At 70.8% G+C, this 47,121-nt stretch carries 46 protein-coding genes; 32 read left to right on the top strand and 14 right to left on the bottom strand.

Annotated features, from left to right (window positions below; all coding sequences use genetic code 11):
- The 3 genes from GVN67_RS08280 to holA form a co-directional block, all read left to right on the top strand.
- Nucleotides 1-523, top strand: a 523-nt coding sequence (locus GVN67_RS08280; RefSeq protein WP_159994696.1) for a class I tRNA ligase family protein, incomplete at its 5' end; no start/stop codon positions are given.
- On the top strand, nt 489-1,076 hold the full coding sequence (gene lptE, locus GVN67_RS08285; protein WP_159994698.1) for an LPS assembly lipoprotein LptE: 588 nt from the start codon (nt 489-491) through the stop codon (nt 1,074-1,076). The genes GVN67_RS08280 and lptE, both read left to right, overlap by 35 nt.
- 16 nt (nt 1,077-1,092) lie before the next feature.
- Nucleotides 1,093-2,130 carry a DNA polymerase III subunit delta gene (holA, locus tag GVN67_RS08290; protein WP_159994700.1) on the top strand — a complete coding sequence of 346 codons (1,038 nt, stop codon included), beginning with the start codon at nt 1,093-1,095 and terminating at the stop codon, nt 2,128-2,130.
- Nucleotides 2,131-2,271: 141 nt separating this feature from the next.
- Here the strand turns inward: holA and GVN67_RS08295 are convergent, their stop codons facing one another.
- The 5 genes from GVN67_RS08295 to mnmE are packed head-to-tail and all read right to left on the bottom strand — an operon-like array spanning nt 2,272 to nt 7,766.
- On the bottom strand, nt 2,272-3,135 hold the full coding sequence (locus GVN67_RS08295; RefSeq protein ID WP_159994702.1) for a ParB/RepB/Spo0J family partition protein: 864 nt from the start codon (nt 3,133-3,135) through the stop codon (nt 2,272-2,274).
- Nucleotides 3,132-3,947 (bottom strand): ParA family protein, encoded by an 816-nt coding sequence (locus GVN67_RS08300; RefSeq protein WP_159994704.1) that lies wholly within the window; start codon nt 3,945-3,947, stop codon nt 3,132-3,134. Before GVN67_RS08300 ends, GVN67_RS08295 begins: the two co-directional genes overlap by 4 nt.
- The gene (rsmG, locus tag GVN67_RS08305; RefSeq protein ID WP_159994706.1) at nt 3,934-4,554 is read right to left on the bottom strand and encodes a 16S rRNA (guanine(527)-N(7))-methyltransferase RsmG; all 621 of its coding nucleotides are present in this window, start codon (nt 4,552-4,554) and stop codon (nt 3,934-3,936) included. The genes GVN67_RS08300 and rsmG overlap by 14 nt, the downstream gene beginning before the upstream one ends.
- On the bottom strand, nt 4,551-6,419 hold the full coding sequence (mnmG, locus tag GVN67_RS08310) for a tRNA uridine-5-carboxymethylaminomethyl(34) synthesis enzyme MnmG (protein ID WP_159994708.1): 1,869 nt from the start codon (nt 6,417-6,419) through the stop codon (nt 4,551-4,553). Before mnmG ends, rsmG begins: the two co-directional genes overlap by 4 nt.
- Before the next feature lie 36 nt (nt 6,420-6,455).
- Nucleotides 6,456-7,766, bottom strand: coding sequence for a tRNA uridine-5-carboxymethylaminomethyl(34) synthesis GTPase MnmE (gene mnmE / locus GVN67_RS08315; protein ID WP_159994710.1), 1,311 nt, complete (start codon nt 7,764-7,766; stop codon nt 6,456-6,458).
- Nucleotides 7,767-7,931: 165 nt separating this feature from the next.
- Here mnmE and GVN67_RS08320 point away from each other — a divergent pair, with 165 nt between their 5' ends.
- Nucleotides 7,932-8,414 carry a methylated-DNA--[protein]-cysteine S-methyltransferase gene (locus GVN67_RS08320; RefSeq protein WP_159994712.1) on the top strand — a complete coding sequence of 161 codons (483 nt, stop codon included), beginning with the start codon at nt 7,932-7,934 and terminating at the stop codon, nt 8,412-8,414.
- On the top strand, nt 8,411-9,388 hold the full coding sequence (locus GVN67_RS08325) for a quinone oxidoreductase (RefSeq protein WP_159994714.1): 978 nt from the start codon (nt 8,411-8,413) through the stop codon (nt 9,386-9,388). Before GVN67_RS08320 ends, GVN67_RS08325 begins: the two co-directional genes overlap by 4 nt.
- Before the next feature lie 97 nt (nt 9,389-9,485).
- Here GVN67_RS08325 and GVN67_RS08330 read toward each other — a convergent pair whose 3' ends face one another.
- The 4 genes from GVN67_RS08330 to GVN67_RS08345 all read right to left on the bottom strand — a co-directional run bounded on the left by GVN67_RS08330 (nt 9,486) and on the right by GVN67_RS08345 (nt 13,640).
- Complete coding sequence (locus GVN67_RS08330) at nt 9,486-10,244, bottom strand: N-acetyltransferase (protein WP_235035170.1); 759 nt, start codon at nt 10,242-10,244, stop codon at nt 9,486-9,488.
- Between the two features lie 712 nt (nt 10,245-10,956).
- Nucleotides 10,957-12,231 carry a transcription termination factor Rho gene (gene rho, locus GVN67_RS08335; RefSeq protein ID WP_159994718.1) on the bottom strand — a complete coding sequence of 425 codons (1,275 nt, stop codon included), beginning with the start codon at nt 12,229-12,231 and terminating at the stop codon, nt 10,957-10,959.
- A 306-nt stretch (nt 12,232-12,537) separates the two neighbouring features.
- Nucleotides 12,538-12,984, bottom strand: a complete 447-nt coding sequence (gene hemJ / locus GVN67_RS08340) for a protoporphyrinogen oxidase HemJ (protein ID WP_159994720.1) — start codon at nt 12,982-12,984, stop codon at nt 12,538-12,540.
- Nucleotides 12,984-13,640, bottom strand: coding sequence for an HAD family phosphatase (locus GVN67_RS08345; protein WP_159994722.1), 657 nt, complete (start codon nt 13,638-13,640; stop codon nt 12,984-12,986). The genes hemJ and GVN67_RS08345 overlap by 1 nt, the downstream gene beginning before the upstream one ends.
- Nucleotides 13,641-13,847: 207 nt before the next feature.
- Here GVN67_RS08345 and GVN67_RS08350 point away from each other — a divergent pair, with 207 nt between their 5' ends.
- The 17 genes from GVN67_RS08350 to rpsO all read left to right on the top strand — a co-directional run bounded on the left by GVN67_RS08350 (nt 13,848) and on the right by rpsO (nt 31,168).
- Nucleotides 13,848-14,405 (top strand): nucleotide exchange factor GrpE, encoded by a 558-nt coding sequence (locus GVN67_RS08350; protein ID WP_235035172.1) that lies wholly within the window; start codon nt 13,848-13,850, stop codon nt 14,403-14,405.
- A gap of 7 nt (nt 14,406-14,412) precedes the next feature.
- On the top strand, nt 14,413-14,985 hold the full coding sequence (locus tag GVN67_RS08355) for a GNAT family N-acetyltransferase (RefSeq protein WP_159994726.1): 573 nt from the start codon (nt 14,413-14,415) through the stop codon (nt 14,983-14,985).
- A 133-nt stretch (nt 14,986-15,118) separates the two neighbouring features.
- On the top strand, nt 15,119-17,044 hold the full coding sequence (gene dnaK, locus GVN67_RS08360; protein WP_159994728.1) for a molecular chaperone DnaK: 1,926 nt from the start codon (nt 15,119-15,121) through the stop codon (nt 17,042-17,044).
- Nucleotides 17,045-17,133: 89 nt separating this feature from the next.
- Nucleotides 17,134-18,288, top strand: a complete 1,155-nt coding sequence (gene dnaJ / locus GVN67_RS08365) for a molecular chaperone DnaJ (RefSeq protein ID WP_159994730.1) — start codon at nt 17,134-17,136, stop codon at nt 18,286-18,288.
- A 60-nt stretch (nt 18,289-18,348) separates the two neighbouring features.
- Nucleotides 18,349-18,687 (top strand): hypothetical protein, encoded by a 339-nt coding sequence (locus tag GVN67_RS08370; protein WP_159994732.1) that lies wholly within the window; start codon nt 18,349-18,351, stop codon nt 18,685-18,687.
- 7 nt (nt 18,688-18,694) lie between these two features.
- Nucleotides 18,695-19,435: a 4-hydroxy-tetrahydrodipicolinate reductase gene (gene dapB, locus GVN67_RS08375; RefSeq protein WP_159994734.1), complete on the top strand. Its 741-nt coding sequence runs from the start codon at nt 18,695-18,697 to the stop codon at nt 19,433-19,435.
- Between the two features lie 274 nt (nt 19,436-19,709).
- Nucleotides 19,710-20,897, top strand: coding sequence for a methionine adenosyltransferase (metK, locus tag GVN67_RS08380; protein WP_159994735.1), 1,188 nt, complete (start codon nt 19,710-19,712; stop codon nt 20,895-20,897).
- A gap of 116 nt (nt 20,898-21,013) precedes the next feature.
- A complete protein-coding gene (locus GVN67_RS08385) occupies nt 21,014-21,706 on the top strand; it encodes a tRNA (guanosine(46)-N(7))-methyltransferase TrmB (RefSeq protein WP_235035177.1) in 693 nt (230 codons plus the stop codon).
- Between the two features lie 362 nt (nt 21,707-22,068).
- The gene (locus GVN67_RS08390) at nt 22,069-22,566 is read left to right on the top strand and encodes a hypothetical protein (protein WP_159994739.1); all 498 of its coding nucleotides are present in this window, start codon (nt 22,069-22,071) and stop codon (nt 22,564-22,566) included.
- 131 nt (nt 22,567-22,697) lie between these two features.
- Nucleotides 22,698-23,285 carry a ribosome maturation factor RimP gene (gene rimP, locus GVN67_RS08395; protein ID WP_159994741.1) on the top strand — a complete coding sequence of 196 codons (588 nt, stop codon included), beginning with the start codon at nt 22,698-22,700 and terminating at the stop codon, nt 23,283-23,285.
- A gap of 5 nt (nt 23,286-23,290) precedes the next feature.
- Nucleotides 23,291-25,015 (top strand): transcription termination factor NusA, encoded by a 1,725-nt coding sequence (gene nusA / locus GVN67_RS08400; protein ID WP_159994743.1) that lies wholly within the window; start codon nt 23,291-23,293, stop codon nt 25,013-25,015.
- A gap of 191 nt (nt 25,016-25,206) precedes the next feature.
- Nucleotides 25,207-25,956, top strand: a complete 750-nt coding sequence (locus GVN67_RS08405) for an RNA-binding protein (protein ID WP_235035179.1) — start codon at nt 25,207-25,209, stop codon at nt 25,954-25,956.
- Nucleotides 25,957-26,016: 60 nt separating this feature from the next.
- The gene (infB, locus tag GVN67_RS08410; protein ID WP_159994745.1) at nt 26,017-28,836 is read left to right on the top strand and encodes a translation initiation factor IF-2; all 2,820 of its coding nucleotides are present in this window, start codon (nt 26,017-26,019) and stop codon (nt 28,834-28,836) included.
- A 98-nt stretch (nt 28,837-28,934) separates the two neighbouring features.
- On the top strand, nt 28,935-29,393 hold the full coding sequence (gene rbfA, locus GVN67_RS08415; RefSeq protein WP_159994747.1) for a 30S ribosome-binding factor RbfA: 459 nt from the start codon (nt 28,935-28,937) through the stop codon (nt 29,391-29,393).
- Nucleotides 29,394-29,464: 71 nt separating this feature from the next.
- Nucleotides 29,465-29,818: an acyl-CoA thioesterase gene (locus GVN67_RS08420; protein WP_159994781.1), complete on the top strand. Its 354-nt coding sequence runs from the start codon at nt 29,465-29,467 to the stop codon at nt 29,816-29,818.
- 77 nt (nt 29,819-29,895) lie between these two features.
- Nucleotides 29,896-30,885 carry a tRNA pseudouridine(55) synthase TruB gene (truB, locus tag GVN67_RS08425; protein ID WP_159994749.1) on the top strand — a complete coding sequence of 330 codons (990 nt, stop codon included), beginning with the start codon at nt 29,896-29,898 and terminating at the stop codon, nt 30,883-30,885.
- Nucleotides 30,886-30,898: 13 nt separating this feature from the next.
- The gene (gene rpsO, locus GVN67_RS08430; protein WP_159994751.1) at nt 30,899-31,168 is read left to right on the top strand and encodes a 30S ribosomal protein S15; all 270 of its coding nucleotides are present in this window, start codon (nt 30,899-30,901) and stop codon (nt 31,166-31,168) included.
- A 74-nt stretch (nt 31,169-31,242) separates the two neighbouring features.
- On the opposite strand, the gene GVN67_RS08435 is transcribed toward rpsO, so the two are convergent.
- On the bottom strand, nt 31,243-32,175 hold the full coding sequence (locus GVN67_RS08435; RefSeq protein ID WP_159994753.1) for an ornithine cyclodeaminase family protein: 933 nt from the start codon (nt 32,173-32,175) through the stop codon (nt 31,243-31,245).
- 345 nt (nt 32,176-32,520) lie between these two features.
- Here GVN67_RS08435 and GVN67_RS08440 point away from each other — a divergent pair, with 345 nt between their 5' ends.
- From GVN67_RS08440 to GVN67_RS08470, 7 genes are all read left to right on the top strand, one after another.
- Nucleotides 32,521-33,558: an amino acid ABC transporter substrate-binding protein gene (locus tag GVN67_RS08440; RefSeq protein WP_200845172.1), complete on the top strand. Its 1,038-nt coding sequence runs from the start codon at nt 32,521-32,523 to the stop codon at nt 33,556-33,558.
- 155 nt (nt 33,559-33,713) lie between these two features.
- Entirely contained in the window at nt 33,714-34,916 is a 1,203-nt protein-coding gene (locus GVN67_RS08445; protein WP_159994757.1) for an amino acid ABC transporter permease, read from the top strand.
- Nucleotides 34,917-34,919: 3 nt separating this feature from the next.
- The gene (locus GVN67_RS08450; protein ID WP_159994759.1) at nt 34,920-36,074 is read left to right on the top strand and encodes an amino acid ABC transporter permease; all 1,155 of its coding nucleotides are present in this window, start codon (nt 34,920-34,922) and stop codon (nt 36,072-36,074) included.
- A gap of 76 nt (nt 36,075-36,150) precedes the next feature.
- A complete protein-coding gene (locus GVN67_RS08455) occupies nt 36,151-36,933 on the top strand; it encodes an amino acid ABC transporter ATP-binding protein (RefSeq protein ID WP_159994783.1) in 783 nt (260 codons plus the stop codon).
- A 171-nt stretch (nt 36,934-37,104) separates the two neighbouring features.
- Nucleotides 37,105-38,991 carry a potassium transporter Kup gene (locus GVN67_RS08460; RefSeq protein ID WP_159994761.1) on the top strand — a complete coding sequence of 629 codons (1,887 nt, stop codon included), beginning with the start codon at nt 37,105-37,107 and terminating at the stop codon, nt 38,989-38,991.
- A gap of 2 nt (nt 38,992-38,993) precedes the next feature.
- On the top strand, nt 38,994-39,629 hold the full coding sequence (locus GVN67_RS08465; RefSeq protein ID WP_235035181.1) for an acetyltransferase: 636 nt from the start codon (nt 38,994-38,996) through the stop codon (nt 39,627-39,629).
- Nucleotides 39,630-39,670: 41 nt separating this feature from the next.
- The gene (locus tag GVN67_RS08470) at nt 39,671-40,243 is read left to right on the top strand and encodes a YceI family protein (RefSeq protein ID WP_159994763.1); all 573 of its coding nucleotides are present in this window, start codon (nt 39,671-39,673) and stop codon (nt 40,241-40,243) included.
- 6 nt (nt 40,244-40,249) lie between these two features.
- Here the strand turns inward: GVN67_RS08470 and GVN67_RS08475 are convergent, their stop codons facing one another.
- Genes GVN67_RS08475 through GVN67_RS08485 form a run of 3 tightly spaced genes read right to left on the bottom strand, consistent with a single transcriptional unit; the run spans nt 40,250 to nt 42,376 of the window.
- The gene (locus GVN67_RS08475; protein ID WP_159994765.1) at nt 40,250-40,921 is read right to left on the bottom strand and encodes an amino acid ABC transporter permease; all 672 of its coding nucleotides are present in this window, start codon (nt 40,919-40,921) and stop codon (nt 40,250-40,252) included.
- Nucleotides 40,922-40,926: 5 nt separating this feature from the next.
- Entirely contained in the window at nt 40,927-41,607 is a 681-nt protein-coding gene (locus GVN67_RS08480) for an amino acid ABC transporter permease (protein WP_159994767.1), read from the bottom strand.
- Between the two features lie 10 nt (nt 41,608-41,617).
- Nucleotides 41,618-42,376 carry an amino acid ABC transporter ATP-binding protein gene (locus tag GVN67_RS08485; RefSeq protein WP_159994769.1) on the bottom strand — a complete coding sequence of 253 codons (759 nt, stop codon included), beginning with the start codon at nt 42,374-42,376 and terminating at the stop codon, nt 41,618-41,620.
- A gap of 343 nt (nt 42,377-42,719) precedes the next feature.
- Between GVN67_RS08485 and GVN67_RS08490 the strand changes: the two genes are divergently transcribed.
- Both GVN67_RS08490 and GVN67_RS08495 read left to right on the top strand, forming a co-directional pair.
- A complete protein-coding gene (locus GVN67_RS08490; protein ID WP_159994771.1) occupies nt 42,720-42,986 on the top strand; it encodes a hypothetical protein in 267 nt (88 codons plus the stop codon).
- Nucleotides 42,987-43,144: 158 nt separating this feature from the next.
- Nucleotides 43,145-44,278 carry a Fic family protein gene (locus GVN67_RS08495; RefSeq protein WP_159994773.1) on the top strand — a complete coding sequence of 378 codons (1,134 nt, stop codon included), beginning with the start codon at nt 43,145-43,147 and terminating at the stop codon, nt 44,276-44,278.
- A gap of 20 nt (nt 44,279-44,298) precedes the next feature.
- Here GVN67_RS08495 and GVN67_RS08500 read toward each other — a convergent pair whose 3' ends face one another.
- Nucleotides 44,299-45,888, bottom strand: a complete 1,590-nt coding sequence (locus tag GVN67_RS08500; RefSeq protein ID WP_159994775.1) for a bifunctional UDP-sugar hydrolase/5'-nucleotidase — start codon at nt 45,886-45,888, stop codon at nt 44,299-44,301.
- Between the two features lie 225 nt (nt 45,889-46,113).
- On the opposite strand from GVN67_RS08500, the gene GVN67_RS08505 reads away from it, so the two are divergent.
- Nucleotides 46,114-47,028, top strand: a complete 915-nt coding sequence (locus GVN67_RS08505) for a sulfite exporter TauE/SafE family protein (protein ID WP_159994777.1) — start codon at nt 46,114-46,116, stop codon at nt 47,026-47,028.
- Nucleotides 47,029-47,121: the final 93 nt, after the last annotated feature.

The raw sequence follows: 47,121 nt of genomic DNA on the forward strand, positions 1-47,121 counted from the left end.
GGTCGCGGGCGGCGCCCCCGGCACCCTGCCGGCCGAGGGCGCCGCCCGCGACCTGCGCCGCGCCACCCACCGCACCATCGCCGCGGTGACCGAGGCGCTGGACACCTTCTCCTTCAACGTCGCCGTCGCCCGCATCCACGAATTCGCCAATGCCATCGAGGCGGCCGGCGCCGAGGATGGCGCCGCCCGGCGCGAGGCGCTGGAGGCGGTGGCCCGGCTGGTCAGCCCGATGATGCCGCATCTGGCCGAGGAGCTGTGGTCGCTGCTGCGCCCCGGTGCCGGGCTGGTGGCCGACCTGCCCTGGCTCGACTCGGATGCCGAGCAGGCGAAGGCCGACAGCATCACCCTCGCCGTCCAGGTGCTGGGCAAGCTGCGCAGCACCATCTCGGTGCCGGTCGGCGCCGACGAGGCGACCATCTTCGCCGCCGCCGAGGCGGAGGAAAACGTCCAGCGCGCCATCGCCGGGCGCCCCATCAGGAAGCGCATCCATGTCCCGGGCCGGATCGTCAACTTCGTCGTCTGACCGCCGGCCGGCGGGCGCCTCGCGCCGCGCCCTGCTGGTCCTCGCCGCCGGCAGCCTGCCGCTGGCCGCCTGCGGCTTCCGCCCGCTCTATGGCTCGGGCGGCGGTGCCGCCGGCGGCCTGGCGGGCAGCAGCGAGCGCGTGCGGGGCATCCTGGCCTCGACCCAGGTCGGGCTGATCCCGGAGCGCACCGGCCAGCTGATGCGCCGGTCGCTGACCGAGAAGCTGGGCGCCGCCGGCGCCTCCTCGCCGGTCAACGAGCTGCGCGTCAGCCTGCAGCTCTCGGCCGAGCCGGAAGGCTTCCGCCGCGACGGCACCGCGTCGCGCGTGCGCTACAACGCGACCGCGAGCTGGCAGCTGATCACCCTGACGCCGCCGCCGGCCACCCTGGCCCAGGGCGTCGAGCGGACCTTCGATTCCTACAACGTGCCCGACAACCAGTTCTTCGCCGCCGACTTCTCCCGCGACGCGACCATGGTGCGGCTGATCGACCAGCTGGCCGACGACATCGTGCTGCGGCTGTCGGTGCGGCTGGGCGAGGCCAATACCGGCTGAGGCCGGGCTTCCCCCCATGGCCAAGCTCGATCCCCGTCGCCTGCCGGCCTTCCTGGCCGATCCTGGCCGCGCCCGCGCCGTGCTGCTGCATGGCGAGGATGCCGGGCTGGTGCGCGAGCGCGCCGATGCCCTGGTGGCCGCGGTGATCGGCGGCAACGACCCCTTCCGCCTGGCCGAGCTGCCGCGCGACGCCGCCAGCAAGCCCGGCGCCCTGGCCGGCGAGATGGCCGCGCTGTCGATGACCGGCGGCCGCCGCCTGGTGCGCGTGCGCGACGCCAGCGATGCCCTGGCCCCCGCGGTGAAGGAGGCGCTGGCCGGCCCCGGCGAGGCGCTGCTGGTGCTGGAAGCCGGCGAGCTGCCCTCCAAGGCCAAGCTGCGCGCCCTGCTGGAGCCCCACCCCGAGGCCCAGGTCATCCCCTGCTACCGCGAGCGCGGGGCGGAGCTGGCCGGCACCATCGCCCGCATGCTGCAGGAGCAGGGTGTCGCCATCGATCCTGCGGCGCTGGCCTGGCTGGCGTCGCGCATGGGAGAGGACCGCCAGATGCTACGCCGCGAGGTGGAGAAGCTTTCTCTCTACGCCGGCCAGGGCGGCCGCCTGACCGAGGAGGACGTCCTCGCCTGCGCCGGCGACGGCGCCAGCCTGGACCTGGACGAGGCCCTGGTCGCCGCCACGGCCGGCGACATCCCGCTGGCCGACCGCGCCCTGGAGGCGGCCTTCACCGAAGGCGCCAGCCCGATCGCCGTGCTACGCGCCGCGCTGCGCCACATCCAGCGGCTGCACCTGGCGTCCCTGTCGGTGGCGGGGGGCGCCTCGCCTTCCGGCGCCATGGAAGGCCTGCGGCCGCCGGTCTTCTTCCGCATGAAGGGCGGCTTCGAGGCGGCGCTGCGGATCTGGCCGCCTCATCTGCTGGAAGCGGCCGGCAGCGCCCTGCTGGAGGCCGAGAAGCGGGGCAAGTCCGGATCGGCAGCCCGACCCATCCCGGACCGCGTGGTGGCCCAGACGGCCATCCTGACGCTCGCACGGCAGGCAGTGTCTCTGAAGCGCAGGGGTTGAGCATCAGGGGCTCCGCCCCTGAAACCCCGCCGGGGGGATAGTATCCCCCCGGACCCCGCCATCTGTCGGCACCTGAGGCCATAGGCGGGACGCCCATGAATGTGGGGGTCCGGGGGCATTCAATGCCCCCGGAATCTTCTCTTACTCTGGCTTCAGCAGCCTGATCAGCCCATCGAGCTGGTCCAGATCGCGATAGTTGATCGTGATCTTGCCGCCTTTCCGCCCATGGCGAATGGCCACCTTCAGCCCCAGCCGGGTCATCAGATCGTTCTCCAGCGCCTTGGTGTCGGCATCCGCCGAGACCGGGCCGGGGGCCGGCTTGATGCGCTCGGCGGCAGCGGCCAGCGCCTCGGTCTGGCGCACGTTCAGGCCGCGGGTGACCACCATCTCCGCCAGCTTCACCGCATCCGGCGCGGTCAGCAGCGCGCGGGCGTGGCCGGCCGAGAGGCTGCCACGGGCCAGCATGTCGCGCACCTTGGGCGGCAGGGCCAGCAGGCGCAGGGTGTTGGCGACATGGCTGCGGCTCTTGCCGACGGCCTGGCCGAGGGCGTCCTGGGTCAGGCCGAACTCGTCGGTCAGGCGCTTGTAGCCCTGAGCTTCCTCCAGCGCGTTCAGGTCCTCGCGCTGCAGGTTCTCCACCAGGGCGGCGGCGAGCGCCGCGCGGTCGTCCAGGTCGTGGACATAGACCGGCACCTCGTGGCGCTGCGCCAGCTGCGCCGCGCGCCAGCGGCGCTCGCCACCGATGATCTGATAGGCGCCGGGCTGGTTCGGCTTCGGGCGCACCAGGATCGGCTGCAGCACGCCATGCTCGCGGATCGAGGCGGCGAGCTCGGCCAGGCCGTTCTGGTCGATCGGGCCGCGCGGCTGGAAGGGGCCCGGCTCGAGCGCCTCGACCGGCAGCGAGCGCGGGATGCTGGCGCCGGCGCTGGCCGGCGTCACCGCATTCTGGTCGCCCAGCAGCGCCGAGAGGCCCATGCCGAGGCGGGGGGGCTTGCGTCCGCTCATGCCGCCTTGCTCCCGCGCACACGTTCCCGCCGCAACAGCTCAGCGGCCAGCTTCACATAGGCCAGCGCCCCGGTGGAGCGCGGATCGTAGAGCAGCACCGGCAACCCGTGGGAGGGCGCCTCGCTGACCCGGACATTGCGGGGGATCACGGTCTCGAACACCTTGTCGCGGAAGAAGGCACGCACATCGGCGGCCACCAGTTCTGAGAGATTGTTGCGGCGGTCGAACATGGTCAGCACGATGCCGTCCAGCGTCAGCGCCGGGTTCAGCACGCGGCGGACGCGGTCGATGGTGCGGGTGATCTGCGATACGCCTTCCAGGGCGAAGAACTCGGCCTGCAGCGGGATCAGCACCGATTCCACCGCCACCAGCGCGTTCAGCGTCAGCAGGCCCAGCGAGGGCGGGCAGTCGATCAGGATGAAGTCGAAATCGGCCAGGGTCTCGGCCGCGGCTTCCAGCGCCAGGCGCAGGCGGTGCTCGCGCTGCTCCATGCCGACCAGCTCGATCTCGGCGCCGGCCAGGTCGTTGTCGGCGGGCAGCACGAACAGGTTCGGCACCTTGGTCGGGCGCATCAACTCGGCCAGCGGCTTCTGCCCGACCAGCAGGGCGTAGCTGCCGGCGCCGCGCTCGCTGCGCGGCAGGCCGAGGCCGGTGGAGGCATTGCCCTGCGGGTCCAGGTCGATGACCAGGACACGCTTCTTCGTCGCCAGCGCGGTGGCCAGGTTGATGGCGGTGGTGGTCTTGCCGACGCCGCCCTTCTGGTTGGCCAAGGCAATGCGGCGAAGCGAGGCGGGGGGCTTAGGCGCCGGCACGGCAGATTCCCGACAGTCGGAGGATGGTGGCGTTCGGCTCGGTGCTGCTCTTGAACCGCTCGATCGCCATTGTCCAGCCCGGGGTGGCGGCGGCGATCTCCTCCTCCGCGGTGCGGCCCTTGGGGAAGACGGCGACGCCATCGGGGGCCAACAGCGCCTCGGCCCAGGGCAGCATCTTCTCCAGCGGGCCCAGCGCGCGGGCGGTCAGCACGGCGATGGGCGGCAGCCGCACGGCCTCGATCCGCTCGGCATGGACGGTCACATGGGTGAGGTTCAGCTCGCCGGCCACCGTCTGCAGGAAGGCCGCCTTGCGCCGGTCGGATTCGACCAAGTGGTAGGGGCGGTCCATCGCCATGGCCAGCACCAGGCCGGGGAAGCCGCCGCCGCTGCCCAGGTCGGCCAGCGGCCCCTGCCCTTCCGGGATCAGCGGCAGCAGCTGCAGCGAATCCACCACATGGCGTTGGCGCAGCACCGAGGCGTCGGGGGCCGAGACCAGGTTGATGCGGGCATTCCAGCGCAGCAGCAGCGCGACGAACTGCTCCAGCCGGGCCTCTGTTTCACGTGAAACGCTGACCGGGGGCAGCGGGGTGAAAAGATCCTGTTTCACGTGAAACGCTCCTGCTGGCGGCGGAGATGGACGGCAAGCGCCGCCAGGGCCGCGGGCGTGATGCCGGCGACACGGCCGGCGCTGCCCAGCGTCTCCGGTTGGGCCGCCCCCAGCCGCTGCTGCATTTCGCGCGACAGGCCGGGGATGGTGGTGAAATCAATGCCGAGGGGGATGCTGGCCCGCTCTTCCCGCTCCAGCAGGCGCAGCTCGGCGGCCTGGCGCTGCAGGTAGGGGGCGTAGAGCGCCTCCGCCTCCAGCTGGGCGCGGATGCCGGACGGCAGGTCCCGTAGCCAGGGGAAGGCCGCGGCCACCGCCTCGCCAGAGACCTCCGGCAGGGCCAGCACTTCCATCAGCGTGCGCCAGCGGCCGTCCTGGTTGATCGGGATGCCGGCGGCCTGCAGGGCGGCGGGGGTGCCGCCCTCGGCCCGGGCGCGGGCCAGGGCGTCGGTCAGCGCGGCCGAGAAGGCGCGGAAACGGGCCGCACGCTCCGGCCCGACCAGCCCCCAGGCGATGCCCTTCTCGGTCAGGCGCAGCCCGGCATTGTCGGCGCGCAGCGCCAGCCGGTGCTCGGAGCGGGCGGTCAGCATGCGATAGGGCTCGGTCACCCCCTGCAGCACCAGGTCGTCGACCATGACGCCCAGATAGGCCTCGGTGCGGGCCAGCACCTGCCCTTCCCCGCCGCCAGCCAGCAGCGCGGCGTTCAGCCCGGCCAGCAGCCCCTGGGCGCCGGCCTCCTCATAGCCGGTGGTGCCGTTGATCTGGCCGGCCAGGAACAGGCCGGGGACGGCGCGCAGCTCCAGCGTCGGGCGCAGCGCCCGCGGGTCGACATGGTCGTATTCGATGGCATAGCCGAGGCGGGCGATCACCGTCCGCTCCAGCCCCGGGATGGTGGCGATGAAGGCGCGCTGCACATCCTCCGGCAGGCTGGTCGAGATGCCGTTCGGATAGACCGTCGGATCGTCCAGCCCCTCCGGCTCGAGAAAGATCTGGTGCCGGTCGCGGTCGGCAAACCGGGAGATCTTGTCCTCGATCGAGGGGCAGTAGCGCGGGCCGACGCCCTGGATCTGGCCGGAATGGATCGGCGCCCGGTGCAGGTTGGCGCGGATCAGCGCATGGCCTTCCGGCGTCGTGGCGGTGATGCCGCATGCCACCTGGCGGTTGGTGATGCGGTCGGTCATCCAGGACAGCGGCTCGGGCTCGGCATCGCCGGGCTGCATCTCCAGCGCCGTCCAGTCGATGGTGCGGCCGTCCAGCCGCGGCGGCGTGCCGGTCTTCAGCCGGCGCATCGGCAGGCCCAGCGCCTCCAGGGCGAGCGCCAGCCCGACCGAGGGCGCATCCCCCACCCGCCCGGCCGGCTGCCGCGTCTCGCCGATATGGATCTCGCCGCGCAGGAAGGTGCCGGCGGTGATCACCACGGCGCCGCAGCCGATGCGGGCGCCGGCGCCGGTCAGCACGGCGACGACACGGCCCGCGGCGTCACGCTCCAGCCCCTCGGCCGCCTCGGCGCGGATGGTCAGGCCGGGCTGGGCGGTCAGCAGCGCCTGCACCGCGCGGCGGTAGAGGGCGCGGTCGGCCTGGGCGCGGGGGCCGCGCACGGCCGGGCCCTTGCTGCGGTTGAGCAGCTTGAAATGGATGCCGGCGGCGTCGGCGGCGCGGCCCATCAGCCCGTCCAGGGCGTCGATCTCGCGCACCAGATGGCCCTTGCCCACGCCGCCGATGGCGGGGTTGCAGGACATCTCGCCCAGTGTCTCGAACTTGTGGGTCAGCAGCAGGGTGCGGGCGCCGCAGCGTGCGGCTGCGGCAGCGGCCTCGGTGCCGGCATGCCCGCCGCCCACCACCACGACATCAAAGTGATTCTCGCGCATGCGCCGTCTATAGCCCGGATCGCCGCGCGAGGCCCGCTACTTTCCGATGCAGAAATCGCCGAAGACGACGTCCAGCACCTGCTCGACGCCGATCCGCCCGGTCAGCCGGCCGAGCGCCCGCAACGCCGCCCGCAGCGCCTCGGCCGAGAGCTCCGGCAGCGGGGCGCGGCCGGCCTCGGCGATCCATTCCGCCGCCTCGGACAGCGCCGCACGATGGCGCGGGCGGGTCAGGCTTGCCTCCTCGCTGAGGCCGGCACGGTGCGCCGCCGCCTCGGCCAGGGCGGCCCGCAGCGCGTCCAGCCCCTGCCCCGTCGTGGCCGAGACCGCCAGCGGCACGATGCCGCCGATGGCCCCGGGCGCCGGCGCCAGGTCGGTCTTGTTGGCGATGACCAGGGTGCCGGGGGCGAGCAGCGTCACCGTGCTGGCGTCGGGCGGCGCGTCGGCGGCGAAGACGGCGATGACCAGGTCGGCTTCCTCGGCGCGGCGGCGGGCGCGGCGGACGCCTTCGGCCTCGATCTCGTCCTCCGTCTCGCGCAGGCCGGCGGTGTCGGCCAGCAGCACGGGCACGCCGCTGAGGTCGAGGCGCACCTCGACCACGTCGCGGGTGGTGCCGGCACGGGCGGAGACGATGGCCGCCTCCCGCCCCGCCAGCGCGTTCAGCAGCGAGGATTTGCCGGCGTTCGGCGCGCCGACGATCGCGGCCCAGAGGCCTTCGCGCAGCCGCTCGCCGCGATGGCCATCGGCCAGGTGGCTGGCGATCTCGGCGGCCAGCGTCGCGCCGGCGGCGCGGACCTCGGCCTCCAGGGTGTTGGGCAGACCGTCCTCGGCGAATTCGATGGCGGCTTCCTGGTGGGCCAGCAGGCGGGTCAGGCGCTCGGCCCAGCCGGCATAGCGGCGGGCGAGCGCCCCGCCGGCCTGGCGCAGGGCCTGGCGGCGCTGGGCGGCGGTCTCGGCATCGATCAGGTCGGCGATGCCTTCGGCCGCGGTCAGGTCGAGGCGGTTGTTGAGGAAGGCGCGGCGGGTGAACTCGCCGGGCTCGGCCGGGCGGGCGCCGAGGGCGAGCAGGGCCGCGCTGACGCCCTCGACGACGGCGCGGCCGCCATGGAGGTGGAGCTCGGCCGAGTCCTCCCCGGTATAGGAGCCGGGACCCGGAAACCAGAGGGCCAGGGCCTCGTCCAGGGTCTCCCCGGTGTCCGGGTGCCGCAGCCGGCGCAGGGAGGCCTGGCGGGCCTTGGGAAGGCCGCCGGCGAGGCGTTGGAGGATGGTGCGGGTGTCGGGTCCGGAGAGTCGGATGACGGCGATGGCGGCGCGGCCGGCCCCGGAGGCGAGGGCGAAGATGGTGTGCATGGGATGGGGCCGCGCTGTTGAAGATCAGAAAAAAGATGGGGGTTCGGGGGAATTCTTTCCCCCGACCTTGCATCGTTTTCTAACGTTTCACGTGGAACGTCACCATCCAGCTCGCTCACGTCCTTCGCCCTTGACGCTGCCGGCTGAGCGTGTCGAATCGCGCCGATGCCTCAGCTCTCCTTCCTCACTCCCCTTGGCCCGCTCACCCTCTCCGAGGAGGAGGGGGCGATCGTGGCGCTGGACTGGGGCCGCGGCCGCGACCAGGAGGAGACCCCTCTGCTGGTGGCGGCGCGCGACCAGGTCCAGGATTACTTCGACGGCCGGCGGATGGGGTTCGACCTGCCGCTGGCGCCCTATGGCACGGCCTATCAGAAGCGGGTCTGGGCGGCGCTGCAGGCCATTCCGGCCGGCGAGACGCGCAGCTATGCCGAGCTGGCGGCCAGCATCGGGTCGGTGGCGCGGGCCGTCGGCCAGGCCAATGGCAGCAATCCTATTCCCATCATCATCCCCTGCCACCGCGTGGTCGGCGCGGGGGGTGCGCTGGGCGGTTATTCGGGCGGCGAGGGTGCCCCCACCAAGCGGTATCTTCTCGACCTCGAACGACGCAGCCTGCGTCAGCCCCCGGGCCACGAAGGAACACTCCTATGAACCATGCCATCCGCATTCACGAACATGGCGGCCCGGAGAAGATGGTGTGGGAGGAAGTGCCGGTCCCCGCGCCGAAGCCTGACGAGGTGCTGGTGCGGCATGGCGCCGTCGGGCTGAACTATATCGACGTGTATTTCCGCACCGGGCTGTACAAGCTGCCGTCGCTGCCGGCGACGCTGGGGATGGAGGCGGCCGGCACGGTCGAGGCGGTGGGCAGCGCGGTGACCAGCCTGTCGATCGGCGACCGCGTCGCCTATGCCATGGCGCCGATCGGGGCCTATTGCCAAGCGCGCACCATCAAGGCCGACCGGCTGGTGAAGCTGCCGGAGGGGATTTCCGACACCACCGCAGCCGGCATGATGCTGCAGGGGATGACGGCGCAGTATCTGCTGCGGCGGACCTATCCGGTGAAGCCGGGCGAGACGATCCTGGTGCATGCGGCGGCCGGCGGCGTCGGGCTGATCATGTGCCAATGGGCGAAGCAGCTGGGCTGCACGGTGATCGGAACGGTCTCCACCCCCGAGAAGGCCGAGCTGGCGCGCGCGCATGGCGCCGAGCATGTGCTGATCGCCGGCAAAGATGACCTGGCCGCGCGGGTGAAGGAGATCACCAACGGCGCCATGCTGCCGGTGGTCTATGACAGCGTGGGCAAGGACACTTTCATGGCCTCGCTGGACTGCCTGGCGCCGCTCGGAATGATGGTGTCCTACGGCAATGCCTCGGGCCCGGTGCCGCCGCTGGATATCGGCGTGCTGGCGGCCAAGGGCTCTCTCTTCCTGACCCGGCCGACGCTGGCGACCTATACCGCCAAGCATGCCGACCTGGTGGCGACCGCGACCGACCTGTTCTCTGTCGTGCTGTCGGGGGCGGTGAAGATCGAGGTCAACCAGACCTACGCGCTGAAGGACGCCGCCGAGGCGCATCGCGCGCTGGAAGGCCGCAAGACCACGGGCAGCACGGTCTTCGTGCCCTGAGCCATCCCAGGGGGCCTGGCGATGGCCCCCTGCCCTGCCCTCAGCGGAGGCCGGGGCCGTGGCGCGCGGGCGGCCCAGGCCGCCCTGCGGCCCCCTGTCAACGCAGCAGGAAGTAGCGGTAGTTGTAGATGCCGGCGAAGCCCAGCCGGCCATACAGCGCCTGGGCGGGCGTGTTGCTGGCCGAGACCTGCAGCCAGCCGGTGCGGGCGCCGTGGTCCTGGCCCCAGGCGGCGCCGGCGGCCAGCAGCCGCTGGCCCAGGCCGCGGCGGCGGTAATCCGGGGCGGTCGCGATGTCGAAGAAGCCCAGCAGCTGGCCATCGGCGGCGACCTGGCCGGCGGCGACGGCGCGACCCTCCAGGCGCAGCAGCAGCCAGGCGGCGGGGACCAGCATCATGCCCGCGGCCTGCGTCTTCTCGGCACGGCGCTTCTCGGTCTGGTAATCGGCGGTGGCCAGCACCGCGAGCCATTCCTCGGTCGGCGCGGGCAGGAATTCGACCGCGGCGTCGGCGGCGGCGAAGCCGGCGATCGGGCCGGCCATGACGACGGATTCGTCATGCTCGGCATAGCCGCGTTCCAGCAGGGCTTCCTGCAGGCCGGGCGGGTCGAGGGGCGTGGAGCGGAAGCGCGGGGTCAGGCCCAGCTTGTCATAGGCGGCGGCGATGCGGTCGACGCGCTCGGTCAGCGCCGCATCGGGCGCCGGGTCGAGCGAGGAGACGGCATTGGCCCGCCCGGTGCCGCCGAGGAAGGCGCGCATCAGGAAGGGCCCGTCGAAGGCGGTGCGCAGCGCCGGCACGGCGTTGTGCGATGCGCGTTCGAGCTCGGCCACCGACACGCCCTGCCAGGATTTGCCCTGCATCCGTCTTGCCTCTTCGCCCATGGGGAACGGGTGCAAGCCTAGCGCGCGGGACGCGGCTGACCAGATCCGGAGCCCTGCCCATCGCAAGGGGCTGGACAGCGGAAAGCGGTGAGGAAGCAGGGCCGCGCCGGCAGCGGGGCAGCGGCCATGACGGGGAAAGAAGGAGAGAGAGATGCAGCCGACCAAAGGTCGGCTGAGGCCGCGAATGCGGCCCGCGCCTTATGGCGCGGTAGCCAAGCCCGCGGATGCGGGCGCCGGCGCTTGAGGCAGAAAACAAAGCAGCCGACCAAAGGTCGGCTGAGGCCGCGAATGCGGCCCGCGCCTTATGGCGCGGTAGCCAAGCCCGCGGATGCGGGCGCCGGCGCTTGAGGCAGAAAACAAAGCAGCCGACCAAAGGTCGGCTGAGGCCGCGAATGCGGCCCGCGCCTTATGGCGCGGTAGCCAAGCCCGCGGATGCGGGCGCCGGCGCTTGAGGCAGAAAACAAAGCAGCCGACCAAAGGTCGGCTGAGGCCGCGAATGCGGCCCGCGCCCTATGGCGCGGAAGCCAAGCCCGCGGAGGCGGGCGCCGGCGCTTGAGGCAGAAAACAAAGCAGCCGACCAAAGGTCGGCTGAGGCCGCGAATGCGGCCCGCGCCTTATGGCGCGGTAGCCAAGCCCGCGGATGCGGGCGCCGGCGCTTGAGGGCGGGGAGGCAAAGCCTCCCCGCAAAACATCAAGTATTCATCGCGTCGAAGAAGTCCTGGTTGGTCTTGCTGTATTTCAGCTTGTCCAGCAGGAATTCCATCGCGTCCTGGGTGCCCATCGGGTTCAGGATGCGGCGCAGGACCCACATCTTGGTCAGGGTCGGGCGGTCGATCAGCACTTCTTCCTTGCGGGTGCCGGACTTGGTGATGTCGATCGCCGGGAAGACGCGCTTGTCGGACAGCTTGCGGTCGAGGATGAGCTCGGAGTTACCCGTGCCCTTGAACTCTTCGAAGATGACCTCGTCCATGCGGCTGCCGGTGTCGATCAGCGCGGTCGCGATGATGGTCAGCGACCCGCCTTCCTCGATGTTGCGCGCGGCGCCGAAGAAGCGCTTCGGCCGCTGCAGCGCATTGGCGTCGACACCGCCGGTCAGCACCTTGCCCGAGGAGGGGACGACCGAGTTGTAGGCGCGGCCCAGGCGGGTGATGCTGTCCAGCAGGATGACCACGTCGCGCTTGTGCTCGACCAGGCGCTTGGCCTTCTCGAGCACCATCTCGGTGACCTGGACGTGGCGCGTCGCCGGCTCGTCGAAGGTGGAGGCGACGACCTCGCCCCGCACCGTGCGGGCCATGTCGGTGACCTCTTCCGGGCGCTCGTCGATCAGCAGGACGAGGAGGAAGACATCGGGGTGGTTCAGGCTGATGCTGCGGGCGATGTTCTGCAGCATCACCGTCTTGCCGGTGCGCGGCGGCGCCACGACCAGCGCGCGCTGGCCCATGCCGATCGGCGCCACCAGGTCGATGACCCGCGGCGTGTAGTCCTTCTGCATCCCCTTGGCGACGGACTCGAATTCCGAGTTTTCCATCTTCAGGCGACGGGTCGGGTACAGCGGCGTCAGGTTGTCGAAGTTGATGCGGTGCCGCAGCGCCTCGGGCGGCTCGAAGTTGACGGTGTTGACCTTCAGCAGCGCGAAGTAACGTTCACCGTCCTTCGGCGCGCGGATCTGGCCTTCCACCGTGTCGCCGGTGCGCAGGCCGAAGCGGCGGACCTGGGCCGGGGAGACATAGATGTCGTCGGGACCCGGCAGGTAGTTCGACTGCGGCGAGCGCAGGAAGCCGAAGCCGTCGGGAAGGATTTCCAGCGTGCCGTCGCCATGGATCGCCTGCTCGTTCTCCGCCAGCTGCTTCAGGATCGCGAACATCATGTCCTGCTTGCGCAGGATGGACGCGTTCTCGATCTGAAGGGACTCGGCGAAAGCGAGCAGGTCGGCGGGGCTCTTGGCCTTGAGTTCAGAAAGATGCATGGGTCGGACGCGTTCCGTGCCGGCGGGAGCAGCGGGACATTTTGCGAGAAGCCGGCGGCTTGGCCTGCCTGCATGCCGGAACCGCGCAGGCTGCGCAGCCGACCTGTCCCGAATAAGGAGGGATTGTGTCTCGGCACCAGAAGGCGACGGCCCTGGTGAAAGGGGCGTGAACCGGTCTCATGCCATCGACGGGAAGCGATGCGAGGCTAGGGGCGCGAATGCGCTCCCGTCAATGGGTCAAATGGCGATTTCACACTCTGTTTCAAGCATTTCCCGGGAAGGCGGCAAGAAGATCGGCCTTCTTGTTCAGAAGGGCTTCACGATCACCATGATGACGATCAGCACCATCAGCACCGTCGGCACCTCGTTCATCGCCCGCCAGTAGCGTTCGCTGTGCCGGCGCTGGTCGGCCAGCAGCGCCTTGCGGGCCGCGGCCAGGTGCATGTGGAAGCCGCTCATGAGGATGACGGCGGTGAATTTCAGGTGCCACCAGCCGGCCGACCAGTCGACCACGCCGGGGGTGGCCACCAGGGTCAGGCCCAGGACCCAGGTGGCGATCATCGCCGGGTTCATGATGCCGCGCAGCAGCCGGCGCTCCATCACCTTGAACAGCTCGCTGCGGTCGGAGCCGATGGGCGCGGGCGTGTGATAGACATAGAGCCGCGGCAGGTAGAACAGCCCGGCCATCCAGGCGATCACCGCGACCAGGTGCAGCGCCTTGGTCCAGGGGTACCAGCCGGCCAGCGCGTCCATCAGGCGACGCCCAGCAGGCCAGGCAGCTCGTCCATGTGGCGGAAGGGCTCGGCGCCCTGGGCGCGCAGCAGGGCCTCCGGCATCTCCCAGACGAGCGCCAGCACGCGGCAGCCGGCGGCGCGGCCCGCGCGGATGCCGGGCAGGCTGTCCTCGACCACCACGCAATCCGCCGGCGCCGCGCCGCAGGCGGCGGCGGCGGCCTCATAGATGTCCGGATAGGGCTTCGGCCGGTCGACATCCTCGAAGGAGAAGACACGGCCCTGGAAGAGCTCGGCGACGCCCAGCTTCGCCAGCTTGGCGGCAAGCTCCGCCCGCGACGAGTTGGAGGCGCAGGCCAGCGGGATGCCGGCGGCCGCCAGCCTGCGCAGCGCGTCCAGCGCGCCGGGCACCGGCACCACCTCCTCCGCCATGCGGCGGGTCAGGGCGCGGCCGATCTCGGCGGGCCAGCTGTCCGGCACCCGGCCGAAGCGCTGCTCGATCACCGCCACCATGTCCGGCACCGCGCGGCCGAGGAAGACATCCTGGCAGAGCGCCGGCGTCACCGCGAAGCCGCGGCCGGCCAGGTCGTCGGCCACCACCTGGGCGGCCAGCGCCTCGCTGTCGGCGAGCACGCCGTCGCAATCGAAGAGGATGGCGCGGGGACGGGTCTCGGGCATGGCGGCGGCCTTCTGCAGGGGGTGCGGGGCGCGCCCGGAATGCCACGCTTCGCCCGGAAAAGCAGCCCCGCCCGCCGCCGCGCCCCTGCCCTGCGCCGCCAGCGCGCGGGTCTTTCCTTGTTCTTGGGCCCGGCTTTCCCTAGTTGATGGGGCTGAATGGCCGCGGCATGCCCGTGGAACGACCAGCGATGTGAGAAGAGCCCGGTGATGAACGATCAGAGCAAGCCCCCCGAAACCGAGGCCGGCCAGGCCGCGCCGGAGCAGGCGGCCGACGCCCAGGCGCGCATCGCCGAGCTGGAGGCGGAGCTGTCGCAGCTGCGCGATCGCTGGCTGCGCTCGGAGGCGGAGATGCAGAACCTGCGCAACCGCACCAAGCGCGACGTCGAGGATGCCCGCAACTACGCGGTGCAGAAATTCGCCCGCGACGTGGTCGAGGGCGCCGACAACCTGCGCCGCGGCCTGGACGCCCTGCCCCCCGCGCAGGAGGGCGAGGCCGAGCTGCTCACCAAGCTGCGCGGCGGCTTCGAGGGCGTCGAGCGCGCCTTCATCGGCATCCTGGAGCGCAATGGCGTGACCCGGCAGGAAGCCGCCGGCAAGCCCTTCGACCCGGAGCTGCACCAGGCCATGGCGCAGCAGCCGCCGCCGGAGGGCGTGGCCGCCGGCACCGTGCTGCAGGCCTGGACCCCCGCCTGGCTGCTGAACGGCCGCCTGCTGAAGCCCGCCATGGTCGTCGTGGCCGGCGAGGGTGTCTCCGAGACCGCCTGAGCCTGTCGTGACCGGCTTCACCCTTCGTCCCGTGGCGCCGGCCGAGCAGCCGGCGCTGCTGGCGCTGAACAACCGGCATGACGGCCCGGTCAACGCGCTGACGCCCGAGGCCTTTGCTGGCCTTTGCGCCGATGCCTTCCTGGCCATCGGCGCCTGGGATGCGGATGGCGCGCTGCTCGGGCTGATGGTGGCGCTGGGCGACGCGGGGCCGGTGCACGGCCCCAACCACGGCTGGATCCGCGCCCACCACCCCGAGGCCGTCTATATCGACCGCATCGTGGTCGAGCCGGCGGCGCAGGGGCAGGGCCTCGGCCGGGCGCTCTACGGGGCGCTGGCCGCGGCGGCGCTGGACCAGGGGAAAACCGCGCTGGGCTGCGAGGTCAATCTCGACCCGCCCAACCCGGAGAGCCTGGCCTTCCACGCCCGGCTCGGCTTCGCCCCCGCCGGCGAGGCCCGCGACCCGCGCAACGGCAAGCTGGTGCGCTACCTGCTGGCCGATGCGGCGCCGCTGGCCGCGCTGAATACTGCACATTTTTTGCGCAGCCCTGCGAAGCGCTCTTGTCCGGCGGCGCCGCGCTGAATACATCGCTGGACATCGCCGCCCGGGCAGCACTGATCCGCCCGGACGGCTCCCCAGATCACGCCTGATGAGCACGGGGATGAGCGTGGCGCCAAGAACGGGCCACCCCCATCCGCCAAGAGGAGAACATCGGATGAGCAAGGTTATCGGCATCGACCTCGGCACCACCAACAGCTGCGTCGCCATCATGGAAGGCGGCGACGTGAAGGTGCTGGAGAACGCCGAGGGCGCGCGCACGACGCCGTCCATGGTCGCCTTCGCCAAGAACGGCGAGCGGCTGGTGGGCCAGGCCGCGAAGCGCCAGGCGGTCACCAACCCGACCGACACGCTGTATGCGGTGAAGCGCCTGATCGGCCGCCGCTTCGACGACGCGATGGTCAAGAAGGAAGCGGGCCTGGCCCCCTTCAAGATCGTCCGCGCCGACAATGGCGATGCCTGGGTCGAGGCCGGCGGCTCCAAGCAGGCGCCGCAGCAGATCAGCGCCAATGTGCTGACCAAGATGAAGGAGACCGCCGAGGCCTATCTCGGCGAGAAGGTGACCCAGGCGGTCATCACCGTCCCCGCCTATTTCAACGACAGCCAGCGCCAGGCGACCAAGGAGGCGGGCGCCATCGCCGGCCTCGAGGTGCTGCGCATCATCAACGAGCCGACGGCCGCGGCGCTCGCCTATGGCATGGAGAAGAAGGCCACCGGCACCATCGCGGTCTATGACCTCGGCGGCGGCACCTTCGACGTTTCCGTGCTCGAGATCGGCGATGGCGTCTTCGAGGTGAAGTCGACCAACGGCGACACCTTCCTCGGCGGCGAGGATTTCGACCAGCGCATCATCGACTACCTGGCGGATGAGTTCAAAAAGGAGAACGGCATCGACCTGCGCGGCGACAAGCTCGCCCTGCAGCGGCTGAAGGAAGCGGCCGAGAAGGCCAAGATCGAGCTGTCGAGCGCCAAGCAGACCGAGATCAACCTGCCCTTCATCACCGCCGATGCCTCCGGCCCGAAGCACCTGGTGCTGCAGGTCAGCCGCGCCAAGCTGGAAAGCCTGGTCGATGACCTGGTGCAGCGCACGCTCGAGCCCTGCCGCCTGGCGCTGAAGGATGCCGGCCTGACCGCCGGCGAGATCGACGAGGTGATCCTGGTCGGCGGCATGACCCGCATGCCCAAGGTCGTCGAGGCGGTGAAGCAGTTCTTCGGCAAGGAGCCGGCCCGCAACGTCAACCCGGACGAGGTGGTCGCCATCGGCGCCGCCATCCAGGGCGGCGTGCTGAAGGGCGAGGTCAAGGATGTCCTGCTGCTCGACGTGACGCCGCTGTCGCTCGGCATCGAGACCCTGGGCGGCGTCTTCACCCGGCTGATCGACCGCAACACGACGATCCCGACCAAGAAGAGCCAGACCTTCTCCACCGCCGACGACAACCAGACCGCGGTCACCATCAAGGTGTTCCAGGGCGAGCGCGAGATGGCGGCGGACAACAAGCTGCTGGGCAATTTCGACCTGCAGGGCATCACCGCGGCGCCCCGCGGCGTGCCGCAGATCGAGGTCTCCTTCGACATCGATGCCAATGGCATCGTCTCCGTCAGCGCCAAGGACAAGGCGACCGGCAAGGAGCAGCAGATCAAGATCCAGGCCAAGTCCGGCCTGTCGGATGCCGATATCGACCGCATGGTGCGCGACGCCGAGGCCAATGCCGAGGCCGACAAGAAGCGCCGCGAGGGGGTCGAGTCGCGCAACCAGCTCGAGGCCCTGATCCACGGCACCGAGAAGACGCTGAAGGAGAATGGCGACAAGGTCGGCGAGGCCGAGAAGGCCGAGGCCGAGGCCGCCCTCGAAGCCGCCCGCGGCGCCCGCGAGGGTGACGACGTCGAGGCCGTCAAGGCCGCGACCGAGCGCCTGGGCGCCGCGTCCATGAAGCTGGGCGAGGCGGTCTACAAGGCGGCCTCCGCCGCCGAGGCCGCGGCCGGTGCCACCGCCGAGGCCCCCGGCGCCGAGACCAAGCCGGGCGAGAAGGTGGTCGACGCCGAGTTCGAGGATGTCGACCCGGCCAAGAAGAAGCCGAGCTGACGCGGCTGCTGCCGCGCTGAACCCTGCGTCCGGTCCCTTGCGGGGCCGGACGCATCGTCGTTCCGGAAGCTTGGGGGACAGGCCACGCCATGGCCAAGAAGGACTACTACGAGACCCTGGGCGTCGCCCGGGGGGCGAGCGACGATGAGCTGAAGAAGGCCTATCGCAAGCTCGCCATGAAGCTGCACCCGGATCGCAACCCGGGCGACAAGGCTGCCGAGGCCTCCTTCAAGGAGTGCAGCGAGGCCTATGAGGTGCTCAAGGACCCCGAGAAGCGTGCTGCCTACGACCGCTATGGCCATGCGGCCTTCGAGGGCGGCGGCGGCGGTGCCGGCGGCGGCTTCGGCGGCGGCAGCCCCTTCGGCGCCGGCGGCTTCGAGGACATTTTTGCGGAGATGTTCGGCCAGTTCGGCGGGGGGCGCCGCGGTGGTGGCGCTGCCGCCGGGCGGGGCGCCGATCTGCGCCAGCAGGCCGAGATCTCGCTGGAGGAAGCCTTCGCCGGCACCCGCCAGACCGTCCGCGTGCAGAGCAGCATCCAGTGCGATGCCTGCGACGGCACCGGCGCGGAAGGCAAGGCGGCCTCGGCGCAGTCGACCTGCACCACCTGCGGCGGCGCCGGCAAGGTGCGCGCGCAGCAGGGCTTCTTCCTGATCGAGCGCGCCTGCCCGACCTGCGGCGGCTCCGGCCGCGTCATCAAGAACCCCTGCAAGGTCTGCCAGGGCGCCGGCCGCGTGCAGCGCGAGCGCACGCTCAACGTCACCATCCCCCCCGGGGTCGAGGACGGCACCCGCATCCGCCTGTCGGGTGAGGGCGAGGCCGGGCTGCGCGGCGCGCCGGCGGGCGACCTCTATGTCGATATCGCCGTCCGCCCGCACCAGCTGTTCCAGCGGGATGGCGCGAATATCTTCGTCCGCGTGCCGCTGCGCATGACCCAGGCGGCGCTGGGCGGCGCGGTCGAGGTGCCGACCATCGATGGCGGGCGCTCGCGAGTCACCATCCCGGCCGGCACCCAGACCGGCGACCAGTTCCGGCTGCGGGGAAAAGGCTTCTCCGTCCTGCGCTCCTCGGCGCGCGGCGACATGTATGTCCAGGTCGCGGTCGAGACGCCGCAGAACATGACCGCCCGCCAGCGCGAGCTGCTCGAGCAGTTCGAGAGCGAAGGCGGCCAGCACGGCCATGCCAGCCCCGAAAGCGAAGGCTTCTTCGCCAAGGTGAAGGAATTCTGGGACGGGCTGGGGCGGTAGCCCGCTTCGGGGGAAGGCAGCGCCTTCCCCCACCGCGGCCGGATCGGACAGGACGGAAAAATGCGCTCGACATGGACGGGGAAGCGCTACGCGCTGGCCCTGCTGCTGCTCTGGCTCGTGGTGATCGGCGGCCGCTACCTGCTGGCCCATCACGAGGCCATGCTCGAGTACCGGCTGATCTGCGTCGAGAATCTCGGCGGCGCCGAGGTGCTGCCCGCCTTCAAGGCGCTGGTCTGCGCCGACGGCTTCACCACCAGGCGCATCCTGGGCACCGTGCTGTTCTGGGCCTTCCACAGCGGCATGGCCGTCGCCATGATCGGCGCCCTGATCTGGTTCGCGGTGATCCGCCCGCGCATCTACCCGCCGCAGCCCATCCCCCAGCCCGGCCAAGAGGACTGACCCCGCCATGAGCCTGCGCATCGGCATCCTTGGCCAGTCCGGCCGCATGGGTCAGCTGCTGGCCGAGGAGATCGTCGCCGCCGGCGCGACGCTGGCGGGCGGCATCGGCCGCGACGGCGACGCGCAGGCGCTCTTCGCCGCCAGCGACGTGGTCATCGACTTCACCCATGCGACGACCGCCGAGCGCCATGCGGCCCTGGCGGCGGCGGCCGGCAAGCCGCTGATCCTCGGCACCTCCGGCCTGTCGCTGGCGCAGGAGGACGAGGTGGCCGTGGCTGCGAAGTCGATCCCCGTGGTCTATGCGGCGAGCTTCGCCCCCGGCGTCAGCCTGCTCTTCGCGCTGGCTGAGCGGATGGGCGCGGCCCTGCCGCCGGAGCAGTACGACGCCGAGATCGTCGAGATGCACCACCGGCAGAAGGTCGACGCCCCCTCCGGCACCGCCATCGGCCTGGGCCGGGCGGTGGCCCGCGGCCGCGGCAAGACGCTGGAGGAGGTCGGCCTGGAGAGCGGCCGCGACGGCCATACCGGCCCCCGCGCCACCGGCCCGATCGGCTTCGCCGCGCTGCGTGGCGGCCAGGTCGTCGGCGAGCACACGCTGCTGTTCACCGCGGGCTCCGAGCAGATCACCGTCAGCCACCGCTCCTTCGACCGCCGCGTCTATGCGACCGGCGCGGTGCGCGCCGCGCACTGGGCGATGCACCAGCCGCCCGGCCTCTATGACATGAAGCATGTCATCGGCATGGGGTGACCGGAGGGGCCGCGGCCCTTCCCGTTACTCTTAGGTTAAACCTGCCGCGCGCCCGCCCCGCCCCCTGCGCCCGACGCAGGCCTGATGGGCCCTGCGGCCCTGCCCCGCATGGCATGGTCACTTGACCCCCTGCCTCGCGCTTGCGAAACAGCCCGGCCGCGCTCGCGCGGCCCGTGGCCTGTCTGGCCGCGGGGATGATGCGCCGCAACGTCGGCGTCAGGATAGCCAGGCCGGGGCCGCCGGTCGCCGCCGCGACAAGAGGACGAATAGTGCCATGCGCGACAAGGGCGAATATCTGTTCACGTCGGAGTCCGTCTCCGAAGGCCACCCCGACAAGGTTGCCGACCGCATCAGCGACACCGTGCTGGACGCCTTCCTGGAAGCCGATCCCTATGCGCGCGTGGCCTGCGAGACGCTGGTCACCACCAACCGCATCATCCTGGCCGGCGAGACCCGCGGCCCGGCCAGCGTCACCCCTGAGCTGCTGATGCACCTGGCCCGCATGGCGGTGCAGGACATCGGCTACGACCAGGAAGGCTTCTCCTGGAAGAATGCCGAGATCGCCTGCCACCTGCATGCGCAGTCCGCGCATATCGCCCAGGGCGTCGACGCCTCGGGCGACAAGGACGAAGGCGCCGGCGACCAGGGCATCATGTTCGGCTACGCCTGCACCGAGACGCCCGATCTCATGCCGGCGCCGCTCTACTACGCCCACCTGATCCTGCGCCGCATCGCCGAGCGCCGCCGCACCAACGACAAGTCGGTCCGCGGCCTGCTGCCGGATGCGAAGTCGCAGGTCACCCTGCGCTATGTCGACGGCAAGCCGGTCGGCGTCGCCTCGGTCGTGGTCTCGACCCAGCACGAGGAAGGCCTGACCCAGGCCCAGGTCCGCGAGCTGGTCCGCCCGATCGTCGTCAGCAGCCTGCCCGAAGGCTGGACGGTGCCGGAAGACGAGCTCTACGTGAACCCGACCGGCACCTTCGTCATCGGCGGCCCCGATGGCGATTGCGGCCTGACCGGGCGCAAGATCATCGTCGACACCTATGGCGGCGCGGCGCCGCATGGCGGCGGCGCCTTCTCCGGCAAGGACCCGACCAAGGTCGACCGCTCGGCCGCCTATGCCGCGCGCTACGTCGCCAAGAACGTCGTGGCCGCCGGCCTTGCCGACAAGTGCACCATCCAGGTCTCCTACGCCATCGGCGTGGCCAAGCCGCTGTCGGTCTATTTCGACCTGCACGGCACCGGCCACGACGTCGACGAGGTGAAGCTGGCCAAGGTCGTCAACGACATGGTCAACCTCTCCCCGCGCGGCATCCGCGAGCACCTGCACCTGAACCGCGCCATCTACGCGCCGACCTCGGCCTATGGCCATTTCGGCCGCACGCCGGACGCGGAGAAGGGCACCTTCACCTGGGAACGGACCGACCTGGCCGCCGATCTGAAGCGCGCCTTCGGCCGCTGATCCCGACTCGTGAGAGGGGCCCTGCCCCTCTCACGCTCTCCCCGCCAGGAACCTGGTGAAACCTGCAGGTTTCACCCTGGCCCTCCCCATCATGGGGAGGCATGAAGCAGCCCCCCATGACCGACACCAACAATCCGCCCGTTCCCGACCGGCTCTATGGGCGCCGGCGCGGCCACCCGCTGCGCCAGCGGCAGCAGCTGCTGCTCGACCAGACGGTGCCGCGGCTGGGCTTCGACCCCGCCGATCCGCTGGCGGGATTCCCTGTCAGGCCGCAGGAGCTCTGGCTCGAGGTCGGCTTCGGCGGCGGCGAGCATGCCCTCGCCCAGATCGAGGCGCATCCCCAGGCCGGGCTGATCGCGGCCGAGGTCTTCGAGAACGGCATCTGCTCGCTGCTGACCCGCATCGTGCCGGAAGGCGAGGAAGCCAGCTCGACCCTGCCGCCGAACCTGCGGCTCTGGACCCAGGATGCCCGCCGCCTGCTGCGCGACCTGCCCGAGGCCAGCCTGTCGCGGATGTTCCTGATGTTCCCCGACCCCTGGCCGAAGCTGCGCCATGCCAAGCGCCGCTTCGTCCATCCCAGCATCATCGCCGTGCTGGGCCGCGCCATCCGCCCGGGCGGCGAATGGCGCATCGCGACCGACGACCCGACCTACCAGGCCTGGGTCACCGAGGTGATGGCGGCGCAGGACGTCTTCGAGCGCGTCTCCCTCGACCACAGCCGCCCCGAGGGCTGGCCGCCGACCCGCTACGAGGCCAAGGCGCTGCGCGAGGGCCGCCACCCGATGTACTGGATCTGGCGGCGGAAATAGCCGCCCGGCAGGCTGCAAGCGGCGGGCTGCAAGCTGCGGGCTGCGGGCCAGGGGCCCGCGGCGACTCGCCCGGCCCCGGCCGATTCGGGGTCCGGCGCGGCGGCCGGCGGCGGCGGCCGCCAGACGGAGGCCCTGCCCCCGCCGGCAGCCTCACGACATAAAATGGCTTGCCGGCGACATCCCCCGGAAAACAGGTTGCTATCGCAACATCCTGCCGAGCGGAACCTGTGCCGTTATGCGGAGGGCGCACGACAAACGGCCAAGTCAGCGCGTGATGCATGCGACACAGGCGAGAAATGTCATGCTGCGCTGCGCAGATCCCCATTGACCGCCGGGCCCACCTCACGACACCGTGCGCGCCGATGGTCGAAACTTTCCGCCCTCTCCCGCCGCAGGAAGCGGGCCGCCGTGGCGCCGAGGCGCTGGCGGCGGAGCGTGGCGGCAGCCTGGCCTGGTGCGGCCCGGCCGCGGTCGCGCTGGCCGGCGGCACCAGCTACGCCATGGCCTGCGCCCTGCTGCGCGGCGTCGCCCCCCAGCGCTACGCCCCGGAGGGGGACATCGTCACCGCCTATTGGCGCGACGTGGTGCAGGCGCTGGCCGAGCTCGGCGTCGGGGCGGAACGGCTGCCGCTGGTGGCGCCCCGCCCGACGCTGCTGGGCCTGGTGCGCCGCGGCGGCCTGCCGCCCGGCCTGTACCTGGTCCGTGTCACCGGGCATTTCCTGCTGCTGCGGCTGCACGGCTTCGGCCTGGCCGAGGTGCATGACAACCGCCTGTCCGGCGCCATGTTGACGGCGCGCAGCCATGGCCGCTGCCGGGTCACGCATCTCGCCCGGCTGGCGGAAGCCGCGCCCCCCGACTGAGCCGTCCTGCGGGATTTCGCAGCAACCCGCGGCTTTTCTTGTCTTCGGCACGGGGGCGGACTATATGGGGCGACAACACATCTTCGCTGCATAGCCAGGGGGGTGGCCTTAACGGGCCGCCTTTTTTGTATTTGGAAGACGATCTCCCACTCAACGAGGGCCTCGAGGCCCGCATCACCGCCGCCATTGCGCCGACGCTGGCGGGCATGGGTTATGAGATCGTGCGTGTCCAGATCCAGGGCAAGCAGACTCCCACCGTGCAGATCATGGCCGACCGGGCCGATGGCAGCCTGATCGGCGTCGGCGATTGCGAGGCGATCAGCCACGCCGTCGGCGCCGTGCTGGACGTGGACGACCCCTTCACCGGCGAATGGCACCTCGAGGTGTCGTCGGCCGGGATCGACCGTCCGCTGACCCGCATCAAGGACTGGAACCGCTTCGCCGGCCATGTCGGCATCGCCGAGATGTCGATCCCCTTCGACGGCCGGCGCCGCTTCCGTGGCGTGCTGCTCGGCGCCGATGCCGAGACCGCGCGGCTGAAGCTCGAGGACGGCACCGAGGTCGCCCTGCCGCGCGCCGATATCCGCCGCGCCAAGCTGGTGCTGACCGACGAATTGATCGCCGCGACCGCGGCGTCCGCGAAGTCTGGCGGGGAGGACGACATCTCGGATGACGACGCCCCGGAGGATGACGCCACGCCCTACGCCAAGAGGAACTGAGCATCATGGCCGCAGACGTTGCCATTGCCCGCCCGGAGCTGTTGCAGGTCGCCGAGGCGGTGGCGCGCGAGAAGATGATCGAGCGCGACGAGGTGCTCGAGGCGATGGAGCAGGCCATCCAGAAGGCCGGCCGCGCCAAGTACGGGCATGAGAAGGACATCCGCGCCGTCATCGACCGCCGCACCGGCGAGGTGAAGCTGTCGCGCTGGACCGAGGTGGTCGAGGCCGAGCCGGTCGAGAACGAGGCGACGCAGATCCCGGTCCGCATCGCCCAGAAGATCCGCGCCGGCATCGCCGTCGGCGAGTTCATCGTCGACCCGCTGCCGCCGATCGACTTCGGCCGCATCGCCGCCCAGACCGCCAAGCAGGTGATCGTGCAGCGGGTGCGCGAGGTCGAGCGCTCGAAGCAGTTCAACGAGTACAAGGACCGCGTCGGCGAGATCATCAACGGTGTCGTCAAGCGCACCGAGTACGGCAACCTGATGGTCGATCTGGGCCGCGCCGAGGCGCTGCTGCGCCGCGACGAGACCATCCCGCGCGAGGCGTTCCGCAATGGCGACCGGGTCCGCGCCTATATCTACGACGTGCGCGAAGAGCCCCGCGGCCCGCAGATCTTCCTCAGCCGCACCCATCCCGGCTTCCTCGCCAAGCTGTTCGCGCAGGAAGTTCCTGAGATTTACGACGGCATTATTGAAATTAAGGCCGTCGCCCGTGATCCCGGCAGCCGCGCCAAGATGGCCGTGATCAGCCGCGACTCCAGCATCGACCCGGTCGGCGCCTGCGTCGGCATGCGCGGCAGCCGCGTCCAGGCCGTCGTTGCCGAGCTGCAGGGCGAGAAGATCGACATCATCCCCTGGTCTTCCGACAACCCCACCTTCGTGGTGAACGCCCTGGCCCCGGCCGAGGTGTCCAAGGTGGTGATGGACGACGACAGCAAGCGGGTTGAAGTCGTGGTCCCCGATGACCAGCTGTCGCTGGCGATCGGGCGCCGCGGCCAGAATGTCCGCCTCGCCTCCCAGCTGACCCGCTGGGACATCGACATCCTGACCGAGGCCGAGGCTTCCGAGCGTCGCCAGGAAGAGTTCCGCAAGCGCACCGGCCTGTTCGTCGAGGCGCTGGACGTGGATGACGTCATCGCCGGCCTGCTGGTCAGCGAGGATTTCAGCACCGTCGAGGAGCTGATCGAGGTCGAGGATGACGACCTGGCCGGCATCGAGGGCTTCGACGAGAATGTCGCGGCCGAGCTGAAGCGCCGGGCCCAGGCCTTCCTGGACCGTCGCGACCAGGAGCTCGACGAGAAGCGCCAGGCGCTGGGCGTCGAGGATGCGGTGGCCGAGGCCGGTGGCTTCAGCCCCGCCATGCTGGTGACGCTGGGCGAGAAGGGCGTGAAGACGCTCGACGACCTGGGCGACCTGGCCGCCGACGAGCTGATCGAGATCCTCGGCACCGAGGCGGTGGACGAGGACACGGCCAACGCCATCATCATGGCCGCCCGCGAGCATTGGTTCGAGGGCGAGGAAGGCGCGGCCGCCAAGGCGGCGGCGCCGGCCGGGGATGACGCCGTCGACGAGACGGTGGACGAGGCTGCGGCCGAGGACGACTCGGCGGTCGAAGAAGCGGCGGTCGAGGATGCGGCGGCCGAGGACGAGGCCGTCGACGACGAGACGGCCGAAGATGCGGTCGAGGGCGAGGCCGAAGGCGACGACACCACGCCGCGCCAGGCCCCCTGACGGCACGGCCCTGCCGCAAGGCGGGGCCGGCCAGCGGCCGCGCCAGAAAGGTGCGGCGCGGAACGGATGATCCGCCGTGACGATCTGCTCTGCCGGGCCTGCCCGGCAGGGTTTCGTCATTGCAGGGGTCCGGACATCAAGAGACAGGCCCCGGGCAGCGACCCGGCCGCCTTGTCGGTGAAAGCGGAGCGATGCAGCAGCTGACGGACGGGACCCCGGTCCCGGAGCCTATCGACCAGACGCCGGACCAGCCGGGGCAGGCCACCGCCGCCGGCGACGAGGGCTGCCTGGAGGATGGCGCGCCCGAGGCTGATGGCACACCCGAGGCTGCGGGCACCGAAGGCGAGCCGGACAAGGAGCCGAAGGGCCCGATGCGGCGTTGCATCGTGACGCGGGAGAGCCTGCCGAAGGAGGCGATGCTGCGCTTCGTGCTGGGTCCCGACCGGCAGCTGGTGCCCGACCTGAGCGGGCGGCTGCCCGGCCGGGGAATGTGGTTGAGCGCGCGGGCCGATGTGCTAGAACGCGCGCTGAGCCGGGGCGCCTTTCACAGGGCGGCCCGCGGCCAGGTGCAATTGCCCCCAGACCTCCGCGCCCGGATCGAGACTGGCCTCAAAGGTCGCATTCGCGACCAGGTGGGCCTGGCACGCCGGGCAGGTCAGGCGGTGAGCGGTTTCCAGCAGGTGCGCGAATGGCTGCAAGCCAAGCGAGCAGGTCTGCTGGTTGAGGCGAGCGATGGCAGCCTGTCCGAGCGCGACAGGCTGGCCGGGCGTCGTGGTACCCCGATGGTGGCGGTGCTGACGGCGAAGGAATTGGGCGCGGTATTCGGAAGGGATCATGCAGTGCACGTAGCGATAGCCCCCGGACGGATTGCCGACATGTTGGTGCAGGAGGCGGGCCGTCTGGCCGCTGTCTCCGGTATCGCGAGCGGAGCGGGGACGTGAGCCCGGCAACGGCTCGCGATAGGATTGATGGCACAAGACGGATCGGGTTCAGGCGAACGAATGAGCGACCAGAATGAACAGGACGCGGCGAAGAGCAGGCTGAGCCTTCGGCCCGGCGGCCGCCTCGAGCTCGGCAAGACCGAGGCTGCTGGCACGGTGCGCCAGTCTTTCAGCCACGGCCGCGGCAAGACCGTGCAGGTTGAAGTGGTGAAGAAGCGCGCGGGTGCCCCTCCGGCACCCGGCGCCAAGCCTGCTGGCGGCCCTGCGGCCGCCGCCGGCCCGCGCCCGGCCGGTGGGCCGCAGCGCAGCGCGACCGGCCCTGCCAATCGTGGCAGCGGTGGCGGCGGCGGTGGCCAGCCGGCCGGCCGGCCGCTGAATTCGGCCGAGCAGGCGACCCGCCTGCGCGTGCTGGAAGAGCACCGCCGGATGGAGGCCCAGCGCCAGCGCGAGGAGCGCGAGCGTCAGGCCCTGATGGTGCGCAGCGCCGCCGAGGAAGCCGCGCGGAAGGTCGAGGAAGACCGCCGCCGCGCCGAGGAGGATGCCGAGCGCGCCGTCGCCGAGGCCCGTCAGAAGGCCGAGGACGAGGTTCGCCGCAAGGCTGACGAAGGCGCGCGCCGCAGCGTGCCGCAGGCTGCCGCCGCCGCATCGGCTGCGCCCGCCGCGGCGCCGCGCCCGGCGACGCCCGGCATCGGCCTGCGCCAGGTCGGCATGGCGCCGGTACGCCAGACCGGCCCGCGTCCGGCCGCCGGTCCCGGCGGTGCCGCCGCCGGCCCGGGTCCGCGCCGTCCGGCCGGCCCTGGTGCCGCGCCTGCCGCCGCAGCACCCGCCGGCGCCCCCGGCGCGCGGCTGACGCTGCGTGGCCGCGAAGGTGAGGAAGACGACCGCCGTGGCCCGGCGCGCCGCCCCGGCCTGCCGGCCGCGGCTGCCAAGAAGCCGATCGCCCCGCCGGCGAAGAAGCCGCCCGTCGGCGCCGACCGTCGCCGTGACGGCCGCATCGACGTGGCCGCCGCGATCGAGGGCGAGGACGAGCGCAGCCGTTCCATGGCCTCGGTCCGCCGCGCCCGTGAGCGTGAGCGCCGGCAGCAGGAGCTGCAGCGCCTGCGTTCGGATGGCGTCAAGGTCGTCCGCGACGTGGTGGTGCCCGAGCTGATCACCGTCCAGGAGCTGGCCAACCGCATGGCCGCCCGTGGCGGCGAGGTGGTGAAGGCGCTGTTCCGCATGGGCGTGATGGCGACGCTGACGCAGTCGATCGACGCGGACACCGCCGAGCTGGTGGTGAACGAGTTCGGCCACCGCGTGAAGCGCGTCTCCGAATCGGATGTCGAGCAGGGCCTGGACGGCCTGGTCGATGCCGATGGCGACATGATCGCGCGGCCGCCGGTCGTGACCATCATGGGCCATGTCGACCACGGCAAGACCAGCCTGCTGGACGCGCTGCGCAAGACCGACGTCGCCGGCCGCGAGGCCGGTGGCATCACCCAGCATATCGGCGCCTATCAGGTGACGGTGGCGGGCGGCCAGAAGGTCACCTTCATCGACACCCCGGGCCACGCCGCCTTCACGGCGATGCGGGCCCGCGGCGCCAGCGTCACCGACATGGTGGTGCTGGTGGTGGCGGCCGATGACGGCGTCATGCCGCAGACGATCGAGGCGATCCACCACGCGAAGGCGGCGAACGTGCCGCTGATCGTGGCGGTCAACAAGATCGACAAGCAGGGCGTCAACCTCGACCGCGTGCGGCAGGAGCTGCTGCAGCACGAGATCGTGGTGGAAAGCCTCGGCGGCGACACGATGGAGATCCAGGTCTCGGCGACCAAGGCGCTGCATCTCGACAAGCTGCTGGAAGCGATCCTGCTGCAGGCCGAGGTGCTCGACCTCAAGGCCAATCCCGAGCGCGGCGCCGAAGGCACCGTCATCGAGAGCAAGCTGGACAAGGGCCGCGGCCCGGTCGCCACGGTGCTGGTCCAGAAGGGCACGCTGCGCCAGGGCGACATGGTGGTGGCCGGCGCCGAATGGGGCCGCGTCCGCGCCATGCTGGACGACAAGGGCCGCCAGCTGAAGGAAGCCGGCCCGAGCATGCCGGTCGAGATCCTGGGCCTGTCCGGGGTGCCGACCGCCGGCGAGCCGCTGTCCTTCGTCGAGGATGAGAGCCGCGCGCGGGAGATTTCCGAGTACCGCCAGCGCCGCAATCGCGACAAGCAGGCGGCGGCGGCGGGTGCTGCCCGCGGCACGCTGTCCGACATGATGGCGCGCATCGCCGCCGGCGTGCAGAAGGAAGTCGCCGTCGTCGTGAAGGCGGACGTCCAGGGTTCGGCCGAGGCGCTCGGCGTGACCCTGAACAAGCTGTCGCGGGACGAGGTCAAGGTGCGGGTGCTGCACTCCGCCGTCGGCCAGATCACCGAGAGCGACATCCAGCTGGCCAAGGCGTCCAACGCCGTGGTCGTCGCCTTCAACGTGCGGGCCACCGGCCAGGCACGCGAGATGGCGCAGCGCGACGGGGTCGACATCCGCTACTACTCGATCATCTACGAGGTGTCGGACGACATCGAGGCGATGGTCCGTGGCAAGCTGGCGCCGATCCAGCGCGAGAAGTTCCTGGGCTATGCGCAGATCCTCGAGGTCTTCGAAGTCAAGCGCCTGGGCAACATCGCGGGCTGCCGCATCACCGAGGGCGTGGTCCGGCGCGGCTGCGGCGTCCGCCTGCTGCGCGACGGCGTGGTCATCCACCAGGGCGAGCTGGCGACGCTCCGCCGCTTCAAGGACGACGTCAAGGAAGTCACCAATGGCTACGAGTGTGGCATGAGCTTCCACAACTACGACGCCATCAAGGTGGGCGACCAGATCGAGTGCTACGAGACCGAGACGGTCGCGGCCGTCTGATTTCGTGACGCCAGTCCCGGGCGGCGGCCCCTGCCGCCGCCCGGCCAGCGCTGGGGGGGACCCGTGTCCCCCCCATCCTGTTTGTGCAAGAGATACCCATGGCCAAGAAACCTGCCACCGCCGGCGCCCCCAGCCAGCGCATGCTCCGCGTCGCGGAGGAGGTGCGCCATGCGCTGTCCGCCGTCTTCCTGCGCGGCGAGCTGCACGACCCTGACCTCGACAGCCGCCATGTCACGGTGACCGAGGTGCGGTCCTCGCCCGACCTGCGGCACATGACCTGCTTCGTCTCCGCCCTCGGCCGCGCCACGACCAAGGAGGAGCTGGCCGGGCTGCGCCGGTTGCAGCCCTATCTGCGGACGCAGGTGGCCCGCGCGGTGCGGCTGCGCTTCGCGCCGGAGCTGCATTTCCAGCCCGACACGGCGCTGGAATACGCGATGAAGATCGACGCGGTGATGCGCCGGCCGGAAGTGGCGCAGGACCTGCCGCCGCGCGCCGACAAGCCGGGCGCGCCGATGCCCGCGCCGCGCGACCTGCCGCCGGAGGAGGACGAGGCGTGAGCCGCGCCGACCAGGCCGCCGCGACCGAGGCCGACCCGAACCTGCCCGAGGCGCCGCCGGCCGAGCCGCCGATGATCCGCACCATCGCCATGCCGGCCGACACCAACCCGGCCGGCGACATCTTCGGCGGCTGGCTGATGGCGCAGATGGATCTGGCGGCCGGCAATGCCGCGGCGCGCCGCGCCCGCGGCCGCTGCGCCACCGTCGCCGTCGAGGCGATCACCTTCCTGTCCCCCGTCCGGGTCGGCGACGAGGTCAGCCTCTATGCGCAGATCCTGTCGACCGGGCGCAGCTCGCTGCGGATCCGGGTGCAGGCCTGGCGCCGCGAGCGCGAGGGCGAGCACACCAACCGGGTGACCGAGGCGGTCTTCACCTTCGTCGCGCTGGACGCGACCGGCCGGTCGCGGCCGCTGCCGTCGGCCTGAAACCGGGCGGCCTAACACGACCCCTTCCCTTTTCCTGCCGGCCGCCTGACCGCGGCCCAAGAGCGTTGAGACAGAACATGGCACGCCCCAACCGCAAGCCGCGTGGCCTCCCGCTGGATGGCTGGCTGATCGTCGACAAGCCTTCCGGCATCGGCTCGACCGACGTGGTCAACAAGCTGAAGCGGGCCTTCCAGGCGCAGAAGGTCGGGCATGGCGGGACGCTGGACCCGCTGGCCACCGGCGTGCTGCCGATCGCCTTCGGGGCGGCGACGAAGATGGTCCCCTATGTCATGGACGGGACCAAGACCTATCGCTTCACGCTGCGCTTCGGCGAACTGCGCGACACCGACGACGCCGAAGGCCGCGTCATCGAGACCAGCGACGTCCGGCCGACGGACGAGCAGCTGCGCGCGGCGCTGCCGGCCTTCATCGGCGACATCATGCAGGTGCCGCCGATCTTCTCGGCGATCAAGATCAATGGCGAGCGCGCCTATGACCTGGCGCGCGACGGGCAGATCCCGGAGATGGCGGCGCGGCCGGCCCGCGTCGACAAGTTCGAGCTCGAGTCGCGGCCCGATGCCGACACCGCCATCTTCACCGTGCAGTCGGGCAAGGGCGTCTATATGCGCTCGCTTGCCCGGGACATCGCGCGGGCGGCGGGGGCTGTCGGGCATATCGCGACGCTGCGGCGGATGCGGGTCGGGCCTTTCCTCGAGGAAGCCGCGATTCCGCTGGACAAGCTGGTGGGAATGGAGGATACGCCGCCTCCTTCCCCGGACCTTCTGCTTCCTGTGACGACCGCGCTGGCCGACATCCCGGCACTGGCCCTCACCGAAGCAGAGGCCGCACGCCTGTCCCATGGGCAGACCATTTCGATGGTCGACTTCATGGGCCGGATACCCGGCGACGCCAGCCCCGATGGGGGTCTTGTGCGGGCAATGGCGGGGGAGCGCCTGAAGGGACTGGTTCGCCTTGAGTCTGGCCGCGTGCGGCCGGAGCGGTGGCTCAGCCCGGGCGACAACACCCTCGTCGCTGTCCAGGCGCTGCCGGATGGCGAGACAGACTGAAAGGCTGAAGCCGATGTCGATCAATCTTGAGGCTCGCGCGAAGATCATCGCCGAGTACGCCACGAAGCCGGGCGACACGGGCAGCCCGGAAGTGCAGGTCGCGCTGCTGTCCGACCGCATTTCGTCGCTGACGGGTCACCTGAAGACGCACCCGAAGGATTTCCACAGCCGGCGTGGCCTGCTGGTGCTGGTTGGCCAGCGCCGTGGCCTGCTGGACTATGTGAAGCGCAAGAACCAGGCTCGCTACCAGAGCCTGATCGAGCGCCTCGGCCTGCGCCGCTGATCTGCTGCGCCTCGGCGCATTAGACAGAAAGAAGATGGGGGTCCGGGGGAATTCTTTCCCCCGGCCTTTTTTGTTTAAGGCGTCTCGTAAGCGAGCACCGCCGCCGCGAGATCCTCCCCCGCCCAGCCCACCGACTTGAACAGCGTCTTCTCGTCGTTCGAGATGCGCCCCGGATGCGTGCCGCGGCACAGGTCGAAGAGATCCGCCACGATGTGGTTCTCGTCGATGGCGCCTTCGCCGATGGCCTGGACGATATCCCCCGCCTCCGCCAGCCCGCCGACCCGCGTGTCGGGGAACAGGCTGCAGCTCGCGACCAGCGCGCCGTCGCTTTCGCGCATGTCGGGGCGGAAGGCGCCGACCAGATCCACATGCGTGCCGGGCGAGAGATCGGCGCCGAAGAGCAGCGGCTCGGTCGCCAGCGTCGCCGCCGAGACGATGTCGAAGCCGCCCGGATGGGCGCTGTCGGCGACGGATGCGGGCAGGCCTTCGTCGCGCAGCCGGTTGGCGAGCTTGCGCGCGCTCTCGGCGCGGCGCGACCAGATGCGGATCTCTTTCAACGGGAATCGGGTGGCGTAGGCCTCGGCCAGGGCATGGGCGACCTTGCCGCTGCCGAGCAGCAGAAGCCGTTCGCTGTCAGGCCGCGCCAGGTAGCCGGCTGCGAGCACGCTGGCCGCGGCGGTGCGCCGGTCGGTCACCGTGCTGCCGTCGAGGATGGCCAGCGGCTGGCCGTTTTCCCCATGCGACAGCAGGTAGACCGAGTTCACCGCCTGCAACCCTGGCGTGTTGGCATTGGCCGGCGTGACATGGACGATCTTCACGCCGGTGTAGCGATGCGCCTGCCAGGCCGGCATCAGCAGGAGCGAGCCTTCCTTTGCCTCTTTCTGCGGCAGGGAATGGCGGTGGCGCAGCGGGGCCGCGCAGCCCTCGCGGAAGATGGTGGCCAGGGCCTCGATCAGGGCGGGCCAGGGCAGGCGGGCGGCGGTCTCGGCGCGGTCCATCAGGCGCATCGGGCGGGCGAACTCCAGGGTGGTGGGGACGGTTATCCCAGGGTGGCACGGGCCGGAGGGAAGCCTGCCCGGCCGGCATCGCGGGGTGGTCAGGGTTGTGCCTTTTTCTGGCACCGAACTTGCTAGTCCAGCGATGCCGTTTCCCTGTCCAAAAGGGAAGATCGTGCGTCACGATTGCGTCACGCCTCCCACAAGGCTAACGGGCAAAGGGGGTCGCATCGCCGTGCGCAAGCGCGTTGATCCGGACCCTGACCCTAGCGCAGCATATGGCTGGGGTCTGTGGGAGGAGCCGGTGGGACCAACCGCCGGCCGTTACATGGATTGGGAGAGTACTTAATGAAGCCCATGCGGCTAGCCACCCTTCGCGCGCTCGGCGCGGCAGTCATGGTCGGCGCCATGGCCCTGCCCGCCTTCGCGCAGCAGCCTGCGCCCGCGGCAGCGGCCACCTTCGACGCCATCAAGGCGCGCGGCACGCTCAGCTGCGGCGTGAACACCGGCCTGGCCGGCTTCGCGCAGCCCGACAGCCAGGGCGTCTGGCGCGGCTTCGACGTGGAATATTGCCGCGCCCTGGCGGTCGCGCTGTTCAACGACGCCAGCAAGGTCCGCTACGTGCCGACCACGGCGCAGAACCGCTTCACCGCGCTGCAGTCGGGCGAGATCGACGTGCTGCCGCGCAACACGACGGCGACGCTGTCGCGCGACACCTCGCTCGGCCTCGATTTCCCGGCGATCAATTTCTATGACGGCCAGGGCTTCATGGTGAAGGCCAGCCTGGGCGTGAAGTCGGCCAAGGAGCTGGACGGCGCCACCGTCTGCGTGCAGCCCGGCACCACGACCGAGCAGAACCTGACCGACTGGGCGCGGGCGAACAACGTCAAGTTCACGCCGGTGATCATCGAGCGGATGGAGGAGCTGGTCTCCGCCTACGTGGCAGGCCGCTGCGACGCCTACACGACCGACATCTCGGGCCTGGCCTCGACCCGCTCGGCGCAGCCGAAGCCGGACGACCATGTGATCCTGCCGGAAGTGATCAGCAAGGAGCCGCTGGGCCCGGCCGTGCGGCATGGTGACCAGCGCTGGGCCGACCTGGTGCGCTGGACCCACAACCTGATGCTGGCGGCCGAGGAATTCGGCATCACCACCGCCAATGTCGACAAGGCCGCGGCCGACGACCAGCGCCCCGAGGTGCAGCGCATGCTGGGCAAGACCGGGGGCCTGGGCGCCATGCTGGGCGTCGACAACCTCTGGGCGGTGCGGGTGATCAAGGCCACCGGCAATTACGGCGAGATTTTCGAGCGGCACCTGAAGCCGCTCGGCATCCAGCGCGGCCCGAACGCCCAGTGGACCAACGGCGGGCTGCAGTATTCCTTCCCCTTCCGCTAAGGACGGGGCAAGGCTTGTAGGCGCGCGGGGGCGGCCCGGGGATGCGACTCCCCGGGCCGCCCCTGCCACGGCCGCCCCTTAACCGGTCCCCAGAGACCGGCCCGGGACCCGACCGTCCGACCATCGGACAAAGACGCAACAACGGGGCTTTACGCATGTCCGACACCGCTGCCGATCCACGGCTGCTTCGCACGCCGCCAAAGAAGGGGATCCGCCTCTCCTGGGCCGATGAGCGACTGCGCGCCATCGTCTGGCAAGTGCTGGTGCTGGGGGTGGTGATCGGCATCATCAGCTGGCTGGTCAGCAACACGCAGCACAATCTCGAGGTGCGGCGCATCGCGACCGGCTTCGGCTTCCTCTCGCGCGAGGCCGGGCTGCCGGTGGCGGAGAGCGTGATCTCCTATTCGCCGACCGACACCTATGCGCGGGCGCTGATGGTCGGCGTGCTGAACACCCTGAAGATCGCGGTGATCGGCGTCATCCTGGCGACGCTGATCGGCACGCTGGTCGGCATCGCCCGGCTGTCGAAGAACTGGCTGCTGGCGCGCATCGCCGCGGTCTATGTCGAGGTGGTGCGCGACCTGCCGCTGCTGCTGCAGCTGCTGTTCTGGTACGCCATCCTGCAGGGACTGCCCGGGCCGCGCCAGGCGATGAACCCGATGGACGGGGTGTTCCTGTCCAACCGCGGGCTGAAGCTGCCCTGGGTGCAGTGGCAGGACGCGCACAGCTTCGCCCTGCTCGGCATGGTGCTCGGCCTTGTCATGACGGTGCTCTACGCCCGCTCGGCGCGCGCCAAGCAGATGGAGGACGGCCAGCCGCGGCGGGTCTGGCCGGCGGCGCTGGGGCTGATCCTCGGCCTGCCGGTGCTGATCTGGGCCGGGCTGGGCGCCCCCTGGACCGGCGACATCCCGGCGCTGCGCGGCTTCAACTTCCAGGGCGGCGTGACGGTGACGCCGGAGTATTTCGCGCTGCTGGTCGGCCTGGTGATGTACACCGCCGCCTTCATCGCCGAGATCGTTCGCGCCGGCATCCTGGCGGTCGCCAAGGGCCAGTGGGAGGCCGCCGAGGCGCTGGGCCTGTCGCGCGGGCTGATCATGCGCAAGATCGTGCTGCCGCAGGCGCTGCGCGTGATCGTGCCGCCGATGACCAGCCAGTACCTGAACCTGACCAAGAACTCCTCGCTGGCGGTGGCCATCGGCTACCAGGACATCGTCTCGATCTCGAACACCACGCTGAACCAGACCGGCCAGGCGATCGAGGGCATCGCCATCATCATGGCGGTCTACCTGTCGATCAGCCTGTCGATCAGCCTGTTCATGAACTGGTACAATTCCCACATCGCCTTGGTGGAGCGCTGAGCCATGGCCGACATCGCCGCCGAAGCCTCCGCCCCGCGCCCCGTCGCCGACGCCGCGCTCGCCCCGCGCCGACCGCCCTTGCTGGAGGTCGGGCCGCTGGCCTGGGCCCGCGCCAACCTGTTCTCCTCCTGGATCTCCACCGCCGTCACCCTGGCGCTGGGCTACCTGCTGGTCCGCTGGACCATCGGCTTCGTCGACTGGGCCTTCATCAAGGCGATCTGGTCGGTCCCCGTGACGCCGCAGGGCGCGCAGACCCAGGCCTGCCGCGCGCTGGCCGGCACCGGCGCCTGCTGGGCCGTGGTGACCGAGAAGCACCGCTTCATCCTGTTCGGCACCTATCCCTATGAGCAGCACTGGCGCCCGGCGCTGGTCTGCCTGCTGTTCATCGGCCTCTACATCGTCTCCGCCATGCGCCGCTTCTGGCGGCCGGCGCTGGCCCTCGTCTGGCTGGCGACCCTGACGGTGATCGGCATCCTGATGTGGGGCGGCATGCTCGGCATGCCCTATGTGCCGCAGGAGCGCTGGGGCGGGCTGGTCATCACCCTGATCCTGTCGACCTTCGGCATCGCCTTCGCCTTCCCGCTGTCGATCCTGGTGGCGCTGGGCCGGCGGTCGAAGATGCCGGCGATCAAGATGCTCTGCGTCGTCTATGTCGAGCTGATCCGCGGCGTGCCGCTGATCTCCCTGCTGTTCATGGCCAGCGTGATGTTCCCGCTCTTCCTCCCGGAAGGCATCAACATCGACAAGCTGCTGCGGGCGCAGATCGCCATCATCCTCTTCGCCGCCGCCTATCTGGCCGAGGTGGTGCGCGCCGGCCTGCAGGCGCTGCCGCGCGGGCAGTACGAGGCGGCCGAGGCGCTGGGCCTGTCCTACTGGCAGAAGACCGGCTTCATCATCATGCCGCAGGCGCTGCGCCTGGTGATCCCGCCGCTGGTGAACACCTTCATCGGCTTCTTCAAGGACACCTCGCTGGTGCTGATCATCGGCATCTTCGACCTGCTGACCGCCGGCAAGACGGCGATCGTCGAGCCGGCCTGGCAGGGCTTCGGCATCGAGATCTACGTCACCGTCGGCGCCATCTACTTCGTCTTCTGCTTCGCCATGTCGCGCTACAGCCAGAACCTCGAGGCGGAACTGAACCGCCACCGGGTGCGCTGAGCATGGCCCCCGCCACCGACGTCCAGAACCACCGCTCCACCAAGAACCAGGGATCGCAAGCAGCATGAGCGTCACCATGGAAGACGTCCCGCACATCGCCTCGGCCGTCCGCGCCGATGCGCCACCGGCGATCCTGCTGGAGAAGGTCAACAAGTGGTATGGCGCGCTGCATGTGCTGCGCGACATCAACCTGAACATCGCCACCGGCGAGCGGGTCGTGGTCTGCGGCCCCTCAGGCTCCGGCAAGTCGACCATGATCCGCTGCATCAACCGGCTGGAGCAGCACCAGGAAGGCCGCATCGTCGTCGACGGCATGGAGCTGACCGAGGACACCCGCTCGCTCGACGCCATCCGGCGCGAGGTCGGCATGGTGTTCCAGAGCTTCAACCTGTTCCCGCATTTGACCATCCTGGAGAACTGCACCCTGGCGCCCATCTGGGTCCGCCGGATGCCGAAGAAGGAGGCCGAGGCGCTGGCGATGGACTACCTGTCCCGCGTCAAGATCCCGGAGCAGGCGAAGAAGTATCCGGGCCAGCTGTCGGGCGGCCAGCAGCAGCGCGTGGCCATCGCCCGGGCGCTGTGCATGAAGCCCAAGATCATGCTGTTCGACGAGCCGACCTCGGCGCTCGATCCGGAGATGATCAAGGAGGTGCTGGATACCATGGTGATGCTGGCCGATACCGGCATGACCATGATCTGCGTCACCCATGAGATGGGCTTCGCCCGCCAGGTCGCCGACCGCGTGGTCTTCATGGACCGCGGCGAGATCGTCGAATCCGGCATCCCGGAGCAGATCTTCAACGACCCGAAGACCGACCGGCTGAAAACCTTCCTCAGCCAGATCCTGCGCGGGCACTGAAGCCCGGGCGAAGCCGGAAAAGGGGGCCGCAAGGCCCCTTTTTTCATGGGCGACAGCCGGCGGCGGCCGCGCAAGCGCCAGCCTGGCCGGCTTCTCGCCCCCCGTCGCAGGCCAGCCCCTTGCACCGCGCCATCCCTCCAGCCTACTCCTTGTCGCCGGCATCAACGCGGCATGGCAGTGTCACCAGACAATCAATCCCCGGCTCACCGCCAGCTCAGCCCGGCCTTGCTGCTGGGCGTCCTCGGCGTCGTCTATGGCGATATCGGCACCAGCCCGCTTTATGCGCTGCGTGCCTCGCTGCTGCATTTCGCTGCCGACGGGCTGGAGGACTGGGAGATCCTGGGCGTCCTCAGCCTGATCTTCTGGTCGCTGGTCCTGGTGGTCACGGTGAAATACGTGCTGCTGGTGCTGCGCGCCGACAACCGCGGCGAGGGCGGCATCCTGGCGCTGATGGCGCTGGCCATGCGGGTGGCGCGCGGCGAGCGCGGCAAGGCTGCCGTCATGATGATCGGCATCGCCGGCGCCGCGCTGTTCTTCGGCGACGGCATCATCACGCCCGCCATCTCGGTGCTCTCGGCGGTGGAGGGGCTGAAGATCATCTCGCCCGCCTTCACCACCGCGGTCATCCCGGTCTCGGTGGTGGTGCTCGTCGCGCTGTTCCTGGTGCAGTACAAGGGCACCCACACCATCGGCCGGATCTTCGGCCCGGTCACCGCGCTGTGGTTCCTCAGCCTGGGCGTGCTCGGGCTGGTCGAGATCGTGCAGCAGCCGCATGTGCTGCTGGCGCTGTCGCCGCACTACGCCATCGCCTTCTGCCTGGAATACCACCTGGCGGCCTTCATCGCGCTGGGCTCGGTGGTGCTGGCGGTGACGGGGGCGGAGGCGCTCTACGCCGATATGGGCCATTTCGGCGCACGGCCGATCAAGCTGGTCTGGCTCTGGGCGGTGCTGCCGGCGCTGACGCTGAACTATTTCGGCCAGGGCGCGCTGCTGCTGACCGACCGGACGGCGCTGGAGAACCCCTTCTACCTGCTGGCGCCGGACTGGTTCCGGCTGCCGCTGGTGGTGCTGGCCACCTGCGCCACCATCATCGCCAGCCAGGCCATGATCTCCGGCGCCTTCTCGATCGCGCGGCAATGCGTGCAGCTCGGCTTCCTGCCGCGGCTGGTGGTCACCCATACCTCGGAGACCGAGGAGGGGCAGATCTACATGCCGCAGATCAACCTGATGCTGCTGGCCGGCGTGCTGGTGCTGGTGCTGTCCTTCCATGATTCGGACAGCCTGGCCGCGGCCTATGGTATCGCGGTGACCGGCACCTTCCTCTGCACCACCTGCCTGGCGGGCCTGGTGTTCCGCCGGCAATTCGGCTGGCCGCGGGCGGGCGTCGCCCTGGTCGTGGTGCCGATGCTGCTGCTCGATGCCAGCTTCTTCATCTCCAACGTGCTGAAGGTGCCGGATGGCGGCTGGGTGCCGCTGCTGCTGGGCGCCGGCATGTTCGCGCTGATGCTGACCTGGCGCCGCGGGCGCGAGCTGCTCTTCGCTCGCTTCCGCCAGGACAGCCTGCCGCTGAAATCCTTCCTGGCGCGGCTGCCGCAGTCGCGCACCATCCGGGTGCCGGGCATCGCCGTCTTCATGACCGGCCAGGCCGACTATGTCCCCGCCGCCCTGCTGCACAACCTGAAGCACAACAAGGTGCTGCACGAGCGGGTGCTGTTCGTCACCGTCGAGAACGAGGACATCCCCCAGGCGCAGCAGCGCCGCGAGGTCTCCGAGCTGGCGCCGGGCATCCACCGGGTCATCCTGCGCTACGGCTTCCAGGAGAGCCCGAACATCCCGCGCGAGCTGGAAGCCTTGCGCGAATACGGCGTCGAGTTCGAGAGCATGCAGGCCAGCTACTTCCTCGGCCGCGAGACGCTGGTGGCCGCCGCGGTGCCGAAGATGCCGGCCTGGCGGCAATGGCTGTTCTCGGTGCTCAGCCGCAATTCCATGCCGGCGACCGAGTTCTTCCGCATCCCGAGCGACCGCGTGGTCGAGCTCGGCGTCCGGGTCGCCATCTGATCGTGGGCTTCCTGCTGATCGGCGCCGGCGGCCATGGCCGCGCCCTGCTGGAGCTGCTGCGCGATGCCGGCCTGCCGCCGCCGGCCGGCGTGCTGGACGATGCGGCCGGCTGCCCCGGGCTGCTCTGCCGCGGGATGGCGCCGGTGCCCTGGCTGGGCCCGGTCGCCCGGGCCGCCGAGCTTTTCTCCCAGGGTTCCTTCGCCAGCGCCCATGTGGCGCTGGGCCGCAACGCGCTGCGGCGGCAGCTGGGCGAGCGGCTGCTGGCCATCGGCTATGACCTGCCGGTGCTGCGCCACCCTTCTGCCGTGGTCGCCGGCAGCGCCCGGATCGGCCCGGGCAGCGCCCTGCTGCCGCGTGCCGTGGTCGGCGCCGGGGCCGAGATCGGCGCCTTCGCCATCCTCAACACCGGCAGCATCGCCGAGCATGATTCTGTCCTCGGCCCTGGCTGCCACCTGGCGCCGGGATCGGTGCTGGGCGGCGGCGTGACGCTCGGCGCCGAGGTGCTGGTCGGCATCCTGGCCGGGGTGAAGCCCGGGGTTCGCATCGGCGACGGCGCCACCGTCGGGCTGGGCGCCGCCGTGCTGGCCGATGTCGCGCCCGGCCAGGACGTTGGCGGCGTGCCCGCCCGCCCCTTGTGAGACTGTCGCGCCGCCCGCTGCTCGCGGGTCTTCTCCCGGCCATGCTGACGCGGCGCGCCCAGGCGGCGCCGGTCCGCTACGGCTTCGGCCCGGCCCAGGCGCAGCTGGGCTTCGCCGTGGCCGTCTTCGGCCTGTTCGACATTCCCGGCCGCTTCGAGCGCTTCCAGGGCGAGCTGCTGCTCGATCTGACCCATTCCTGGGCCGACCCCTGGGCCGGCCCCTGGGCCGCGCCGGAGCGGACGCGGCTGACGGTGGAGATGGACATGGCCTCGGCCCGGATGGCGGATGCCGACCACACCGCGCGGCTGCGCGGCCCCGACTTCTTCGACACCGCGCAATTCCCGCGGGCGCGCTTCACCAGCCAGTCGGCGCGGCGGGTGGCGGCGGACCGGCTGTCGCTGGAGGGGCTGCTGGAGATGCGCGGCCAAATGCGGCCGCTGGCGGTCGATCTGCGGCTCGGCGACCGGCGGCGGGGGGAAGCCGGCGACAGCCTCGGCCTGGAGGCCGCCAGCCGGCTGTCGCGCAGCGCCTATGGCATGATGGCCGACCGCGCGCTGCTGGGCGACGCGGTGCGGCTGTCGCTCAGCCTGCGGGTCGCGGCCCCGCCCGGCTGACCGGCCTCAGCGCCCCGCCATCGCCTTGTTCTCGAGGCGCGAGATCAGCCGCACCAGCGGCCAGAGCAGCAGGAAGTAGGCGATCGCCGCGGCGACGATGGGCGTCGCGTTGTAGGTGGCGTTCTGCGCCTGGCGGGCCTGGAACAGCAGCTCCGGCAGGGCGACGACGCTGGCGATCGAAGTAAGCTTGACCACTTCCAGCGTGTTGCTGACCAGGTCGGGCAGCACGTTGCGCACCGCCTGCGGCAGGACGACATAGGCCAGCGCCTGCGGCTGGCTGAGGCCGGTGCAGCGGGCGGCCTCGACCTGGCCGCGGGGGACGCTGCCGATGCCGGCGCGCAGCACCTCGCCGTAATAGGCGCCGGTGTTGAGGAAGAAGCCGATGGCGACCGCCCCCCAGGCGCCGACATCCAGCCCGGCGAAGGGCAGGCCGGCATAGAGGAAGACCAGCAGCACCAGCGGCGGGATGGCGCGGAACAGGTCGGTCCAGGCCGCCGCCGCCCAGCGGATGCCGCGCGGGCCGGCGGTGGAGAGCAGCGCCAGGATCACCCCGCCCAGCATGCCCAGCGGCACCGTGATGGCGGACAGCGCCAGGGTGTACAGGAAGCCCTGCCAGAGGATCGGCCAAGCTTCCCGGACGATGTCCACATTGAGGAAAGCCGTCAAGAAATCGTCCATGGCGGTCACCGCTTCCAGGCGAAGCGCGTCTCGATCCAGCGGCCGAGGGCGACGACCGGGATGAAGAGCACCAGATAGGCGATGGCGCCGAGCGTCAGCGCCGAAGGATTGGCCGAGAAGGACATGGCGCTCTGCGAGGCGCCCAGGATCTCGGCGACGCCGACGACCGAGCCCAGCGCCGTGCCCTTGGTGATGGCGATGGTGCGGTTGGTCAGCGGCGGGATGGTGATGCGCAGCGCCTGCGGCAGCACCACCAGGCGCAGCGTCGCCAGGAAGGACAGGCCCGTGGAGCGCGCCGCCTCCCACTGCCCCTTCGGCACCGCGGTGATGCCGGCCCAGTAGATCTCCTCGGAGAAGGCCATCAGCACCAGGGTCAGCGACAGCCAGGTGGCGGCGAAGCCGGACAGGCCGATGCCTAGCGTCGGCAGGCCGAAGAACAGCAGCACGATGATGACCAGCGGCGGCAGGGCGCGGAACACGTCGACCGTGAAGATGATCAGCCAGTTCAGCGGCCGGATCGCCAGGCTGCGCAGCACCGCCAGCGCCAGGCCGGAGGCCAGGCCCGCGACGACGACCAGCAGCGCCAGCAGCACGGTCAGGGCCAGGCCCTGCGCCACCAGCGGCAGGTAGGTCGCCATGACCTTGAGGTTGAAGAAGGAGAACAGGAAGTTGTCGAGGCCGGACATAAGCGGGGGCTCAGTGCCGGTCGATCTGGCGGATGAAGGCCCGGGTCCGCTCATGCTGCGGGTCGCCGAAGATCTGCGCCGGCGGGCCTTCCTCCAGCTTCTGGCCATCGGCCATGAAGACCACGCGGTCGGCGGCGGCGCGGGCGAAGGCCATCTCGTGGCTGACCACGACCATGGTCATGCCGCTCTCGCGCAGCTCGCGCATGACGGCCAGCACGCCGCCCACCAGCTCCGGGTCCAGCGCGCTGGTCGGCTCGTCGAACAGCATCACCCGCGGCTCCAGCGCGATGGCCCGCGCGATGGCCACCCGCTGCTGCTGGCCACCGGAGAGCTGCGCCGGGTGGTGGTCCATCCGGTCGCCGAGGCCGACCCGGGCCAGCGCCGCGGCGGCGATGGCGTCGGCCTCGTCGCGGCCCTTCCCCAGCACCTTGCGCAGCGCCAGCATCACATTCTGCCGGGCGGTCATGTGCGGGTAGAGGTTGAAGCTCTGGAACACCATGCCGATGCGGCGGCGGGCGGCGTTGATGTCGGTCTTCGGGCTCAGCAGCTCGATGCCGTCGACATGGATCGAGCCGTCATCGGGCTCCTCCAGCCGGTTCAGGCAGCGCAGCAGGGTCGACTTGCCGGAGCCCGAGGGGCCGATAATGAAGACCAGCTCCCGCTCGGCGACGCTGAGATCGACGCCCTTCAGCACGGTCAGCGCGCCGAAGCGCTTCCACAAGCCGCGCGCGTCGACGATCGGGCGCGGGGCATCGGCGGAGACAGGCATGGCGGATCCTCGGGCACGGAGGGAAGGGAAGGCTCTTAGGCGAGTCGGGGCCAGCCGAGAAGCCGATCTCTGCAGCATGAGCAAACGACGTGCCATTATCCGGCACAAAAACGACATGAATTTCCACCCAGCGGCACAGGGATGCGCGCCCCTGGCGGCTGACCGCCACGAATGAGGCAGATCGGCAAAAATTCGGGACAGAATGCCAGGGCGACCGCCGCCGGGCACGGCTAGGCTTGCGGTGCTGCGATGGCGGCCCCGCCCGTGGCGCCTGACCACCTCGACCACCGAGGGGCATCCGGGCGGGGCCATCCCGGCCACGCCCTGCCGAAAGGAGAGGCAGATGCATCCCGAACCCGCCGCCGACCCGCTGATGCGCGCCCTGGCCGAGGCGCTGCGCCGCGACCCGGTGCTGCAGGCGCGGATGCGCGACGCCCCGGACACGGCGACCGCGCTGGCGCTGCTGCGCGCCGCCGGCCTGCCGCTGCCGCCCCCCGCGCCGCGCAGCGGGCCGCTGTCGGATGCGGCGCTGGACGGCATCGCCGGCGGCGGCAGCGCCGAGGACGCGGTGGCGGCGCTGCTGCAGGCGCTGAAGACGGGCGGCGGCTAGCGCGGCAACGGCTTCAAGGGTGACGACAGGCAGGCTTGCTGCCAGCACCTTGGCGCCAACCCAGATTGATGACAGAAACTGCCCACATTCTGTTGTCAATAGAGTTTGCTGTCACTAGCTTGGCGCCTATTCAGGTTGATGACAGAAAACCCGGCAGAATGACCATCAAAGCCGACGACTTGTCCGAGGCAGTCCATTATCACACGGGCGCCTTCCCCCCCGCCGCCCTGGACTACGAGGCGCTGCTGGGGCCGCTGGACGACGCCGCGACCTCCCTGGCGCGCTACGACGCCAAGATGTCGAGCATGGTGAACAGCGAGCTCTTTCTCGCCCCGCTGCGTCGCCAGGATGCCGTCAGCTCGTCGCGGATGGAGGGGACGATCTCCACCATCGAGGAAGTCTATCGCCTCGAGGCGGAAGAAGATGCCGGCGCCCCGGATCCGTATCGGGAGGCGCGGAATGACGACATCGAGACCTTCCTGTACTCGCGCGCGCTGCGCAACGCCCAGCAGGCCCTGGCCGAGGGGGCGCCGCTCAGCGAGCACCTCATCCGGACGGCCCACCAGCAGCTTCTCTTCGTGGGGCGGGGCGCCCGCAAGCGCCCGGGGACCTATAAGACCGAGCAAAACTATATCGGCGACGACCGGCGCGCCAAGATCCACTACGTGCCCATCGCGCCGGAGCATCTGGCGCCGGCCATGGACGACCTGGTCCGCTTCATCAACGAAAACAGAATGCGCCCGCTCCTGCGCACCGCCCTGGCGCATGTCGAATTCGAAGCCCTGCACCCCTTCGAGGATGGCAATGGCCGCATTGGCCGCATGCTTATCACCTTGATGCTATGGAAGCTGGGGATCATCAGCCAGCCGCATTTCTTCGTCTCAGGCTACTTCGAAGAGCATAAGAGCGAATACATCGAGAAGATGCGGGCGGTTTCCGCCGATGGCGATTGGACGGGATGGGTCGTCTTCTTCCTGACCGCCATGCATTCCCAGGCCACGCTCAACATCACGACGGCAGACAAGATCTTCGCCCTCCACGGCGAGATGCGGGAGCGGTTCCGCGAGGCGCTGAGCTCGCAATTCCATGACCAGGCGCTCGATTTCGTCTTCGCGAGCCCGGTCTTCCGGAATGATCGCTTCGTGGAGCGATCCCGCATCCCGGCCTCGTCAGCCCGCGCCTTGTCGCGCCGCCTGGTGGAGGTCGGCCTGCTGCGCACCATCGAGCCCGCGGCCGGGCGCCGGGCGGCGCTCTATGCCTTCGATCCCCTGCTGGATCTGCTCAAGCTTTAGCCTGGGCGGACGGGCGGCGGCTAGCGCGCCACCCGGGCGATCCGCCCGTCCAGCACGGTCCGCGCCGCGCCGTCGGCGGCCAGATACACGGCAACGACCTCCTCCAGCGGGGCGCCGTTGTCATAGGCCTCGAGCGCCGCGTCGCGGAACGGGGCGTAGCCGTCGCCGCCGCGGCGGTTGAAGTCGTTGGTCACCAGGCGATAGGCCCGGGCGTCGTCCAGCGGGTGGAAGCCGCCATTCTCCGCCACCAGCACCTCGCGCAGCCGCTGCCCGGCCGGCGCCGCCGGGTCGAAGCGCAGGCGCAGCCCGGCCACCTGGGGAAAGCCGCCGCCGCCCTGCTCGACGCGCGACAGGCCGATTTCCAGCGCCGCGCGCAGGTCGCCGCCGCGCAGCGTCAGCCGCGCCAGGGTGTTGCCGAAGGGCAGCACCTCCAGCACCTCGCCCAGTGAGATGGCGCCGGCCGGCAGCCCGGCGCGCAGGCCCCCGGCATTGGTCAGCGCGATCTCGGCGCCGGGGGCAGCGGCCAGCATCGCCTCGGCCACCAGGCTGCCCAGGCGGCATTCCGCCACCCGGCAGCCGGCATTGGACAGCGCCTCGGCCGCGCGGCCCACCGCCTGGGCGCGCAAGGCCGCCAGCGGCAGGCGATAATTCTCGACGATGGCGGCGACGCGCGGCGCCTCGGGCAGCTCCGGCGTCACCGGCAGCACCCGGCCGCCATGCCCCAGCACGCGGCCATCGGCGCCGAGCTCCAGGTCCAGCCGCCCGGCCCAGCGGCCGAAGGCGCCGGCCTGGACGATGCGGACCAGCCGGTCCGGCCCCTCGATCAGGGTGGGCGACGGCCCCTGGGCGCCGGGCAGGTCGGCCAGCAGCGTGTGCGAATGGCCGCCGACGATGACATCCACCCCCGGCAGCCGCGCCGCCAGCGCCCGGTCGGCGGCCAGGCCCAGATGCGACAGCAGCAGGATCACCGCCGGCCCCTCGGCGCGGATCGCGGCGATCGAGCGCTCGGCGGCGGCGGCGGCCTCGGTGAAGCGCAGCGTCGGGCCGGGGCTGGAGGCCTCGGGCGTGGTCTCGGTGGTCAGGCCGATCACGCCGATGCGGACGCTGCCCAGGGTGAAGACGGCATGGCCGCGCACCAGCCCGGCCAGCAGCGGCTCGGCGCTGGCGTCGAGGTTGGCCGACAGCAGCGGGAAGGGCACCATCCCGGCATAAGCCGCCAGCCGCGCCGGGCCGCCGTCGAATTCATGGTTGCCCAGCGCCATGGCCTGGGTGCCGGTGGCGCGCTGCACGGCGGCCTCGGCGGCGCCGTGATGGGCGGTGTGGAACAGGCTGCCGGTGAACTGGTCGCCGGCGTCGAGCCGCAGCACCGGGCGGCGGGCGGCGGCGGCCTCGGCCTCCAGCAGGTCCAGCGCGCTTGCCAGCCGGGCGCTGCCGCCCAGGCAAGGCGCGCCGTCGCGGCAGGCGGCGCCGCCGGCCTGCAGCCCGTCATGCTTGGCGTGGAAATCGTTCAGATGCAGCAGGCCCAGCCGCGCCACCGGCTCGGCGGCGGCGCGGCGCAGCGCCGGTAGCGTGAGCGTGGCAGCCAGCAGGAAGTGTCGGCGCAGCGCCATGGCGAAAAAATCCGAAAAAACGCCGGGAACCCCGACCCGCCGCAAGCTTTAGCCCAAGACTTGCCGCAATCGGAATGTCCCCTATGCGGTGTCACGGCGACATCTTCCACCGGCCCCTCGACCCGGGTGCCGGCGGAGGGGGATTCGCCCCATGCGATCACGCAACCCCCGGTGCGCAGGTGCCGGGGGCGGCCCAATTTGGCTACCAGGCCTGGTGGAGACGCGATGCAGGTCTATCTGCCGATCGCCGAAATGTCCGTGGATGCCCTGCTGCTGCTCGGCATCGGCTTCGGCGTGGGATGGCTCTCCGGCCTGTTCGGCGTCGGCGGCGGCTTCTTGTTAACTCCGCTGCTGATCCTGATCGGCATCCCGGCGCCGGTGGCCGTCGCCTCGGGGGCGAACCAGACGCTGGGCGCCTCGGTCTCCGGGCTGATCGCCCAGTGGCGACGGGGCAATGTCGATCCGCGCATGGGCATGGTGCTGCTGGCCGGCGGCTTCATCGGCTCCGGCCTCGGCGTGCAGCTCTTCGCCTGGCTCCGGCGGCAGGGGCAGGTCGATCTCGCGGTCTCGATCTTTTACGTCGTCATCCTGGGCAGCGTCGGCGCGCTGATGGTGCGCGAAAGCGTCCGCGCCATCCTGCGGCGACGGCGGCAGACGGCGCCTGCCCGGCTGCACGCGCATCTCTGGATGCACGGCCTGCCCTTCAAGCTGCGCTTCCGCAAGTCGCGCCTCTATATCTCGGTGATCCCGCCGCTGCTGGTGGGCTTCGGCATCGGCGTGCTCTCGGCGGTGATGGGCGTCGGCGGCGGCTTCATGCTGGTGCCGGCCATGATCTACCTGCTGGGCATGCCCACCGCGGTGGTCATCGGCACCTCGCTGTTCCAGGTGGTCTTCGTCGCCGCCAACGTGACCCTGCTGCAGGCCGTCTCCACCGGCAGCGTCGACATCGTCCTGACGCTTCTCCTCCTGGTGGGTGGCGTCGCCGGGGCGCAGTTCGGCGCGGCCATGGGCACCAAGCTGCGCGGCGAGGAAACCCGCGCCCTGCTCGGCCTGCTGGTGCTGGGCGTGGCAGCCAGCCTGTTCTGGGGGCTGGTGGCGACGCCCGACAACCTTTTCGCCGTCGGGCCGATCCCGCAATGACGCTGCGGGGCGCCTTCCTGGCGGTCTTCCTGGCGCTGGCCTTGCCGGCCGCCGCCCAGACGCCTGTGCCCGCGCCCGCGCCCACGCCTGCCC

The organism is Roseomonas sp. 18066, from assembly GCF_902706185.1.
Taxonomy (GTDB): Bacteria; Pseudomonadota; Alphaproteobacteria; order Acetobacterales; family Acetobacteraceae; genus Pseudoroseomonas.

Bases quoted from the DNA above. Each gene is read 5' to 3' on its own strand.
- lptE (WP_159994698.1), top strand. From the start codon at position 489: ATGTCCCGGGCCGGATCGTCAACTTCGTCGTCTGACCGCCGGCCGGCG.
- holA (WP_159994700.1), top strand. From the start codon at position 1,093: ATGGCCAAGCTCGATCCCCGTCGCCTGCCGGCCTTCCTGGCCGATCCT.
- GVN67_RS08295 (WP_159994702.1), bottom strand. From the start codon at position 3,135: ATGAGCGGACGCAAGCCCCCCCGCCTCGGCATGGGCCTCTCGGCGCTG.
- mnmG (WP_159994708.1), bottom strand. From the start codon at position 6,419: ATGCGCGAGAATCACTTTGATGTCGTGGTGGTGGGCGGCGGGCATGCC.
- mnmE (WP_159994710.1), bottom strand. From the start codon at position 7,766: ATGCACACCATCTTCGCCCTCGCCTCCGGGGCCGGCCGCGCCGCCATC.
- GVN67_RS08320 (WP_159994712.1), top strand. From the start codon at position 7,932: ATGCCTCAGCTCTCCTTCCTCACTCCCCTTGGCCCGCTCACCCTCTCC.
- GVN67_RS08325 (WP_159994714.1), top strand. From the start codon at position 8,411: ATGAACCATGCCATCCGCATTCACGAACATGGCGGCCCGGAGAAGATG.
- GVN67_RS08330 (WP_235035170.1), bottom strand. From the start codon at position 10,244: ATGCAGGGCAAATCCTGGCAGGGCGTGTCGGTGGCCGAGCTCGAACGC.
- rho (WP_159994718.1), bottom strand. From the start codon at position 12,231: ATGCATCTTTCTGAACTCAAGGCCAAGAGCCCCGCCGACCTGCTCGCT.
- hemJ (WP_159994720.1), bottom strand. From the start codon at position 12,984: ATGGACGCGCTGGCCGGCTGGTACCCCTGGACCAAGGCGCTGCACCTG.
- GVN67_RS08345 (WP_159994722.1), bottom strand. From the start codon at position 13,640: ATGCCCGAGACCCGTCCCCGCGCCATCCTCTTCGATTGCGACGGCGTG.
- GVN67_RS08350 (WP_235035172.1), top strand. From the start codon at position 13,848: ATGAACGATCAGAGCAAGCCCCCCGAAACCGAGGCCGGCCAGGCCGCG.
- dnaK (WP_159994728.1), top strand. From the start codon at position 15,119: ATGAGCAAGGTTATCGGCATCGACCTCGGCACCACCAACAGCTGCGTC.
- dnaJ (WP_159994730.1), top strand. From the start codon at position 17,134: ATGGCCAAGAAGGACTACTACGAGACCCTGGGCGTCGCCCGGGGGGCG.
- GVN67_RS08370 (WP_159994732.1), top strand. From the start codon at position 18,349: ATGCGCTCGACATGGACGGGGAAGCGCTACGCGCTGGCCCTGCTGCTG.
- dapB (WP_159994734.1), top strand. From the start codon at position 18,695: ATGAGCCTGCGCATCGGCATCCTTGGCCAGTCCGGCCGCATGGGTCAG.
- metK (WP_159994735.1), top strand. From the start codon at position 19,710: ATGCGCGACAAGGGCGAATATCTGTTCACGTCGGAGTCCGTCTCCGAA.
- GVN67_RS08385 (WP_235035177.1), top strand. From the start codon at position 21,014: ATGACCGACACCAACAATCCGCCCGTTCCCGACCGGCTCTATGGGCGC.
- GVN67_RS08390 (WP_159994739.1), top strand. From the start codon at position 22,069: ATGGTCGAAACTTTCCGCCCTCTCCCGCCGCAGGAAGCGGGCCGCCGT.
- nusA (WP_159994743.1), top strand. From the start codon at position 23,291: ATGGCCGCAGACGTTGCCATTGCCCGCCCGGAGCTGTTGCAGGTCGCC.
- GVN67_RS08405 (WP_235035179.1), top strand. From the start codon at position 25,207: ATGCAGCAGCTGACGGACGGGACCCCGGTCCCGGAGCCTATCGACCAG.
- infB (WP_159994745.1), top strand. From the start codon at position 26,017: ATGAGCGACCAGAATGAACAGGACGCGGCGAAGAGCAGGCTGAGCCTT.
- rbfA (WP_159994747.1), top strand. From the start codon at position 28,935: ATGGCCAAGAAACCTGCCACCGCCGGCGCCCCCAGCCAGCGCATGCTC.
- GVN67_RS08420 (WP_159994781.1), top strand. From the start codon at position 29,465: ATGATCCGCACCATCGCCATGCCGGCCGACACCAACCCGGCCGGCGAC.
- truB (WP_159994749.1), top strand. From the start codon at position 29,896: ATGGCACGCCCCAACCGCAAGCCGCGTGGCCTCCCGCTGGATGGCTGG.
- rpsO (WP_159994751.1), top strand. From the start codon at position 30,899: ATGTCGATCAATCTTGAGGCTCGCGCGAAGATCATCGCCGAGTACGCC.
- GVN67_RS08435 (WP_159994753.1), bottom strand. From the start codon at position 32,175: ATGCGCCTGATGGACCGCGCCGAGACCGCCGCCCGCCTGCCCTGGCCC.
- GVN67_RS08440 (WP_200845172.1), top strand. From the start codon at position 32,521: ATGCGGCTAGCCACCCTTCGCGCGCTCGGCGCGGCAGTCATGGTCGGC.
- GVN67_RS08445 (WP_159994757.1), top strand. From the start codon at position 33,714: ATGTCCGACACCGCTGCCGATCCACGGCTGCTTCGCACGCCGCCAAAG.
- GVN67_RS08450 (WP_159994759.1), top strand. From the start codon at position 34,920: ATGGCCGACATCGCCGCCGAAGCCTCCGCCCCGCGCCCCGTCGCCGAC.
- GVN67_RS08455 (WP_159994783.1), top strand. From the start codon at position 36,151: ATGGAAGACGTCCCGCACATCGCCTCGGCCGTCCGCGCCGATGCGCCA.
- GVN67_RS08460 (WP_159994761.1), top strand. From the start codon at position 37,105: ATGGCAGTGTCACCAGACAATCAATCCCCGGCTCACCGCCAGCTCAGC.
- GVN67_RS08470 (WP_159994763.1), top strand. From the start codon at position 39,671: ATGCTGACGCGGCGCGCCCAGGCGGCGCCGGTCCGCTACGGCTTCGGC.
- GVN67_RS08475 (WP_159994765.1), bottom strand. From the start codon at position 40,921: ATGGACGATTTCTTGACGGCTTTCCTCAATGTGGACATCGTCCGGGAA.
- GVN67_RS08480 (WP_159994767.1), bottom strand. From the start codon at position 41,607: ATGTCCGGCCTCGACAACTTCCTGTTCTCCTTCTTCAACCTCAAGGTC.
- GVN67_RS08485 (WP_159994769.1), bottom strand. From the start codon at position 42,376: ATGCCTGTCTCCGCCGATGCCCCGCGCCCGATCGTCGACGCGCGCGGC.
- GVN67_RS08490 (WP_159994771.1), top strand. From the start codon at position 42,720: ATGCATCCCGAACCCGCCGCCGACCCGCTGATGCGCGCCCTGGCCGAG.
- GVN67_RS08495 (WP_159994773.1), top strand. From the start codon at position 43,145: ATGACCATCAAAGCCGACGACTTGTCCGAGGCAGTCCATTATCACACG.
- GVN67_RS08500 (WP_159994775.1), bottom strand. From the start codon at position 45,888: ATGGCGCTGCGCCGACACTTCCTGCTGGCTGCCACGCTCACGCTACCG.
- GVN67_RS08505 (WP_159994777.1), top strand. From the start codon at position 46,114: ATGCAGGTCTATCTGCCGATCGCCGAAATGTCCGTGGATGCCCTGCTG.